The sequence below is a fragment of the Roseomonas sp. SRI_022 genome, assembly GCF_057586215.1.
Genome location: NZ_JBYCZL010000036.1, coordinates 1 through 49,864, shown reverse-complemented (window position 1 = coordinate 49,864; position 49,864 = coordinate 1). Strand labels below are relative to the sequence as shown.

Genomic DNA, 49,864 nt, shown 5'->3' with positions numbered 1-49,864 from the left:
ATCCTCGCCGCCATCCTGCATTTCGCCGGTGCGCTGAAATCGACGCCGCTCGGTGCCTCGCTGCCCTTCGACCTGACTGCGATCGCGGCGCTTGGCTTGCTCGCCACGCTGCCGCTGCTGGCGGCCGGGCGCGACTGGCGGGCGGATCCGCGGATTGGCCTGCCGCTCGCCGCCTGTGGCGCGCTGTGGCTGTGGATGGTGCTTGCGGGCGCCTGGAGTCCGTCGCGTGGCATTCTCGCCGCCAAACTGCCGGATGCCGTGCTGCTCGGCCCGGCCATGCTGGTGGCGGGCATGGTGGTGGCGGGCCAGGGGCGAACGCTCGTGCGTTGCGCCGATGCGGCGCTGGCGATCGGCGCCTTCGTCGCCGCCGCCATCGCCTGGGGCCTGACGAACGACAGCATTGTCCTGGGCGGCCTGCCGGGGGCGAGCCCGGACCAGATCCGCGTGCAGTACCAGATCGCCGGGCTGGCCATCGCCTCGGCCGCGGCGGTGGCGGCGATCCGGGCGGCGGAGGCGCGGCGGCTCGTCATCCGGGTGGGCTGGCTGGGAATGGCGGGGCTGCTGTCGGCGGCAGCGCTGATGCCCGGCGGCCGGGCGGCCTTGGCGGCGCTGGCCCTGGCGCTGTCGGTTGCACCGGCCATCGTGCTTTGGCGCGGCGGGCGTTGCGGCGTGGCCCTGCTGTGGCCGGGGGCGGTGCTGGTGGGGGCGGCGGCGGTGCTCGGCGTGGTGCTGACGGACCCGTCCCTCGCCGCCGGTCTGCGCACCTTGGAACGGCTGTCGGAGGGAGAGGTGGCGCAATCCTCCGGCCGTCTGCCGCTGTGGCGCGCGGCGGCGGATCAGGGCGGCGCGGCCCTGCCCTGGGGCCTCGGCACCGGTGGCTTCACCATCGCCGCCGGGCATGGCGAACGGCGCGGGCTTTATCCGCACAACCACCTGCTGGAGGCGCTGGCCGAGGGTGGTGTGCCGGGGCTGGTACTATGGCTGGTCGCCTTCGGCGGTGGCGGTGTGGTGGCGGTTCTGCTTGGCGCGCGGGCCGACGCCGGGCGCGCGGCGCGCGTCGGGGCGCTGGCGCTGCCGGTGGCGCTGTCGGTGATGGTTTCGACCGATCTCGGCAATCGCATGGCCTGGTTCGCGCTCGGCCTGGCGCTTGGCCTCGGCGTTTCGGAGAGACCGCGGGATGTACCGGCGCTTCGGCAAGCGGGGCTTTGACATCATCGCCGCGGCGCTGCTGATCGCGGCGCTGGCGCCGCTGATGGCGGCAGTCGCGATCGTGGTGCGATGCGCGCTCGGCCGCCCATTGCTGTTCCGGCAGGTCCGCGCCGGCCGGCATGGTCTGCCCTTCACGCTGGTGAAGTTCCGCACGCTGCGCGAGGGCGCCGGCGACGATGCCGACCGGATGACGCGCACCGGGCGTGCGCTGCGAGCGGTCGCGCTCGATGAGCTGCCGCAACTGGTGAACATCCTGCGCGGGGAGATGTCGCTGGTCGGGCCGCGCCCCCTGCCGATCGGCTACCTGCCGCTGTACTCCAGCCGGCAGGCTCTGCGCCTGGCTGTTCGGCCGGGTTTGGCCGGCCTCGCTCAAGCAGCGGGGCGCAACGCGGTGCCGTGGGAGACGCGGCTCGAACTCGACGCCCGCTATGCCGAGGCGCCGCCGCGCTTCGGCCGTGACCTGCGCCTGCTGCTGCGCTGCGCGGCGCTGGCGGTGGCCGGGCGGGGCGCCGCGGCACCAGGCCACGCCACCATGCCGGCGCTGGAAAGAAACCGCGATATAACCACTGGTTGATTTTCGAATCATAAAATATCGTCATTACGTGACATTCCTCGCGCCCCTTCGCCCCGCCGCCCGGCCGCTCGACGGGCTTGCCGCCGAGGTTTCGCCACGCCGGATCCACCTGTCCCCTCCGCATCTGACGGGGCATGAGGCAGCCGCGCTGCAGGGCGTGCTCGAGAGCGGCTGGGTCGCCCCCGCCGGCCCGGCCATCGCGGATTTCGAGGCCGCCATCGCCGCCGCGACCCGCTTCCGCCACGTGCTCGCGACGGCCTCGGGCAGCGCGGCGCTGCACCTCGCTTTTCGGGTGTTGGACATCGTGCCGGGGGATGAGGTCTGGGCGCCCGGCTTCACCTTCATCGCCAGCGTCGCGCCGGCAGTGCAGATGGGCGCGGTGCCGCGCTTCCTCGATGTCGATCCGGCATCCTGGACGCTGGACCCCGACCTGCTGCGCCGCGAGTTGTGCGCGGCGGCGCGGCGCGGCCGGCTGCCGCGCGCGGTGGTCGCCGTGGACATCTACGGCCAGGCCGCCGATCTCGACGCCATCCTCGACGCCTGCGGTGAGTGGGACGTGCCGGTCATCAGCGACAGCGCCGAAGGACTGGGGGCGACGATCGGGGCGCGCCATGCGGGGCGCGGTGCGCGGCTCGCCGCGCTGTCCTTCAACGGCAACAAGATCGTCACGGCGGGCGGCGGCGGGGCGCTGACCTCCGATGATTCGGTGCTGGTCGCGCGGGCGCGCCACCTCGCGCACCAGGCCAAGGACCCGGCGCCGCACTACCAGCATTCGGCGACCGGGCACGCCTACGGGCTGTCCTCGCTGCTGGCGGCGGTCGGCACGGCGCAACTCGCCGCGCTCGGGCGGCGCGTGGCGGCGCGGCGAGCGATCTTCGACCGCTATCGCGCCGCATTGTCGGACCTGCCGGGGGTGGCCTTCATGCCGGAAGCGCCGTGGGGGCTGTGCACGCGCTGGCTGACGGCGATGCTAGTGGACCCCGCCCGCTTCGGTACGGACCGGGAGGCACTGCGGCTGGCGCTGGACGCCGCCGGGATCGAAAGCCGCCCGGTGTGGAAGCCGCTGCCGGACCAGCCGGTGTTCCGCGACGCGCCGGCCGCCGGTGGCGCCGTGGCGGCTGCCCTCTTCGCGCGTGGCCTGTGCCTGCCGTCGGGCACCGGCATGACGGCGGAGGACCAGGACCGCGTCATCGCCACCATCCGTGGGGCCTGCCGGGCGTGACGCTGCGCATCCTGTACCTGCACCAGCATTATTCCTCGCCAGCCGGCAGCACCGCGACGCGCAGCCACACCTTCGCCCGGGCGCTGGCGGCGCGCGGCCATGCCGTGACCATCGCCTGCGGCCGCTACGACGGCGCCGCGACCGGACTTGGCGGCCCGTTCCGGCGGGGGCGGCGACAGGGCCGCGCGGAGGGTATCGAGGTCATCGAATTCGACATCCCGTGCGGCAATGCGATGGGGCTGCGCGCGCGGGCCGTGTCCTTCCTGCGCTATGCGATGGCGGCGAGCCGGCTGGCCGTGACGCGGCGCTTCGACCTGGTGGTCGCCTCCTCCACGCCGCTGACCGTGGCGTTGCCGGCGCTGGCCGCACGCGCGCTACGCGGCACGCCTTTCGTCTTCGAGATCCGCGACCCCTGGCCCGAACTGCCGCACGCGATGGGTGGCGTGCCGGGTCCGGTGCTGGCGGCGATGGGCCGGCTTGCCAACGCCGCCTGCCGCCGCGCCGCCGCGGTCGTCGCGCTGTCCGAGGGCATGGCCGCGACGGCGATCGCGCGCGGGGCCGACCCGGCGCGGGTGCATGTGGTGCCGAATGGCTGCGACCTCGGCCTCTTCGGCCCGCAGGTCGGCGCTTGGCGGCCGGCCGAGGCCGCGTCGCACGAATGCGTCGCCGTCTATGCCGGGGCGCATGGGCGGGCGAATGGGCTTGGCACGCTGCTCGACGCCGCCGCCATCCTGCGTGCGCGGGGTGAGACGCGGTTGCGCCTGCTGCTGGTCGGCGAGGGGGCGGAGAAGACGGCGCTCGTCGCCCGCGCCAGGGAGGAGGGGCTGGACAATGTCACGTTCCTCGATCCGCTGCCCCGAGCAGGGATCGGCGCGTTGCTCGCCGGCAGCCAGATCGCGCTGCATCTGCTGGCGGATGTACCGGCCTTCGCCGAATGGACCTCCCCCAACAAGCTGATGGATGGGCTGGCGGCCGGACGGCCGGTGGTGACCAACCAGCCCGGGCGCGCCGCGCGCATCGTCGAGGACGGTCCGAGCGGCATCGTCGTGCCGCCGGGGGATGCGGCGGCACTGGTCGACGCCCTGGTGCGGCTGGCCGCCAGCCCCGCGCTGCGGGAGGCGATGGGCGCGGCGGCGCGTCGCCAGGCGGTGATGCGCTGGGATCGCCGACTGCTCGCCGCGCAGTTCTGTGCCGTGGTCGAGGCGGCGGCGCGCAGCACCATGCCACGAGATGCGCCGGGGCAGCTCGGCGGAGCGGCGGCGCCGTGACCCTGCCGGAAATCCACCTCGTCGCGGCGGCGCGGCCGAACCTGCCGAAGCTCGCCGCGCTGTGGCACGCGCTGGCCGAGGCTGCGCCGATCTGCACACCGCTGCTGGTGCATACCGGGCAGCATCATGACGCCGCGATGTTCGGGGACCTTCTCGAGGATCTGAGGCTGCCTGCCCCGACCATCGCGTTGGGCGTGTCCGGTGGCAGCCATGCCGAATTGACCGGGCGGACCATGATCGCCGCCGAGGCCGCCTGGCGCGAACGTCGCCCGGCGCTGGTGGTTGTGGCCGGTGATGTGGACGGCGCGCTGGCGGCAGGGCTCGCCGCACGCAAGCTTGGCATCCGCGTCGCGCATCTGGAGGCCGGGCTGCGCTGCGACGACCGCGACATGCCCGAGGAGGTGAACCGCCGCGCGCTGGATGCGATCAGCGACCTGCTGTGGGCGCCCGACCGCGATGCGGCGATGCGGCTGGTGGCCGACGGCTTCGGCGCGCAGCGTGTGCGCGCGGTGGGCAATGCCATGGTGGACACGCTGCTGCGCCACCTGCCGGAGGCGCGCCAGCGGTCATTGCCGCAGGGGCTGGTGCCCGGCGGCTACGGCGTCGTCACGCTGCACCGGCCGGCCAATGTGGACCAGCCGCGCGCGCTGGCGGGCCTGATGGCGGGGCTGGCCTCGGCGGCGCGGCGGCTGCCGCTCGCCTGGCCGGTGCATCCGCGCACCGCGGCGCGGATGCGCGACTTCGCCTGCACGCCGCCCGATGGCGTCACCATGCTGCCGCCGCTGCGCTACCTCGATTTCCTCGCGCTGATGGCCGGCGCCCGGCTGGTCGCGACCGACAGTGGCGGCGTGCAGGAGGAAGCGGCGGCGATCGGCGTGCCGTGCCTGACGCTGCGCCCATCCACCGAGCGGCCGGCGACGGTGCTGGCAGGCGGCAACCGGCTGGTGACGCCGGACACCCTGTCCCGCGCGGTGATGGACCCGCCGGGCCGGGCGCGGCCGATCCCGCTTTGGGATGGCCAGGCAGGGTCGAGGATGCGGGAACATCTGGCCGAGGTGCTGGCGGCATGAGGGCCTTGCCGCGGACCGCCCCAGGAGTGCCCGGCGCCATGGCGCGGTACTTCCTGGCGGCCGGGCCGATGGGCATCGCCGCCGCGCGGCCGGTGGTGCTGCTGTCCGCGGCGCATCCGCCCGGCGATACGCGGGTGGTGCGCAAGGAAGGCGCGGCGCTGGCCGCGGCCGGCTGGCACGTCATCCATCTGTGCCCGGGGGAGGTGGGGGGGCGCATAAATGGGGTCGAGATCGTCGTGCACGGCCATCGCAGGCTGCGTGGGCTTTGGGCGCTGGCGCGGGACGCGGCGGCGCTGCGGCCGGCGGTGATCCACGCCTCGGAACCCGATGCCTGGCTGGCGGCGCTGATCGCGGGCTGGCGAAGCCGGGCGCGCGTCGTGCTCGACGTGCATGAACACTATCCTTCGCGGTTGGACGCGCGGCTGCCGGCCGTGCTGCGGCCCGTGGCACGGGCGGCCATCGCCGCCGCCTGCCGCCTGATGGGGCTGGCGGCCGATGCGGTGGTGGTGGCGAAGGATGGGCTGGATGGCGCCTTCCGCGGTGCGCGGATCGTCGCGGTGCGCAACTACGCCCCGGCGCCGGCCGCGCCGCCGCGCGCGCATGGGCCGGGGCCGCTGGTGCTGGGGCATCTCGGTGCCGTCACGCGCGCGCGCGGCTGGGCCTGCATGCTGGAGGCACTGGCACGGTCCGGTCCCGGCACGCGACTGCTGCTGATCGGCCGCTTCACCGATGGCAGCGAGGCCGCGTTCCAGGCGCGGGCGGCAGCGCTGGACGTGGCGGATCGGGTCGAGGTCACGGGCTGGCTGCCGCAGGCGGAGGCGCTGCGACGGCTGCGCGATTGCGATGTGTCGCTGGTGCTGTTCCAGCGCGGCGAGGAGAACCATCGCCTGGCGCTGCCGCACAAATTGTTCGACGCCATGGCGATCGGGCTGCCGCTGATCGCCCCTGATTTCGCGGAGGAGGTCGCATCGGTGGTGCGCGCTGCCGGTTGCGGCCTGCTGGTGGACAGCGGCGATGCGGACGCCGTCGCTGAGGCGATCGCGGTGCTGGAAGATCCGGCCCACCGCACCGCGTTGGGCGCGGCCGGCTGGCGCGCGGCGCGCGAGGATTTCGCCTGGGAGGCGGAGGCGGCGCGGCTGGTGGCGCTGTATCGGGCGCTGCTGCCGATCAACCGATGATGGACCAATCCGTGGTTGGAGCAGGTCGCGCCGTGGACTGTGCGGAGCCTGGCCTGATCCGGTGCTCCTGCGACATGGGTGACGACCTTCGCCGGCATGGAAGCCGATGATCCTGGCGGCGTCTTGCTGTGTGGCGCCGGGCGGCTGATGCTTGCCGCATGCCTGATGATGCCGATGCCGTTCTTCGTGTTGCCGCCGATCTGGTGGCGATCGACAGCCGTTCCTCCGTCTCCAACCTGCCCCTCGCCGAGCGGATCGAAGCCGAGTTGGCCGGCTTCGACGTGGAGCGTGTGGACTATGCCGATGCCAACGGCGTTCCGAAGCGCGTGCTGATCGCCCATCGCGGGCCGAAGGGTGGCTACGCCCTGTCCGGCCACATGGATACGGTGCCGGAGACGAGCTGGACCGACCCGCCCTGGACGCCGCGCGTGGCGGATGGCGTGTTGCATGGCCTCGGTTCGGTGGACATGAAGGGCCCTGTCGCCGCCTGCATCGTCGCGGCGCGCGGGATGCCCGCGGATGTGCCCGTCACGCTGCTGCTGACCACGGATGAGGAGACAAGCAAGCAGGGCGCCCGCGCGATCGCCGCCTCGGGCCATGCGCGCGCGCTTGGCCTGAAGGGCATCGTGGTCGCGGAACCGACCGGCCTTGCCCCGGTGCGCGGGCATCGCAGCCATATCGAATACACCGTGGTCGCGGCCGGCGTGCAGGCGCATTCATCGACCGGGCAGGGCAGCAACGCGAACTGGGCGCTGATCCCCTTCCTCGTTGAGATGAAGACCGTGTTCGAACGGCTGCGCCACGACCCGGCCTTCCACGATGCGGCCTACGACCCGCCCTTCTCCGACTTCAACCTGGTGATCGACAATCACGGCACGGCGGTGAATGTGACGGTCGCCAAGGCGAGCGCGCGCATCAAGTTCCGCCGCAGCCGCAGCATCGACTATTCGGGCGTCGAGGCCGCGGTGAAGGATGCCGCCGCGCGGGCCGGCGTGACGCTGACGGAAAGGCGCGAGGGCACGCCGCCGGAACTCCCCGCGGATCATCCGCTGATCGCGCTTGGCGTCGCGGCGACGGGGCAGGCGGCGCGCACCGCGCCCTACGGAACCGACGCCAGTGAGTTGCAGGAATTGGCGCCGTGCATGGTGCTCGGCCCCGGCACCATCGCGACGGCGCATACGCCGCATGAATGCGTCGCGGTGGCGGATCTCGCGGCGGCGGTGCCGCTGTTCCGGCGCATTCTCGCAGGCGGGTGAATCCCGGAGAAGGGTTGCCGCCCCGGGGGTCTCGCTCCGCCGGGGTGGCATCGCGCCAGCCTACTCCAGCACCACCCGCGACGGTGTGACCACAACGCCGTTGGATCGCCCGTTGGCGGCGAAGGTCTCGATCCGCGTCGCGTAGTTCTGCGCCGAGACCATGCCGGTCGCCACATCCACGGCGACACGGGCGAAGATCGCGACGCGCGCGTCGGATTCCCCGCCACGCAACCGTCCTGCCAGTTCCACCGCGCAGCGCGCCACGACGACCGCACGCTGCGCGATGGTCGCCAGCCCCTCCGGCCGGCAGATGCCGCCACGCGGCGACCCGGGAACCGGCATGGGGAAGTCCTCGCGCGCCGCGATGCGCCGGCGGTCGAGGCTGAGTGTCGCGAACTGGTCCCGCCACGCGGCGAGCAGCCCGTCGCGCGCCTCATCGGACGGTGGCGCGGTGCCATCGGGGCGCAGCGCGGCGAATTCGGCGATGCGCCCGTCGGTGCCGCGCAGGGCGGACATGCGCAGCCCGGTGCTGTCCTGCACCAGGATCAGACGCGTGCCGCCTGGCTCGGACTGCGTCTCGGCGACGGTCAGGCAATCCCGTTGCGGCGGCCGGCCGGGCCGCGTCGTCTGCTCGCGGCAAATGCTGCGCCACGGCCCCCAGCCGGCGCCGCCGATCGCGACCGGCGTGGTGATCGGGCGGATCGCGCCCTGCAGTGGCAGGACCGGTGCGGCGGTGCGCCAGTCATTCGTCTGTGCGGCGGCCGGCATGGCCAACAGCGCCAACAGCATCGTCGCGGCGCGGATCATCCGGGCGTCCGGCGGGCTGCAGCGGCGTGCGCCGGGCAGGCCGTGGCGAGTGCCACCGCCGAGGTGGTGGCCGGGAAGGCGCAGGTGGGGCTCATGCCCCCACCCTATCGCGCCCCCGCAAGGCGCGGCTAGAACGGGCCGGATGAGCGGCAACGGCATGGATGCGGTGCGGGACGGTCTGGCGCGCGGCCTGGCGCGCTTCGTTGCTCCGGTGCGGCTGGCCGATGGTTTCGCGCCGGCCTTCGCGCAGAAGCCCGAGGGCGGCGTCTTCGACCTCGCCGCCAATGCCGCGGCGGCCGAGGCGCTGGCGCATCCGATGCTCGGCGGCGGGGATGGCGCGGTCGCGCTGCTGCTCGCGCTGGCGGGCGGCCCGGGCCCGGCGCCGCGCGCCATCGGCCCCGCGCGCGTCGTCGTCGAGGATGAAACGACCCGCGCCTTTCGCATCGCCACGCCGCATCACGTGTTCACCGGCGATCTGTTCCGCGGCGAGATCCGCCAGCACCTGCATGGCCGGGACGGCCCACCGGCGGCGATCCATGGCGGAAACCTGGTGGAATTCGCCTTCAAGGGCCGCTGGCATTGCCTGGATGTCGAGGACGCCATCGTCGCCGCCGGCATCGAGGATGCCGAGGGCGGCGTGCGGCTGTTCCACGAAAGCGTGCTCAGCGGCCGTGGCGGCCGCTTTTCCCGCGGCGGCCCGCGGGAGGTGGCGCGGCTGCGCTACGTCTACGCGCTGCGGGCAGACACGCCGGTCGTGACACTGACGGTGACGCTGACGCCGCTGCCGGGCGTGGTTCTGGAGCGCCCGCGCATCACATCCGCCTGCGATGCGATGAGCCCCGGCGACGGCGTGGCGTATGGCGCGCTGCTGCTCGGCGATGCGCGTCGCGCCGCCCCGGCCGGTGAGAATGTGACGGTGCAGCAAGGGCCCGTGGCGCGGTTTGGTGCGCGGCAGGACGGCCCGCCGTCGCGCGCGCTGGCCCTGCAACTCACGCCACGCGGCCCGGCCGCGCTGTTGAACGTGAAGGCGAGCAGCCCCGCCGAGGGGCGGCTGCACTGGCTGCTGGCGCGATACGCCGGCACCCGGCTCGCGGATGGTGCGACGCTGACGATGCAGGAGGACCGCCTGCTGCTGCGTGGCACCGATGCGCCGGTCGATGGTCCGCGTGGTGCGGATGCCGCCAGCGTGGCGCCGCGCCAGCGCATCGCCTCGGCACTCGCCACCCAGGCGCTGTTCGGCGAACCGGACGGCGTCGAGGCCGTGGCGGCGGCGGCGCGGCGCCACCTCGCCGCGCTGGCCGACAGGGAGACCGCGCCTGGCGAACTGGCTCATGCGCTGATGGCGAGCGAGGCGCTGTTCCGCGCCGCGCGGCGGGATGAGGATCGCGCACGGATCGACGCGCTGACCGCGCGGGTGCTGGCCACGCAGGATGGCGGCGGCGTGTTCCGCGATGCCGGCTGCGTCTCGGTCGCCGAGCACGCGGCGGCGCTGCTGGCGCTGGCGCGTCGCCTGGCGCTGGGCGGCGATGATGCGGTGGCCGGCGCGCTGCGGCGCGGCGTCGCCGCGCTGGGCCTGATCACCCTGTCCGGTCCGGTGGACACCATCACCCTGCCAGCGGCGCCGGCGGCGGGAACCGAGGATTTGGCGCTGCTGCTGCGCGCGTTGCGTGCGGCCCAGGCGGCGCGCTCGGCCGGGACGCTGGCGATGCCGGAGGCAGAGGCGCGGCGCCTTGCCTTCCTGGCTGATCTTGCGCTGCGCTTCCTGCAGGCGCGGATCCGGCCGGAGGGCGATGCGCTGGTGGTGGATGGGACGGTCTCGGCACAGGTCGCGACATTGGCGGCGCTGGTGCCGCCGGAAGGGGCGCTGCGGTGACGATGGATGGCGAAGCCGGGGGTGCTTTGCCCCTCCGCACCTCACTCTGGCGTCGGGCGCGACACCAGGTCACGGCATTCCAAAGGGCCCTTGCCCTTTGGTGGGGTGGTTTGGAGGGGCAAAGCCCCTCCAGAAGCCTTCCTCTGCTCGCCCTGCTGGCCGCCTGTGCCGCCCCACCTCCGCCCCCACCGCCCGAACCGCCCCTCGCCTATCCCCCGGCCGCACGGGAACGGATGCTGCGCATCGCCGTGGCGGAATGGGCGGATTGGGGCAGCCAGGATGCCGCCGCCGCACCGGGCGCGCTGGAATCGGATGCGGCGAATTTCCCCCGGGTACTCGCCTATTGGCGCGCGGTGCCGGAGGGCGCGGCGCCGATCGCGCGCAACCGCATTCGCTACCGCGACGGCGATCCCGGGCTGTGGCGGGAACCGGCCTGGTCGGCGGCCTTCATCTCCTTCGTGATGCGCGGGGCGGGGGTGGATGGGCGGGAATTTCCGTCCTCGGCCGCGCATGCCTTCTACGTCGATGGGCTGATCGGCGATGCGCAGCGCTTCCCGGCCACCGCACCCTTCATCCCGCATGAGGTGGCCGCGCGCGCCCCGCAGGTGGGCGACCTGGTCTGCGCGGACCGGTCGTCGCGGCCGCTGACCTCCTGGCGCGACCGCCTGGGGGAGACGGGTCGCTTCCGCCCGATGCATTGCGACATCGTGGTGCGCGTCGTCCCTGGGCAGGTCGAGGCGGTGGGCGGCAACATCCGCGATGCCGTGACCCTGTCGCGCTTCGGCACGGATGCCGCCGGGCGTCTCCTTCCCAGGGCGCGGGGCGAGCCTACATGGTTCACCATCCTTGAGAACCGGCTGGGGCGCCTGCCCCCGTGGTCCTCGCCATCCCACAATGAGGGTCCTGCCTCGTGAGCGATCTCTTCTCACCCTTCACGCTGCGTGGCGTCACGCTGAAGAACCGCATCGGCGTGTCGCCCATGTGCATGTATTCCTGCCGCGACGACGGCGTGCCGACCGACTGGCATCTCGCGCATCTCGTCAGCCGCTCGGTGGGCGGCGCCGGGCTGGTGGTCACCGAGGCCTCGGCCGTGGTGCCGGAAGGGCGTATCACGCCGGCCGATGTCGGCATCTGGAACGATGTGCAGATGGAAGCCCATGCGCGCATCGTCACGGCGGTGGAAGCGACCGGCGCGGTGGCCGGCATCCAGATCGCCCATGCCGGGCGCAAGGCGTCGCGGGCCGCCCCGTGGGTGCATGGGCCGGCGGTGCCGTCCTGGACCTGCAACGCACCCTCCGCCGAGGCCTTTGGCGACTTCGCCGTGCCGCATGCGATGACCGAGGCCGAGATCGGCGCGACCATCGATGCCTTCGCCACCGCCGCAAAGCGTTCGGTGAAGGCCGGCTACCGCTTCATCGAGATCCACGGCGCGCATGGCTATCTGGGCCACCAGTTCTGCAGCCCGATCTCCAACCGCCGCAACGATGCCTGGGGCGGAGACTTCGAAGGCCGCACGCGCTTCGTGCGGGAGGTGGCGGCCACCGTGCGCGCCGCGGTCCCGAACGACGTGGTGCTGGCGCTGCGCATCTCCCACACCGATTGGGTGGACGGCGGCTGGACGACGGAGGAGAGCGTCGAGCTGGCGCGCCGCGTGAAGGCGCTCGGCATCGATCTGCTCGATGTCTCCTCGGGCGGGCTGGATGCCGGGCAGAAGATCGTGCTCGGGCCGGGCTACCAGGTGCCGGGTGCGGAGGCCGTGAAGCGCGGCGCGGACATGCCCGTCGCGGCCGTCGGCCTGATCACCGAGCCGGCGCAGGCGCAGGCGATCCTCAGCGATGGCAAGGCGGACCTGATCCTGCTGGCGCGCGTGCTGCTGCGCGAGCCCTACTGGCCGCTGCGCGCGGCGGTGGAGCTCGGCCGATCGGACACGCTGGCGATTCCGCCGCAATATGAGCGCGGCTGGAACACGCTGGCGAAGCTGGAAATGGACAAGGCGGTGGCCGTACCGATGCGCGCCCTGTGAGTCCGGCGGGGCGGCAGCGCGCCGCCCCGTCTTCCAAGCGGGTGGGAGGATGCTGCGATGCCGGGGATCGAGGATGTCCGTGCCCTCCTGACCGGCCGTCCACGCCCGGTCGGCTGGGCCGAACGTCGGGCCCGCATCGAGGAGGTCGCCGCGGCCGATGCGCCGCCCGCCGGGGTCGCCTTCACGCCGACGACCATCGCCGGCATTCCCGCCGAATGGTCTGCCGCGGCCGATGTGGATCCGCGCCGCGCGCTGCTGTTCCTGCATGGCGGCGGTTATTGCTCGGGGTCGATCGTCAGCCATCGCACCATGGCGTCCCGCGCCGGGCAGGCCGCGGGGATGCGGGCGCTGGCGCTGCAATACCGGCTGGCGCCAGAGCACCCGTTTCCCGCCGCGCTGGACGATGCGCGCGCAGCCTATGAGGCGCTGCTCGCCGAGGGCATCGCGCCGGCCGACGTCGCGGTGGGCGGGGACAGTGCCGGCGGCGGGCTGACCCTCGCGCTGATGGTGTCGCTGCGCGATGCGGGGCGGCCGCTGCCGGGCTGCGCCTGGCTGGTCTCGCCCTGGGTGGATCTCGCGATGACCGGGGCCTCGATGGATACGAAGGATGCCGTCGATCCGCTGATCCATCGCGGCTACCTGGAGGAACTCGCCGCGGCCTATCGCGGCGGCGTCGCGGCGGAGCACCCGCTGGTCTCCCCGCTGCATGCCGATCTTTCGGACCTGCCGCCGGTGCTGGTGCAGGTGGGCTCGGCCGAGACGCTGCTCGACGACGCGGTGCGCATTGCTGGGCGGCTCGGCGCGGCGGATGTGCCGGTGCGGCTGGAGGTATGGCCGCAGATGATCCATGCCTGGATGCTGTGGGCGGCGCGGCTGGAGGATGGGCGACGCGCGCTGGCTTCGGCCGGCGCCTTCCTGCGCGGGCGGGGACGGTAGGCGGCAACCCGCGCGACGGCGGCGCGTTTGCCTCGGTGGAAGCCGATGGAGGTCGCCATGCCCCGTGGGGACAAGTCCAGATACACCGACAAGCAGAAGCGCAAGGCCGCCCACATCGAAACCGGCTACCGCGCCCGCGGGGCCAGCGAGGATCAGGCCGAGCGCATCGCCTGGGCGACCGTCAACAAGGAGAGCGGCGGCGGCAACAAATCCGGCAGCGGACGCGGCGTCCCGGACACCAAGGTGTCGAGCCGCAAGGGCGGGCGGCTGGGCGGGGCAGCGGCAGCAGCACGCCCGGCCGCCGCGCGCCGCGCCTCGGCCCGCAAGGCCGCGGCGACGCGAGCACGCAATGTGGAGAAGGCGTCCGACGCGTAGAGCCGCCTCTGTCCTGGCTTCGGGTTCCCTCCCGTCGCGAAGCGGTCCAGTCTGTGGAGCTCGACCGGGAGGCACCAAGAATGACGCGTCTGATCGCCCTGCTGCTGGCCCTCGCCGCGCCTTGCGCGGCCCTGGCGCAGGAGGCCTTTCCCTCTCGCCCCATCACCCTGATCGCGGCCTATCCGCCCGGCGGCAACACCGACCTGATGGCGCGCGCCATTCAGCCGGAACTGTCGCGCGCGCTGGGGCAGACGGTGGTGGTGGTCAATCGCGGTGGCGCGGCGGGCACGATCGGCTCGGCGGAACTCGCCCGAGCGCGGCCGGATGGCTACACCATCGCGATTTCGCCGAACAATCCGATCACGGCACAGCCGCACGCGATCCCGCTGACCTATTCGCTCGACAGCTTCCGCTTCCTCTGCCTCGTCTATGACAATCCGCAGGTCGTCATCCTCGGTCGCAACGCTCCCTTCCAGGATTTCCGCGGCATGATCGCGCATGGCCGGTCGGGCAAGGAGGCGCTGGTCTATGGCGCGCCGGGTTCGGCCAGCACGCAGCACATCCTGATGGCCGCCGTGCTGCGCCAGGCGAGGATCGAGGCGCTGATGGTCTCCTTCACCGGCGCCGGGCCGATGAGCCAGGCGGCCCTCGGCGGGCAGATCCACGCCTTCGTCGAGGCTTCGTCCATCGCCGCTTCCACCGGGCTGACGCCGGTCGCGGTGGTGGGCGCGCAGCGCCTGTCCCACCTTCCGGAGGTGCCGACGACGACCGAACTCGGCTTCCCGGTGCAGGGCACCTCGCATGGCGGGCTGATCGCGCCCGCAGGCATCCCGGACGCCGCGGCCGCGGCCATCGAGCGCGCCTGCGAGACGGCGGTCGGCAGCGAAGGCTTCCGCACCACGGCGCAGCGCCTTGCCTCGGTGCCGCGCTTCCTGCCCGGGGCGCAGTTCCGCGAGCGCTTCGCCGCGGAGAGCGAGGCAAACCGCACGCTGCTGCGCGACCTGGGGCTGGGGCGGCAGTAGGGGGCGAGGCTTCGCTTGCCCGGCGCCACGCGTCGCGCCAAGACTTTCCTTTCTGCAACGGAGGAGTCGCCGTGGCTGCCTATCTCCTGGCCAATCTGACCGTGCGCGACGCGCAGAAGTTCGAGGCCTATCGCCAGGCCGTGCCGGCGGTGATCGCGCGCTTCGGCGGGCGTTACCTCGTGCGCGGCGGGACGGTGGAGGCGAAGGAAGGCGAGCCCGGGCTCGACCGTGTCGTGATCCTGGAATTCCCGGACATGGCGGCGGCGCGCGCCTTCTACGACAGCCCGGACTACGCGCCGTTGTTGGCGCTGCGCTGCGCCGCGGCGGATGGCACGCTGGCCTTCGTCGAGGGCGTGCCCGGGTGACCATCGACGCGCTCGCGCCCTGGTATGTCTGGATCAAATCGGCGCATCTGATCGGGGCCTTCGCCTGGATGGCCGGGCTGTTCTACCTGCCGCGGTTGTTCGTCTATCACTGCCAGGTGCCGGCGGGTTCCGCGCAGTCGGAACTGTTCAAGGTCATGGAGCGCCGGCTGCTGCGCGCCATCATGAACCCGGCGATGATCTGGACCTGGACCTTCGGGGTGATGCTGGTGCTGACGCCGGGCATCGTCGATTGGAAGGCGGGCTGGTGGCACGGCAAGATGCTCGGCCTGCTGACCATGACCTGGTTCCACCACGATCTGGCAGCGGCATGGAAGCGGTTCAACCGCGACGCCAACACGCGCAGCGAGCGGACCTGGCGGATGTTGAACGAGGTGCCGACGCTCGCACTGGTGCTGATCGTGGTGATGGTGATCGCGAAGCCGTTCTGAAGCGCGGCTGGGGCCGAGCCCGGTCAGGTGGCATCCACCTGGTCGGGAACGATCCTCAGCTTGCGGGGAAGATCCGTGCCCAGTCATCCTTCATGGAGATGAGGTGCCAACCGCGTTGCGCCGCGTCGTTGAGGGCGCGGTCCAACTTCCCGACATGCGATTGCCGGTCATAGGCGTATTCGCGTTCCGCATCGTCGTGGTGGACGATCATGCCGAGCCGCCGCCCCGGCCCCGCGGTGACATATTGCAGCATCTCGTAGTCGCCGTCGGAATTGCCGAAGGCCACCTGCGGATGGCGCCCGAGGAAGCGGGAAATGCCGACAGGCTTGCCCGGCCCGTCGTCGATCAGGTCCAGTTGCGGCAGGCGCAGCAGGCGGCCGTTCTCGAACCGCATCTGGAAGGTGGTGCCGACCACGTTCTCGGGGGGGATGCCATAGATCCGTTCGGTCCAGGGTCGCATGAATTCGACCGTGCCGCCGGACACGATGCAGGTCCCGTAGCCACGCGCGCGGAACAACGCCAGCACCTCCAGCATCGGTTGGTAGACCAGTTCCGTATAGAGCCGGTTGAAGCGCGGATGGCGTGCGCGGCCCAGCCACTCGGTGACGGTCGCGTGGAATTCGTCCGGCGTCATGCCGGTGTGGGTCGCGATGACGATCTCCATGAGGCCGCGTTCGCCCGCGCGTGCCAGCCCTGCCTGGTCATTGGCGAGAACGCTGCGGAAGGGCTCGCGCGTCACCCAGTCCGGATGCTGCGGTGCGAGCGCCCGCACACGATCCAGCGCGAAGACGAACTGTGTATAGAGCGGCTGCTCGACCCACAGCGTGCCGTCATTGTCGAAGACGGCGAGGCGTTCGGTCGGCGGCACGAACTCGGCGCCACCTTCCGTCGTGGTCGCGGCCAGGAAGTCGAGGATTGCGCGCTTGCGCGGGCCGTCGCGCCAGGAGGGCAGCGGGTCCGCACCGGTTTGTGCGGCGGCCGAGGCGGCGACGGTTGCCAGGACGATGCCGGACAGCGCCCGGCGTGACAGGGAGAGGGGCTGGGACATGGCTTGGTCCTTGTGTTCACGGACGTTCACCGGGCTCGGCGCAGCTGGGTCAGGCGCTGTGCTGGACGGAGATTGTGGATCGCCAGAGGCGCGATGCGCGAGCGGCATGTTGCGCCGGTCCATCCGGTCCATGGTTTTGCGCTCACTCATGCACGTTCCGCTGCGTCTGCACTGTCTCGTTTGATGCAGCGGAAGCCGATGTGACTCACGCCGCTGTCCACCACCCGTGTGCGCCGCGCCGCAGTCGCGGGCGCCTTCCTCTGCACCATCGGTGCGGCCAGCGAAGTCCCGATCCGCCTCAGCGCTGGCCCTACCCCGGGGAGGAACCCGCCATCGCGAACACGATGATCGAGCCCCACAGCGCCAGCAGCACATTTCCGATCGCATACCCCAGGCCGTAGCCGATGGTCGGGATCTTGCTGTTGGCCTGCTCCTGAACCGCGGCGAGCGCCGGCGCCGAGGTGCCGGCGCCGCAGCAGGTCCCGAGCAGCACCCCCTCATTCATCTTGAAGACGCGGCTGCCGACCAGCACGGCCGCGCCATGCGAGAGGACAACGACGACGATCGACACTACGACGAGGATCGGTCCCGATTCCAGCAGGCCCGCGACGAAACGCGGCCCCGCCGAGATCCCGACGCAGGCGATGAAGGCCGACAGCCCGACGGAATCGAAGAACCACAGTGCCCCGGCCGGCACGAAGCCGAAGCGCCGGTTGCGGGCGCGCAGCCAGCCCGCGACCAGGCCGCCGAGCAGTGTGCCCACGGCCACGCCGATGCTCAGTTCCAGCGCGCCGAGATGCAGCGCCGGAATGCCGACGAGCCCGCCGAGGACGATGAACAACCCGACGAAGACCATGTCCGTGGCCGTGGTGGGCTTGTCGGCGTAGCCGACCGTCTCCGCGGCCCCGAGAACGCTCTGGCGGGACCCCACCAGCGTCAGCACGTCCCCGCGCTCAAGTGTCAGGCCGTCGTAGATCGGGATATCCTCGCCCGCGCGCAGGACACGGCGCAGGAACACCGCCCTCGCCTCCGGCAGATCCCGCAGCTCCGCGATGGACTTTCCGATGACCCTTCGGTTCGTAACCACCGCATCCATGCGATCGGCTGGCACGTCGAGGACCTCCCGGTCGTCGACTTCCTCGCCAATCGTGCTGCCCTTCTCGACCAGAAGGTTCCGCCACCCGACCACGGCGGCGACGTCGCCATGTTCCAGTACGAGATCCGGCTCGGTGACCAGGATACGGTCGCCGCGACGGATCTGCTCGACATAGGTCTTGCCGCCGGGCGGCGCCATTGCCTCCGCCTCGGCGACGGTCTTGCCCACCCAGCGGCTGTCGATGCGAAAGGCGCGGATCTCGACCTCCCGACGTGCCACCCTGTCGCTGACCTCACTCCGGAGTGGTCCGCCAAGTTCGGCCTCCATCGCGGCACAGGCCTCGGCCAGCGAGCGCGGCAGCAGGCGCGGAGCAATCTGCGAGAGCATGATGATCGTCGCCACCACGCCGACCAGGTACGATACGGCGAAAGCGGTGGCGATATTCCCTTCGAAGGCGCGCATCGTCTCCGGGCTCGCGCCGATGCGGCGAAAGGTGTCGATGGCGACGCCGACCGTGGCGGATTCCGTCGTCGCGCCAGCCAGCAGGCCCGCCGCGATGCCGGTATCGAGGCGCAAGGCCATGGCACAGGCCAATGTAACCAGCAGCGCCGTCGCGCAGAGCACGATCGTGACGGCGATCTGCGGCAGGGCCTTGGCATTGAGGCTGCGGAAGAATTGCGGCCCTGTCCGGTAGCCGATGGCGAACAGGAACAGCAGGAAGAAGGCCTGCTTGACGTCGCCTGAGATGTGCACGCCCGTCTGCCCGACGATGACCCCCGCGATCAGGCAGCCCGTGACGGCACCGACGGTGAAGGTGCCGAAGCGCAGCTTGCCGATGGCGTAGCCCATCGACAGGGCGAGAAAGAGCGCGAGCTCGGGATGCTGGACGAAGATGTTCGAGATCGTAGCCATCATGACCGCGTGTCAGCCTTGAAGGGGGAGAGATCGCAAGGTTTCGGCCGACCGCTATGGACGCAGCTTTTCCCCCCTCGACGCCCTGAAGGCCTCGACGTAGCCGCGGGCGACCGCCCGGACGGCGCGCCCGATCTCCTCGTAGTCGTCATCGTCGAGATTGGCGAAGGACACGCGCGCGGACCAGTTCGGCGCTTCGAAGCCCGATCCGTTCAGCAGAACGATGCCGTGGTCCTGGGCGAGCTTGAAGGATATGTCGAGCGGATGGACGTTGGCCTTGATCCACTGGACGACGTCCTCGCCGACATACTTTCGCAACAGGTACTCGAAGTCGATCAATCCGTAATACCGATCGAACCATGGCCCGGCCTCCTGCGTGATGCCCATGCCGTCGATCAGTCTGTGGAAGCGGCGATCGCAGATCGCCATGCAGGCCTGCTGATAAACCTTCTGCGTGTCCATCAGCTCGACAAGGCTGAACAGGGACATCATCACCTGCTGCGGCAGGGAAAGGCCGGCGGTATGGTTCAGCGCGACGTCGCGGCTGTCGGCGACGATGCGGTCGATGAACTTCAGCGCACGCGGCCGCGGCGTCAGCGGCAGGTAGCGCTTGTCGATCGTGGCCAGGGTTTCCGGGGAATGCTTGGCCAGCGCATCGTCGAAGATGTTGTCCCGCGCGACCGCGATCACGCCGAGCCGCCAGCCCGTGCAACCGAAGTACTTCGAATATGAATAGACGCCGATGGTGTTGCGCGGCAGGTGCCCCAGGAGCGATTCGAAATTGTGCACGAAGGTGCCATAGACGTCGTCGGTGAGGATGATGAGGTCCGGGCGCTTCGTCTGCACCAGTGTCACCAGCCGCGCGATCGTCTCGGGATGCAGGGCGACGGCGGAAGGGTTGCCTGGATTGACCAGGAACAGCGCCTTGACCTTCGGGTCCTCCAGCGCGGCGAGGCCGGCCTCGGTCATCTGGAACTTGTCTTCCATGACGGACGAGACGTGGATCTGCTTCAGCGCATAGTCCTCGAGCTCGGGCATCTCGAGATAGGGGGTGAAGATCGGCGTGCCGATGGCGATGGTGTCGCCGGCGCGCAGCAGCCGCTGGTTCTTCAGCGCCTTGAAGATGTAGCACATGGCGGCGGTGCCGCCTTCGACCGGGAACAGGTCGAAGGTCACGTCGGGGCGGTGCCCGGCGCACATCGCCCACATGAGGTACTCATGGACGATCGCCTCGTTGTGGATCAGCGAACGATCCGGCACCGGGTAATTGTCGCCGATGATCGAATCCGTCAGCTCATGCACGAAGGCGTCCGGGACGAAGCCGAACTTGCGGATGGCGAAAGCGACGGCGGCACCGAGGGTCTCCGCGCCCGGCGCATCCTCGTCGCCCTCCCGGCGCTTCAGCCACTTCACCAGGCGCGCGTGGGATCCCTTGGCCGCTGGCATGCCCGCCAGTCCGGCCTCGTCATCCTCCATGGTGCGGCGCGCTTCGGTCAGCGCGAACTGGCCGAGCAGAAAGAAGGCTTCGCGCGCGCGGGTCGCGATCCAGTTCGGATTGCCCCGGCCGGCATTCAGGAAGGTGAGTGCGCTCTTGTTCGCCTGCGCGCGCGCCAGGCGGATCAGCTCATCCTTGATCTCGAACGGGCTCAGCCCCTCGAAATGGCCATAGTCCACGGTCTCGTCCATCGAAGCCCCCTTCATCGTGAACCTGGTCGTCATCGCGCGGCGTCAGGGCGCCAGCAGAAGGACAATGACGAGGCCGAATATCGTCAGCAAGGTATTCCCCACGGCGTATGGCATGCCGTAGCCCAATGCCGGAATGCGGCTCTTCGCCGCTTCCTGGATCATGCCAAGCGCGGCAGTAGTCGTCCGCACCCCCGCACAGGCCCCGAACAGGATCGCCGGGTGGAAGCGGAACACGTAGTGGCCGATGTAGATCGAGGCGATCATCGGCACCGAGGTTGCGACGACGCCCCACAGGAATAGTGAGATCCCCACCTCCGACAGCCCGGCGACGAAGCCCGGCCCGGCCGTGATCCCGACCACGGCGATGAAGATGTTGAGGCCGAGCGTGTTCATCAGCCACAGCGCCGGCCCGGGGATGCGTCCGAAGACGGGATGCGTCGTGCGAAGCCAGCCGAGGACCAGCCCGGCGAGCAGCGCCCCGCCCGAGGTGGACAGGCTGATCGGAATGCCGCCGACCGTGAGCGTCAGCACGCCGATCAGGCCGCCAAGGAAGATGCCCCAGCCGACGAAGGCGATGTCGGTGGCTTCCACCGGCCGGTCCGGGAAGCCAAGCGCCTTGATCGCGGCTTCGACATGGCGCCGACTGCCGACGAGCGTGACGATGTCGCCGCGTTCCGCCCGCGTCCCTGGCAACACCGGGACCTCGACCATCGAGCGCACGATCTTGCGGGCATAGACGCCGCGCGCCCAGGGCTCGCTGCCCAGTTCGCGCAGGGTCCGGCCGGCCAGAGCCTTGCGCGTGACATAGACGTCCACGACCTCCGCCTCGGCGTCGAGGAGCTCGGGATCCTCCACCTCGCGCAGGAGGGTATCGAGATGGTCCACCAGCAGTTCGCGTGGACCCGAGAAGACGACGATGTCACCCGGCTGCAGGATGGTGTCGCCATTAGCCTCGATGATGCGCCCATCGCGGCGAAGCCGCTCGACGAAGACCCGCATGCCTGGCAACAGGTCGCGTACGGGCCGCCCCGTGAGGTCGCTGGGTGATTCGAGGCGATAGGCACGCGCGGCGAAGCGATGATAGGCGGAAGCGATGCCCGGTTCGGGCTCGGAGCCACCGCCGCCGAGCTGCGCCTCGTATTCGCGGCAGGCGGCGGGCAGATCGACGCCGATCAGCCGTGGGCCGAGCTGTGCAAGGATGATGGCGGAACCGATCGTCCCCCAGATGTAGGTGACCGCGTAGGCGATCGGGATCTGGTCCGCGAAGGCCTTGGCCTGTTCGGCGGGCAGGCCCAGCGCATTGATCTGGTCCGTGGCCACGCCGATCGCCGCGGAGATGGTCTGCGATCCGGCGTAGAGCCCGGCACCGTAGCCGAGCGGCAGGCCCGAGACGACGGCGCAGAGCCACGGCACCCCGAGGCATAGCACCAGCACGATCAGCGCGAAGGCGATCTGCTTGGGTCCGTCGCTCGACAGGCCGCGCACGAATTGCGGACCGACGCCATAGCCCACGGCGAAGAGGAAGAGGATGAACAGCGTGTTCTTCACATCGGCCGAGATCGGGATGCCGAGCTGGCCGATCGCCACGCCGGCCAGCAGCGTCGCGGTGACGTTACCCAGGTTGAAGCCGAACAGTTTGATCGGGCCGATGAGGAAGCCGATGCCGAGTGCGAGGAAGATGGCGAGCTGCGGGTAGGTCTTCAGCGTCGCCGTGAGCCATTCGAGCATGGTCGCGTCCTAGCCCCATCTCGACCGCATTGCTCCACGCGAAGGGACGCTGATGTCCATTGCCATCGCACATCGTCGAGGATGACAGTTAAATACTCGCGACCGGATGGCTGCAAGGGAACACCGCACGAGGCGTGGCGCGGCTGCATCAGGATTTCGACAGATCGAGCAGGGCGGGCGGGAAGGACGATTGCCTGCCGCGCGCGAGGGAACGCATCGGCGACGCTTCGTATTGGAGCAGCAGCGCGCGGCCGCCGCCGTCACGCTCCGCCCATCCCGGTTCCATGGCGCGGTGACGCGCCCGACGGGGTCAGCGACCTCACCAGCCTGGCAAAGGCGGGAGAGGGGGCAAGGCCCCCGCCTTACGCCGGCAGCGTCACCTTCGTCGAACCCACCGGGTTCCCGTTGCTGTCACGGATCTCGCCCTCGATCGCGTCGGTCAGGCTGTCCGCCGCGTCCACCAGCCCCAGCCGCCCGAGCAGCGTCGCGAAGACGCCCATCTTCGCGCGCGACGCGCCATCGGCGAACTTCACCGCGATGCCGAGCCCCTGTTCGGGGACGAAGCCCACGACGAAGCCTTCCGCGCCGCCCTTCAGCAGCACGCGGCCCTGCGTCGCGCGGACGATCTTGCCGGTGGCGGAATCGCGCCCGGACAAATGATCCGGATAAGCGCGGATGGCCGATTGCAGGCGGCGGATGGCAGTGCGGCGGGACTCGCTTGCGACCTTCGCAGCCGCCCAGCGCGCGGCCGCTTTCGCCATCACCGCCACAGGCAGGGCGACGGCCGGCAGGCCGCAGCCATCGGTGCCACGCGGCAGCGCCGCCGCATCCTCCCCGATCAGCTCGGAGAAGGCTTCGAGGTAAAGGCGCTGCGCCGGATGCGCCGGGTCGTTGTAGGTCGCGACCGGCGCACCGAGGTGCTTCGTCAGTGTCAGGAAGCCGCAATGCTTGCCCGAGCAATTGTGGTAGATGCGCGACCGGTCGCCGCCCGACCGCCAGATCGCCGCCTGGTCGGCCTGGCTGCGCGGCATGTCCGGCCCGCAGATCAGCGCGGATTCCGTCAGCCCCAGCCGTTCCAGCCAGCCGCGCACCAGCGCGACCTGGAAATCCTCGGCGGAATGGGATGCACAGGCGAGGGCGAGATGCTCCTCGGTCAGCCCCGCCGCATCGGCCGCGCCGCTCTCGACCAGCGGGATTGCCTGGAAGGGCTTCAGCGAGGATCGCGGGAAGGTGACGAAGGACGGGTCGCCCCAGGATTGCAGGATGCGGCCTTCCGCATCGGCAACCACCGCGACGCCGTGATGCAGGCTTTCGAGGATGCCACCGCGGCGGATCTCGGCGAGGGGAACGAAGGTCATGGCGTGGCCTTTGGGGCTGGGATGGCGTCGGTGCCGGGACGGCCCTCGAGCACCGCATCGAACAGCTTCACCTGCTTGGGCAGACAATGCGCGTGCAGGTCGAAATTCTCCAGCATGGTGCGGCGCGCGGCCTTGCGCAGCGGCTGGTAGCGGTCGGGGTGGGCCAGCGCATCGACCACCGCATCGGCCATGCGGGCATGGTCGAAGAAGGGCAGCATGATGCCGTTCTTCTCGTGCTGCATCACCTCGGCGAGCGGCGGCGTGTCCGACCCGATGACCAGCGCTTCGCAGCCCATTGCCTCGACCAGCGACCAGGAGAGCACGAAGGGATAGGTGTAATACACATGCGCCTTGGTCAGCCGGAACAGCGCCACCAGCCCGTCATGCGGAATGCGCCCGGTGAAGTGGACGCGCGACATGTCGAGCTTCGCGCCCACCTCCTCCATCATCACCGCCTTCCAGGACTTGCCGCCTTCAGGCATGCGGCCATAGCCGCGTTCCTCCCCGCCCACGATCACCGCATGGGCCTTCGGCCGGCGCGCGAGGATGTCCGGCAGCGCGCGCATGAACACGTCGAAGCCGCGATAGGGTTCGAGGTTGCGGGAGACGAAGGTGAAGATCTCCTCCTCCTTCGACGCCATGAAGCCGTCGGGCAGCTTGACGTTCGAAGGGCCGTTCGGCGTGGCGAAATTGGCGTCCACCCCTTCATGCACCACCGATGTCTTGGCGCGGATGAAGGCCGGGTAGCGGCTGCGCTGCCACAGCGTGGGGGACACACCCCAATCCGTCGCCTCGAGCGACTGCAACTGCGTCATGTTCAGCGTGCGCACGCGGGCCATCTCGTCCAGCGTGACCTCCTGCGACGTGTCGAAGCCGACATCGCCGCCCGAGGATTGATAGTAGAACTCGCAATATTGCAGCAGCTTCGCATCGGGGAAGACGTCGCGCAGGTACAGCCCCTCGCCCCAGCCCGGATGGCAGCAGATGATGTCGGGCACGAAGCCCTTCTGCTTCAGGCCGACCAGCGAGCGGGCGATGGACTGGCCGCGCCGCACCGCGGCCTCGACGGGGCGGAGGTAGCGATGCGTCTTCTCGCCCGCACCTTCCGGCGGCGGATAGCGCAGATGCGTCGGGCCGGGCGGCGAGGGGTTCGGGCGCTCGCCGAGGCCGACGACACGCGCGCCCTTGCGCTGCGAGATGATCGGCGCGAGGTGCCGGTACTGCCCCGGGAAATTCTGGTGAATGAACAGCGCCTGAACCACGCGCCCCGTCTCCCCTGCCACGCCCCGCTGCTTGATGCCGCCAATCCGGCGGGCCGGCAACCTTGCCGGTGGCCGGCCTTGGCGGGGGCCGTCTGGCCGCCGGTGCCGGGACGGGCCAGGATGCCGGCCTCCAGGATACGGGATGGGATTCGATGGGCTTCGATTTCACGGGCAAGCGGGTGCTGGTGGCGGGCGGCAGCCGCGGGATCGGGCGGGCCATCGCGCTCGGCTTCACGCGGGCCGGGGCCAGGGTGTCGGTCTGCGCGCGCGGTGCGGAGGACCTGGCCGCGCTGACGCGCGAGGGCATCGCGCATGTGCGCCCGACCGACCTGGCCGACGCCGGCCAGATCGCCGCATGGGTCGAAGCGGCCGCCGCCGCGCTGGGCGGGATCGACGTGCTGGTCAACAACGCTTCCGGCTTCGGCGCGCCGGACACCGAGGAAGCGTGGAAGCGTGGCCTCGACGTGGACGTGATGGCGACGGTGCGGGCGTCGCGCGCGGCGCTGGTGCATCTGCGCGCGTCGAAGGGGTGCATCGTCAACACCACCTCGATCTCCGGGCTGGCGCCGTCGGTGCGCTCGCCGGCCTATGCGGCGGTGAAGGCGCTGGTGATCAACTACACCGCGTCGCAGGCGGCGATGTTCGCCCCGGACGGCATCCGGGTGAATGCCGTCGCACCCGGTTCGATCGAATTCCCCGGCGGGTCCTGGGAGAAGCGGCGCACGGACGACCCGGCGCTGTACAACCGGATCCTCAAGGGCATCCCCTTCGGCCGGCTGGGCGAGCCGGAGGAAGTGGCGGATGTGGCGATGTTCCTCGCTTCCCCGCTCGCGCGCTGGGTGACGGGGCAGACCATCGTGGTGGATGGCGGGCAGATGCTGGGCTGAGAGCCTCGCGTGCCGCGGCCCCAGGATCAGCCAGGGCCGGCTTCCAGCAGGCGCTTCAGTGTCTGCAGGTCGGCCGTCACCAGGCCGGCGTCGCGCTCGAAGTCTTCCTCCGACATGGCGGGCTGGCGGAACAGGGTGAACAGCACCTCCGCCCCCGAGGCATTGGGCACGACGCGCATCGGTACATCGACCACGCTGCCATCCGGCAGCGTCACCGCGTGGTCCAGGACGCCATGGGCGTTGGGCGGGGCGAAGCGCAGATGCAGCCGGCCGAGCGGTGTTTCCACCCGCCAGGCATCGCCGGCGCGCATCACCCCGCCGCCAAGGCCAGCCGCCCAACGCGGCAGGTTCTCCGGCTGCGAGACGAAGGCATAGACGGCGGCGGCATCGCGTTCGATGCGGACGGTCAGGGTGCGGCTGTCGCGGGTGGCCATCATTCGTCTCCGGGTTTGCCGCCGCGCAGGCGCTTGGTGGTGCCGCGGCGGGTCTTCTCATCCACCCGGCGCGCCTTGGCGGCACGGGATGGCTTGGTCGGGCGGCGCGGCGGCGGGGGTGGCGTGGCGGCCTCGCGCAGCAATTCCAGCAGCCGTTCCAGCGCGTCCTCCCGGTTGCGTTCGCGCGTGCGGTGGCGCTGCGCGGTGATGACCAGCACGCCATCCTTCGTCATGCGCCGCCCGGCGAGCGTCGCCAGCCGCGCCTTCACCGCGTCGGGCAGGTTGGGTGAGGCCATGGCCGCGAAGCGCAGCTGCACGGCCGTCTCCAGCTTGTTGACGTTCTGCCCGCCGGGGCCGGAGGCGCGCAGGAAATCCTCGGCCAGCTCGTCCTCGGCGATGCTGATTCGGTTGGTGACGCGGATCATGGGGCGGGTAGCACGGTGGCGGGCATCTCATCCTTCAGCGCGACGCCGGTCGCACCCAGCCCCTGCGCGGCGCGCAGCAGCCAGGCGGCCTTGGCCGCGGCGTCGTCATAACTCATGCCGCCCGGGCGGATGTTGCTGATGCAGTTGCGCTCCGCATCCGTGCGGCCGCGCCGCGGCGCCCAGGTGATGTAGAGGCCGAGGCTGTCCGTCGCCGAAAGCCCTGGACGTTCGCCAATCATCACCACCACCGCCGCGGCGCCGATGCGTTGGGCGATGTCGTCGCCCAGCGCGACGCGGGCCTGTTCGGCGACCACCACCGGCCCGGCGGGAAGCGACAGCAGCGGGATGATCCGTTGCAGCACGGCGGGTGCATGGCGCTGCACGCCGATGGCACAGAGCCCATCCGCGACGACGAAGGCGATGCTGCCCGGTGCACTCGGCACCGCGGCGCCATCGGCCAGCCGTCGCCCAAGGTCCGGCCGCAGCAGATAGGTCCGCCGGTCGGGCGCATTGCTGTGCACCCGCGTCACCGGCATGCCGATCGCGGCTTCCAGCGCCGGCACGTCCAGCGCCGACCACACCGCGTCCCGCGCCCGCGCATGCGCCTCCTGGAAGTCGAGATGGGCGGCGGTCGGCACCGCCGTCCCGGCGCGCCCCAGCCCGACGCGCGCATCGGTGAAGCGGCGCAGGTCGCGCCAGAGCGCGGGGGTGGTCACGTCAGCCCGATCAGCGCGGGCGACAGCCGTGCCGGAATGCGCTCCGCATCCAGCCCGATGCCCATGCGCGCGAGCCATTCCTCGAATTCGGGTGCGGCGCGCTTGCCGAGCATCGCGCGCGCCGTCAGCCCGTCGTGGAAGGAGGTGGATTGGTAGGCGAGCATCACGTCATCCGCGCCCGGCACACCCATCACATAGGTCACGCCCGCCACGGCGAGGCAGGTCAGCAGCGTGTCCATGTCGTCCTGGTCGGCTTCGGCATGGTTGGTGTAGCAGACATCGACACCCATCGGCAGGCCAAGCAGCTTGCCGCAGAAATGATCCTCCAGCCCCGCGCGCAGGATCTGCTTGCCGTCGAACAGGTACTCCGGACCGATGAAGCCGACGACGCTGTTGACCAGCAACGGGTGGAACTCGCGCGCCACCGCATAGGCGCGGGCTTCCAGCGTCTGCTGGTCCACGCCCTGATGTGCCTCGGCGGATAGGGCGCTGCCCTGGCCGGTCTCGAAATACATGACGTTGTCGCCGATCGTGCCGCGCTTCAGCGCCAGCGCCTGGTCGCGTGCTTCCTTCAGCACCGACAGCGACACGCCGAAGGAGGTATTCACCGCCTCGGTCCCGCCGATCGACTGGAATACCAGGTCCACCGGCGCGCCGCGATCCATCGCGAGCATCGTCGTCGTCACATGCGACAGCACGCAGGATTGCGTCGGGATGTCGAAGCGGTCCCGCACCGTGTCGAGCATGTCGAGCACGCGCATCACCGCATCCACATTGTCGGTGGCGGGATTGATGCCGATCACCGCATCCCCCGCGCCCAGCAGCAGCCCATCCAGCACCCCGGCGGCGATGCCGCGTGGATCGTCGGTCGGGTGGTTCGGCTGCAGGCGGATGGACAGCGTGCCGGGCAGGCCGATGGTATTGCGGAAACGCGTGACGACGCGGCATTTCGCCGCCACCTGGATCAGGTCGGCGACGCGCATGATCTTCGACACCGCCGCGACCATTTCCGGCATCAGGCCCGGTGCCAGCGCCGACACCGCCGCCGGTTCCGCCGCCAGCAGCCAGTCACGGAAGCCGCCCACGCTCAGGTCGCGCACCGAAGCGAAGGCGGCGTCGTCGTGGCGGTCGATGATCAGCCGCGTGACCTCGTCGGCCTCATAGGGGATCACGGCCTCGGACAGGAAATGCGTGAGCGGGACATCGGCCAGTGCCCGCTGCGCGGCGACGCGCTCGGCCGCGCTGGCCGCTGCAACCCCGGCCAGGGCATCGCCCGAGCGCAGCGGCGTGGCGCGCGCCAGCAGCGTCTTCAGATCGTCGAAGACGAAGCGCGTGCCGCCGATGGTCTGCGCGAAGGGCATGGTAGCCCCATGATGCAGCGCCAGGTGGCGGTCTTGCCAGCCTCTCGCCTCGCCCTAGGATGCCCGGGAGCCGATTTTCGAGGAAACGAATGGATCCCAACGCGATCGACAAGGCGCCGGATGCGGCCGCCGCCTGGCCGGACCAGATCTACGACCTGCTCAAGAAGCATGAGATCCGCCAGGTCTGCCTGGTGCCGGATGCCGGCCATTCCCGCCTGATCAAGCGTTGTCTCGCGGACAACGAGATCACGGTCACCACCCTGACCACCGAGGAAGAAGGCATCGCCCTGATGCAGGGTGCCTGGTTGGGCGGCGACAAGGCGGTGCTGCTGATGCAGTCCTCGGGCGTGGGCAACTGCATCAACATGCTGTCGCTGTCGCAGATCCATCGCTGCCCGATGCCGATGCTGGTGACGATGCGCGGCGATTTCGGTGAGTTCAACCCGGCCCAGGTGCCGATGGGCGAGGCCACCCAGGCGGTGCTGGAGGCGATGGGCACCATCGTGCGCCGCGCCGATGCGCCTGAGGACATCGCGTCCACCGTCGATGCCACCATCCGCATGGCCTTCAACACCTTCCGCCCGACCGCGACGCTGATCGGCCAGCGCGTCATCGGCGCCAAGACCTTCGGCAAGGACTGAGACGATGCTCGCGGAATCCGGAAAGCTCGACCGTCGCGAGCTCACCCGCGTCCTTCTCGAGGATCGCGGCGACATGGCTGTCATCGCCGGCCTCGGCGCGCCGGCCTGGGACATCACGGCGGTGGGCGACCACCCGCTGAACCTGCCGCTGTGGGGTGGCATGGGGGCGGCGGCGATGATCGGGCTTGGCCTGGCGCTCGCGCAGCCTTCCCGCTCCGTGCTGGTGCTGACCGGCGATGGGGAGATGCTGATGGGCATCGGCGCGCTCGCGACCATCGCGGTCAAGAAGCCGAAGAACCTGTCGATCGTGGTGCAGGACAACGAGCACTACGGCGAGACCGGCATGCAGGAGACGGCGACGAAGCACGGCGTCGATCTCGTGGCCATGGCCAGGGGCGCGGGCTTCGCGCGCACGATGTTCGTCACCAAGCCCGAGGAAGTGCCGGCCCTGAAGGCCGCGATCCGGGCCGGCGACGGCCCCTTCTTCGCAGTGGCCAAGATCGACGCCACCAGCAAGAAGCTGGTCCTGCCGCCGCGCGACGGCTCCATCATCCAGAACCGCATGCGGGAGGCGATCCTCGGCCCCGCGGCACATCATCAGCTCTGAGGCACTGCCCCATGCCGCATATCGTCTGCCTTCGCCCGCTGCATCCCGACGCCATGGCGCGGCTGCGCGCCGAGCCCGGTTACACCGTCACCCTGCTCGACCCCGTCACGCCGGAGACGCTGGCCGAGCCGATGAAGACCGCGGATGCCATCATCGTCCGGGCGACGAAGATCGACCGCGCCTTCCTCGCCAATGCGCCGATGCTGTCGATCTGCGCGCGCCACGGCGTCGGCTATGACGCGGTGGATGTGAAGGCGCTGACCGAACGCGGCATTCCGTTGACCGTCACGCCGGACGCCAACGCCGTCTCGGTCGCCGAGCACGCGATGATGCTGATGCTGACCACGGCGCGGCGCACCATCGACTACGACCGCAACACCAAGGCGCTCGACTGGGGCCCGAAGCCGTCGCTGCGCACGCTCGACCTCGCCGGGCTGAAGGTGCTGGTGGTCGGCTTCGGGCGGATCGGCGGGCGCGTCGCGCGGCTGTGCCAGGCCTTCGGGATGGAGGTGCTGGTCCACGACCCCTATATTCCGCAGAACACCATCAAGGGGGCGGGGTTCCGGCCGGTGAAGGTGCTGCATGAAGGGCTCGCGGAAGCCGACATCGTCACCACCCACTGCCCCTCGAACGAGGAGACGCGGGCGATGGTGAACGCCACCTTCCTCGCGGCGATGAAGCCCGGTGCGGCCTACATCAACACCGCGCGCGGCACGCTGGTGGACGAAGCGGCACTGACCAACGCGCTCAAGACCGGCCATCTCGGCGCCTGCGGGCTCGACGTGTTCTGGGAGGAGCCGGTGACGAAGAAGCTGCCCTTCCTCGACTTCGCGAATGTCGTCGTCTCCCCGCATTCCGCGGCGGCGACCGAACAGTCCACCCGGCGCATGGGCCTGTCCTGCGCCGAGAGCATCTTCGCCCATTTCAAGGGCCAACTCGACCCCGACGTCGTCATCAACAAGGAGGTGCTCCGCGGCAACGCGTGAGCAGCACGAACATGACGAATCCGCTCCTCATCCTTGCCGACCACGCGGCGACCTGGAAGTCGCGCCCGCTCGATGCCGAGGTCGCGCATCATGCGCGCCGCGCGCTGGTGGATTGGTTCGCGGCCCTTCTCGCCGGCGCCTGGCGCGAACCCGCGACGCTGATGTCCGCGGCGCTGGAGGATGAGACGCGCGGCGGCGGCGGGGCGGTCTGCTACGTCTCCGGCCGCCGCGTGCCGGTTCGTCATGCCGCGCTGATCAACGGCACCGCGTCGCACACCGTCGAGTTCGACGACATCTATCGCTACGCCGTCTATCACCCGGGCTGCCCGACCATCGCGGCGGCGCTCGCCGCCGCGCAGTCGCGCGGGACGGACATGGACACGCTGCTGCGCGCGCTCGCCGCGGGGTATGAGGTGTCCTGCCGCATCGGCCTCGCCGTACAGCCCTCGCACTACGATTTCTGGCATACCACCGGCACGGTCGGCACCTTCGGCGCGGCGGCCTCGGTCGCGGTGCTGCTCGACAGCGACGCCACGCGCATCGCGCATGCCATCGCGACCGCGGCGACCATGGCATCGGGCCTGCAGCAGGCCTTCCGTGGGGAGGGCATGTCGAAGCCGCTGCATCCGGGCCATGCGGCCGAGGCCGGCGCCCTGGCGGCGATGGCGGCGGCGAAGGGCATGACCGGTGCGCTCGACGTCCTGCACGGGTCGGCCGGCTTCGCGGCCGCGACCAGCGAGGACACCGGCAAGTGGGAGAAGTCGCTGGCGAAGATCGGCCAGCCCTTCGCCATCACCGACATGACCTTCAAGAACCACGGATGCTGCGGGCATATCTTCGCGGCGCTCGACGCCGTGCGCGACCTGCACCTGGAGAACGGCTTCAAGCCGGAGGACGTCGTCTCCGTCGCGGTCGGCGGCTACAAGGCGACGAAGGAAGTCTGCGACCGCCCGACCGCGCAGACTGAACAGGATTGCCGCTTCTCCACTCAGTTCACGGTGGCGACGATGCTGCTGCATGGCGGCGTGCGCCTCGCCGCCTTCGAGCCGGCGCGGCTGACCGACCCGGCCACCCGCGCGCTGATGGGCAAGGTGAGCGTGGCGCTCGACGCCGAATGCGCCGCGGCCTTCCCGTCCAAGCGGTCGGCCAAGGTGACGATCGCACTGAAGGATGGCCGCGTGCTGACGCGCCACCAGCACACACGCAAGGGCGACCCGGACGCGCCGCTGTCCGATCAGGACCTGTCCGACAAGTTCCTGGAACTGACCTCGGACGCCGTGGGCGCTGCCCAGGCCAAGGCGCTGCTCGCGCAGCTATGGGAGGGTTCGGCCCTGCCGGGGATCGTGCCGCTGGTGGTGAACCAGGCCCGCGCGGCGGAGTAGAGCGTGATGGCCGAAGGGGCGCATGCCCCGGGGGTCTGAATCACGCGATCAGACCAGAGCGTGATGGCCGAAGGGGCGAAGGCCCCGGAGGTCTGAATCACGCGATCAGACCAGGGCGTGATGGCCGAAGGGGCGCAGGCCCCGGGGGCCTGAATCACGCGATCAGATAGGCACGCGGGCGAGGGGGAGGATTATCCTCCCCCGAGCCGGCTACTTGCGCTTGCCGCCGACGCGGACAAGCTGCGAAATCGCCAGCGCGGCCTTGCCGGATGCCTTCGCGATCTCGTTATCCTGTTCCTCGATGACCTTGCGGGCCGGCTCATCGCCGTCGAGCCCGCCCAGGATCTCCGCCGGGACCTTCCGGTTCGAGCGGCGGCTGCCGTCCTCGTAGAACACGTCGAACAGCACGAAATTGGCTTTGCTGCCTGGTTTGGCGGCCATGTCTGTCTCTCCTCCGCGCTTAGTCGCGCGCGGGTTCCTTGGCCTCGGTGGTATCGGGCTCGTCGGCGTCCTGTCCGGCAGCCTTGCGCTTCGCGACCGCTTCTTCGCGTTCGCGCTGCTTGGCTTCCTTCTTCGCCTGCTTCGACCGGTTCACGTCGGCACGCTGCTGGCCGTAATTGGGCTTTCGCGCCACGGCGTTTCTCCGCGTGTCATAGATGGAAAGGGCGGCCCGAAGGCCGCCCCCTGGACGCCTTAGGCGAGGCGGAGGTTGCCCGCCGAGATCTTGCCCTGCTGCCCACGCTGCAGCTCGAACTCGACCTTGTCGCCTTCATTCAGGCCGTTCAGGCCGGAACGCTGCACGTCGCTGATGTGGACGAACACGTCCTTGCTGCCGTCTTCCGGCTGAATGAAGCCGTAGCCCTTGGTCGCGTTGAACCACTTGACGGTACCGATGCTCATGCCGATGACTCCGGGTTGAGCGTTGCCGTCGCACGACATGCGCGACGGAAATGCCGGCGCGCTGGATGCGCGACGGGCCAGCCATCGCTGCGGCTCAACCATAGGGAAGGCACGGAGAGCAGGCCCGAAGAACCGGGCCGGACGAGGTGACGGGGGGGATATGCGCGTTCCGTCCCCCGAATGCAAATCGAATTGGTGTCATACGTGCGGCAGCGATGCATGACTGGTGGTCAAAGGTCGCTGCCGCCCGTATGCCTTGAGTTTGGCACGCGGCCGCCCTACCAACCCCGCGTGCGGATACGCCCGGCAAAGGTGCCGCGCGTATCAGCCAGCCCGCGCGCCGGTTGCGCGCAGGATCGGAAGCCAGCGATCCATCTCCGCTTTCAGGAAGTTGCGCAACGCCGCCGCATCGCCCGCGCGTGGTTCAACGCCGCGTTCGGCGTAGCGTTGCTGCACTGCCGGATCGGCCAGGACTTCCAGCGTCGCGGCGCTCAGGGCCTGTAGGATCGCCGGCGGCGTCGATGCCGGGGCATAGAGCGCCTGCCAGGACGAGCTCTCATACCCTGCCACCCCGGCTTCCTGCAGCGTCGGCAGATCGGGCACCAGCCGCGACCGCCGCGCCGTGGTCACCGCCAGGCCGCGGGCGCGCCCATCCTGCATCAGCGGCGCGAGCAGCGTCTGGCTGTCGATCATGAATTCCACGCGGCCGGCGACGAAATCCGTCACTGCCGCGGGCGTGCCGCGATACTGCACGATGGTGAAGTCGACGCCCGCGAGCGTCTTCAGCAATTCACCCGCCAGATGCGATGCCGCGCCGATGCCGGTGGTCGCGAAGGTCGCCTCGCCGCGCTTTGACCGCAGCCAGGCGAGCAGCGACGGCACGTCGGTCGCCGGCACCGCCGGATGGACCGCGAGGATGAAGGGCTGTTCGCCGAGCAGCGCGATGGGCGCGAAATCCGTCGCGGGATCGATGCCGGCATCGGGAAACAGGGCGGGGATGACGCCCTGTGCCGCGCCGTTCAGCAGCAGCGTGTAGCCATCCGCCGGCGCGCGGGCGACGTTGCGCGCGCCGATGGTGCTGCCGGCGCCAGGCGTGTTCTCGATGACGATGGGCTGGCCGAGCTTGCGCGACAGGGGCTCGGAGATGATGCGCGCCACCACGTCGATGATGCCGCCCGCCGCGAAGGGCACGACGACGCGGATGGGGCGTGCGGGATAGGCCGCCTGGGCGCGCGCGACAGACGGCGCAGCCAAGGTGGCGGCGAGCAGGGCGCGGCGGTCGAGCATGCGGAGGCTCCCGGTTGTTGGCGTGAGCCTAGCAGGGCTGCGCGCCCACGACAGGTGCGATGCTTGACCGCCTGCAGGTCCCGGGCGCAGCGAACGAGGCCGCGCCCGAGGCCAGTAGCCCGTCAGTCCAGCCGGATATTCGCGTTGCGCACCACCGCGGCATACCGGTCCGCGTCGGTGGTCAGCATGCGCTGCGCGTCCGGCTGCGTGCCGCCGCCGACGACGAAGCCGGCATCGCTGATCCGCTTGCGGAGATCGGGGTTGGCATAGGCCTTGTTCACCGCCGCCACCCAGCGATCGGCGATCGGCTGCGGCGTTCCCGGCGGTGCCATCAGCATGTACCAGACCACCGCGTCGAAGCCGGGGAAGCCGAGTTCCGCGACGGTCGGCGTCTCCGGCAGCCATTCCACGCGCTGCGGCATGGTCACCGCCAGTGCGCGCACGCGCCCTTCGCGGATATGCGGCAGGTAGGTGGGGAAGGTGTCGATGGCGAGGTCGATGCGCCCGGCGAGGATCTCGTTCACCGCCTGGCCGGTGCCGCGGAAGGGCACATGCGTCATGCGCACGCCGGCCTGCGCGGCGAGCAGTTCCGCGGCCAGATGCTGCTGCGTCGCGACGCCGGAGGAGGAATAGTTCAGCACCCCCGGATTCTCCTTCGCGCGTGCCAGCAATTCGGGCAGCGTGCGCGACGGCGAATTGACCGGCACCACGGCGACCAGCGGCACCGTCGCGGCATGCACCACGGCGGTCTGGTCGCGGCGGATGTCGAAGGGCGGCGGATTCATCAGCGGCGGCACCACGGCCGAGGCGCTGATCGTCGTCATCAGCATGGTGTAGCCATCGGGCCGCGCGCGCGACATGGCCAGCACGGCGAGCGTACCGGAAGCACCGGGCCGGTTCTCGACCGCGATGGTCTGGCCGAATTCCTCCTGCAGGGCCGGGGCAAGGAAGCGGGCGATGATGTCGGTCCCGCCGCCCGGCGCGAAGCCCACCAGCATGGTGATGGTGCGCGACGGATAGGCCTGGGCGAGCGCGGGTGCCGGCAGCAGCGGCGCCAGCGCCGCCGCGCCGAGGGCGCGGCGGGTGATGCGGATGGTCATTCTTGGTTTCCTCCAGGCGGCGCGGGCCGCCCTTACTTGCCCTGGAACTTAGGCGCGCGCTTGTTGAGGAAAGCGTCAACGCCTTCCTGGAAATCGGCGGAGGTGAAGCACATCGTCACCAGGTCGTCGCCCTCGACCTCGCCGGTCGCGTGACGCAGGCGGCGCAACGCGATCTTGGTCGCCTTCAGCGTCAGCGGTGCCAGGGTGGACATGGTGGTGGCGAGTTCCATCGCGCGCGCCGCGACGGCATCTGGCGTGTCCAGTACTTCCGACACCAGCCCGAGATGCTTCGCCTCGGCCGAGGAGAACAGGCGCGAGGTCATGATCATCTCGGCGATCGCGGCCGGGCCGACCAGCGCATAGAAGCGCGCGAAGTTGTTCATGTTGAGGATGTTGCCGAGCGTCTTCGCGATCGGCAGGCCGAAGCGCGCGCCGGTGTCGCAGATGCGGATGTCGCAGCAGCCCGCGATGCCCAGGCCGCCGCCCGTGCAGGCCCCCGCGATGGCCGCGATGATCGGCGTGTTGCAGCGTTCGAGCGCGCCGAGCACCTTGTCGATCCGCGCCTCATAGGCGAGCGCATCCTCGGCGGTCTTGAATTCGCGGAACTGGGAGATGTCGGTGCCCGAGGCGAAAGCCTTGCCGCCGGCGCCGGTCAGCACCCAGACGCGGATGCTCGGGTCTTCGCTGATCTCGTCGGCGAGTTCCTGGATGCGCTGGTACATCGGGAACAGCATGGCGTTGCGCGCCTGCGGCCGGTTGAAGGTGGTCCAGGCGATGCCGCCCTCACGGACCTCGTGCAGAATGTCGTCGCTCATGGCGCTCCGTCCCGATTGAGTGTTCAGCGCAAGGCGTAGCGTGCCGGGCCGGCGCGTCAAGCCGGCGTCTTGCCGATCGGTCCCGGCGGTGCGAACACAGGCGCAACCGGAAGGACCCTTGCCCATGATGCCGCTGTCCCGTTTCACCGTGCTCGACCTGACCCGCGTGCGTTCCGGCCCGACCTGCGTGCGCCAGCTCGCCGATTGGGGCGCCAATGTGATCAAGATCGAGGCAACGGACGAGGTCGATACGGGCAAGGGCCTGGGTGGCGAACGTGACGGCCCTGACTTCCAGCATGTCCATCGCAACAAGCGCGGCATGACGCTGAACCTGAAGTCGCCGGAGGGCCTCGCTGCATTCCGGCGCATGGTCGCCAAGGCCGATGTGGTGGTCGAGAATTACCGCCCCGACGTGAAGACGCGCCTCGGCGTCGACTACGACGCGCTCACCGCGATCAACCCGCGCATCGTGCTGGGGTCGATCTCCGGCTTCGGGCAGGACGGGCCCTATGCGAAGCGCCCGGGCTTCGACCAGATCGCGCAGGGCATGGGCGGGCTGATGTCGGTGACCGGCTTGCCGGGGCAGGGTCCGGTGCGCGCCGGCATCCCTGTCGCGGACCTGACGGCGGGTCTGTATTGCGCGCTCGGCATCATGGTCGCGTTGCTGGAGCGTGAGGTGACCGGCAAGGGCCGCTGGGTGCATGTCTCCCTGCTGGAAGCCATGGTCGCGATGATGGATTTCCAGGCCACGCGCTGGACCATGAAGCACGAGGTCCCGAAGCAGGCTGGCAACGACCATCCGACCACCATCCCGACCGGGCTGTTCCGGACCTCCGATGGCGTGATGAACATCGCCGGCGGCGGCCAGGTGATGTGGGACCGCATCGTGAAGGTGCTGGGCATCGAGGAGGAGGCGAAGGACCCCGACATCGCCACCGACGCGCTGCGCAGCAAGAACCGCGTGAAGGTGAATGCGCTGCTGGAGAAGGTGACGCTGACCGACACCTCCGCCAACTGGGTCGCGAAGTTCAACAAGGAAGGCGTGCCCTGCGGCCCGGTCTATGCCATGGACCAGGTCTTCGCAGATGAGCAGGTGAAGCACCTGGGCATCGCGATGACGGTGCAGCATCCGCGGCTCGGCGGGCTGGAGGTGGTGCGCGCGCCGATGCAGATCGCCGGCGTGGAGTGCGCGCGCAACCCGACACCGGAGCGCGGCGAGCATACCGACCAGGTGCTGGCGGAATTCGGCTTCAGCGCGGATGAGATCGCCGCCCTGCGCGCGACCAAGGCGGTCTGAACTTTCAGCCCTGCGCTGCGGTGCGGCCGGCTTCCCCGCGAAGGCCGGATGCTGCGCCGCAGCATCCGCAAGCCTTTCCTGCCGAGGTGTTTGCGCCGATCGCACCACCCCTGTAGGAAACCGCGCCGTCATCATTCGGGGAAGCCGCGCATGCGCATCGCCTCCATCCGCCAGGGCGTGGTGCCCATCAGCAGCGCCATCGCCAACGCCTATATCGATTTCTCGAAGATGACGGCGAGCGTCGTCGCCATCACGGTCGAGGACGGCGCCGGCAAACGCGCCACCGGCTACGGCTTCAATTCCAACGGCCGCTATGCGCAGCCGGGGCTGCTCGCCGAACGCTTCGTCCCGCGCCTCGAAGCCTGTACGGAGACGATGCTGACCGCAGAGGACGGCAGCCTGAACGTCGCCGGCGCCTGGGCCGCGATGATGCGCAACGAGAAGCCGGGCGGCCATGGCGACCGTTCGGTTGCGGTCGGCGTGCTCGACATGGCGCTGTGGGACGCCGCGGCGAAGCTGGAAGGCAAGCCGCTGTGGCGGCTGCTCGCCGATCGTCATCGCGGCGGCGAGGCCGATGAAGCGGCCTGGGTCTATGCCGCCGGCGGCTACTACTATCCCGGCAAGGGCGTCGATGCGCTGGTCGAGGAGATGAAGCGCTATCTCGGCCTCGGCTACACCACGGTGAAGATGAAGATCGGCGGCGCCCCCGGCACGCCGATCAAGGAAGCGCTGCGCGAGGATGTCGCGCGCATCGAGGCGGTGGTGAAGCTGCTCGGCGGCGACGGATCGCGCCTCGCCGTCGATGTGAATGGCCGCTTCGGGCTGCATGCGGCGCTCGCCTATGGCGCGGCGCTCGAGCCCTTCAACCTGCGCTGGTACGAGGAACCGCTCGACCCGCTCGACTACGCGACGCATGCGACGCTCGCCGAGCATTACGGCCCGCCGATCGCGACCGGGGAGAACCTGTTCTCCATGCTCGATGCGCGCAACCTGATCCGCCATGGCGGGCTGCGGCCGGATCGCGACATCCTGCAATTCGATCCCGCGCTGTCCTACGGGCTGGTCGAGTACCTTCGCACGCTCGAGATGCTGCAACTCCATGGCTGGTCGCCCCGCCGCTGCGTGCCGCATGGCGGTCACCAGTTCGCGCTGAACATCGCGGTCGGGCTCGGCCTTGGCGGCAACGAATCCTACCCGGAGGTCTTCGCACCCTTCGGCGGCTTCGCGAGCAATACGCCGGTGGTCGATGGCCGTATCCGCATGCCGGATATGCCGGGCATCGGCTTCGAGGCGAAGAACGACCTCTGGGCGGTGCTGAAGGATCTGTGACGCAACTGGCGCAAGACCTGGCGCAGGCGGTCGCGGCCCGCCATGCCGGCCGCGTCACGCAGGGCTTCGTGCGCGGCAAGCTGCGCGGCGATCCCGTGCTGCCGGCGCTTCTCGCGCTGCCGTCGCTCGGCGCGGTGCTCGACCTCGGCTGTGGGCGCGGGCAACTCGCCCTCGCGCTGCTGCTGGCGGGACGGGCGGACAGCGCCGCTGGCCTCGACCTCGACGCCGCCAAGATCGCGCGCGCGAATGCGGCAGCCCGGGGCCTGCCGGCGCGCTTCGCCGTCGCCGACCTCGCCACCGCCGAGATCCCGGCCTGCGACACCGTGCTGCTGATCGACGTGCTGCTGCAGATGCCGCACGGCGCGCAGCGCGCATTGCTGTCGCGCATCGTCACGGCCGGCCCGGCGCGCATCGTCATCCGCAACTTCGACCCGGATCGAGGCTGGCGCAGCGCCGTCGGCTTCGCGATGGAGCATGTGCGGCGCCGGCTCGGCGCCGACCTGGGGCGCGGCGGGGAGGTCGCGCCACTGCCGCCCCGCGACCTCGGCAGCCTGCTGGAAGGCGCGGGCTACCGCGTGACGGATGCGCCCTGTTGGGCTGGCACGCCCTTGCCGAATGTGCTCATCCTGGCGGAACGCCCATGATCCGCACCGTCGCTCCCCTCCTGCTCTGCGCCGTCACCGCGCTGCCGGCCCGCGCGCAGCAGCTGCCGGTCTTCGAGGTCGGGATCGCCGGCGGCGGCGGCAGCGTGCCGGCCTATCCCGCCTCCAGCCAGAACCAGGTGCGCGGGCTGGTGGTGCCCTATCTGATCTATCGTGGCGACATTCTCCGATCCGACGATTCCGGCATGCGCGCGCGGGCGAGCCTTGCTGACGATATCGAACTGTCGGTCAGCGCCTCCGGCGGCTTCCACGCCGCTTCCTCCGACGTGACGGCGCGGCAGGGCATGCCGGACCTCGACTGGCTGGGCGAGATCGGCCCCACTCTCCGCTTCACCGTCTGGCGCGGGGAGAATGAGGCATCGCCGGCGCGGCTCGTGATCGACACGCCGGTGCGCGCGGTGTTCTCAACCGACTGGTCCTCGATCTCCTTCCGCGGCTTCACCTTTGCGCCCGACATCGCCTACGAGCGGATGCACGTCTTCTCGCAATATGCGCGGCTGCGCGTCTCGGCCGGCGTGCTGTTCGGCACCGATGCCTACGCCGGCTATTTCTACGACGTCGCGCCGGAATTCGCGCAGCCCGGACGGCCGGCCTACAATGCGCGGGCGGGTTATGTCGGCGCGCGGCTGTCGGTGTCCTACCGCTTGCCGATCACCGAGCGGCTGTCGATCGTCGCCGGCGGCCGGATCGAGAATTTCTCCGGCTCCGCCAATGCGAACAGCCCGCTGTTCCGCAGCGAGTGGAATGCCTCGGTCGTCGCAGGCTTCGCCTTCGCGCTGTGGCGGTCGGAAGCGCGGGTGGATGTGACGAGCCAGCCCTTCGACTGACGGAGCCGGAGGGGCAAGGCCCCTCCGTCCGTGGCGTCAGTGATGATGCTCGCCGCCGCCGCGCGCGCCGGCCGCTTCGACGGCGAGCTCCACCTGCACCTCCCCCGCGCGTTCGAAGCGCAGTGTCAGCGGAACGCGGCTGCCTTGGTTCATCGGGGCGGACAGCCCTACCATCATGATGTGCAGGCCGCCCGGGCGCAGCTCGACCGTCTCGCCCGGGGCGACGATGACGTCCTGCACAGGGCGCATGCGCATCACATCGCCGTCGCGCGTCATGCTGTGCAGTTCCACGGTGCGGGCGATGGGCGATGCGGCGGACAGCAACCGGTCCGGCTGGGTTCCCGTGTTGCGCAGCCGCAGGAAACCAGCGCCGTTGCCATTGGCCCCCGCGGCGCGCGTCCAGGGATGGCCGATGGCGATGTCGCCGGCGGTGTAGTCATGCGCGGCGGCAGGCAGGGCACACAGGCTGGCGGCGGCGATCAGCACGTGGCGACGAATCATGGTCATGGCAGTTCTCCGTAGGCTCATGTCATGCGGGCTCGCCGAAGGCCTGACCTTCGGTGGGCCGGTATGGCGCGCGGCTCTGGCGAGATGGCCGCGCGCGACAGCGGTGGGCAGTGGATCCGCAAAGGCGGAACCTTTGCGGGGCGGGTATCAACGGCTGGCCAGGCGGTCCGGCCAGATCGGTTCGGGGGTGCCGGTGCGCGCCTCGATGCGGCCGGCCAGGCGGGCGATGCGCACGGCTTCGACCGCACCCGCGGCGGGGTCGCCGGTCTCGCAGGCGGCGGTCGCGACGGCGATGGCGCGGTCCATCGCCGCCGCCTCCGCCGCCGTGGCCTGGGGGCGCAGCGACGTCGCCCAGGACACCGCGGGTCGCAGCGCGGCCGAGCAGACGGCGGTGAGCTCGGCGCTCATCGCCTCGGAATCGCAGGCGCGTGCCAAGGGGGGTGCTGCGAACAGCAGGGCTGCGAGCAGGAAGCGGCGCATGGCGTCCTCCTTCAACGCGGGATGAGGCGGATCGAGGCGGCGGGCGTCGGGTAGTCGGACAGCCGCGTCCCGGAAGCGGGCACCTGCGACCAATCGACGACGCCGCCGCCCTCGCAATCCTGACGGATCGGGAACCATATGGTCTCGCCGGGCCGGTCGGGCATGCGGATGCGCAGGACGAATTCGTCGTAGTGCTCGTTGGGCAGGCGGCCGCCCTCCCAGGTGACCGACGACAATTCGGGCACCGCGCCGTGGCCGGCCGGCGCCGGCGCATCGGCGCGCGGCGTCAGCACCAACGTCCAGCCGGGCTTCGGCATGGGGCGCGCGGCGGTCACGCCATCGGGCAGTTGCACCGTGACGCGCGCGGTGGCGGCATCGCCGCAGCCGTGCGGCACGCGCAGCGCGGCGCGCACATAGGCGAGCGGGGCGGCCTGGGGCGGATCGAGCGTGACATGGGCCGCGGCGGGGGCGGCGGCGAATGCGGCGCAGAGTGCCGCGGCGGCAGGAAGCCTGGACATGGAAAGGACCCTCGTCTGGAGCAGCATGAAGGGCCGCGCATGGAAGCGCGGCGGCGGCTGTCGTCAGGCGAGGGTGGGTGGGGCTCTGGACGAGAAGGGTGGCGCGCGGGCGGCCGGCGGCAGGCCATAGGTCGGGACCGGACGCCAGCCAATGGTCTCGGCGACCCAGGCCGGGGTGGCGACGACCGGGGCGGCGGGCAAGGCGGCCTTCGGCAGCGCGTGGCAGGCCGGGCAGAAGCTGTCGGCCGCCTCGGGGGCCGGCACGGCCTCACCATCCGGCCCGACATGCATGGTGCGCATCCCGTCGGGTGAACAGATCACCGTCTCCAGCCCGGCGGGGGCGGTGACCATCGCCAGGCAATGCGCCGGCGCCAGCACGACCTGCAGCAGCAGGATCATGGCGATCAGGCGCGCGACGGGGCGAAGGACCGTGGCCACGCCGCAGGCGTAGTGCCGCCCGGAGCCGCGTGCAAGCACGATGCGCGTGCCGCCCATCTTCGGCCCGATGCCCGGCATCGGGTCAGGAGCGCAAGGCGCGACCGCGCCCAGACCCACCGCTGCGCCCAACGCGCCAGTGCAGGGCGCGCAAGCCAAACCGCCGCATGGCGGCGCCGGCGTTTGAGGCAAGCAAAGACTCAGCCGGGCGGCTACGCCGCCCGGCGCGCCGTCAGGTCGTATTCGACCTCGGGCGTATAGACCGACGCCTCCTTGCCGAGGCGTGAGGAGAACAAGGTGAAGTAATCCACCTGCACAGGCGCGGCGCGGAACAGGTTGTGCGCCTGGACATAGGCGATGACCTTTTCCGGCGGCGCCCGGTCGGTCCGCGCGATGGTGACGTGCGGGGAAAAGCGCTTGCGCTCGGGTGCGAGGCCGATCCGTTGCAGCGCTGTCTCCACTTTGTTCTGCAGATGTGTCAGTGCGTCGTTGCGTTCGGCGCCGACCCAGAGGGAATGGATCCGACCGGCCTTCTCGAAGGTGCCAACGCCGCGCAACGACAGCTCGAAGGCAGTGCCGCGGATGGCCGCGAGCGCGTCGTCCACCTCCTGCGCGCGCCAGTTCTCGATCTCGCCGATGAAGCGCAGCGTCAGATGGTAATTGTCGGGGGGCACCCATTTCGCGCCGGGAATGCCACCCGCCAGGGCGGAAAGATCGGCACGGCACTCGGCGGGGAGGCCCAGGGCAACGAACAGGCGCAGCATCTCTCGGCCCCCATTCAGGCCGGGAAACGGGTCAGCCAGTGGGCACCCGCCCCAGCAGCGACTCGACTGACGGAATCATGCGACGGACCAGTTCCGCGACGCCAGCCTCATTCGGATGGATGCGGTCGGGCTGGTTCAACCCGGGGTTCCCGGCCACCCCATCCAGGAGGAAGGGATAGAACACCACCTCTGGCCGCGCCGCAGACAATCGCGTGAAAGTTCCCGCGAATTCCCGGCCGTAATCGGCGCCGAGATTGGGCGGCGCGAGCATCCCCGCCAGCATCACCGGCAGCCCGCGCGCCTTCAGTGCATCGAGGATGGCGGCGAGGTTGGCTTCGCTGGCGCGCGGTTCGATGCCGCGCAGCCCGTCATTGCCGCCGAGTGCGACGATCACCGCCTGTGGCCGTTCCGCCAGCGCCCAGTCGAGCCGCGCGCGACCGCCCGCCGTGGTGTCGCCGGACACGCCGGCATCGATCACGCGCACCTGGCGCCCCCTGGCGCGCAACGCGGCTTCGAGCTGCGCGGGCAGCCCCTGCCCGCGCGCCAATCCATAGGCCGCCGTGATCGAATCGCCCAGCATCAGCAGCCGGATCTCGGCCGCCCGGGCCGGGGCGGCGGCGAGCAGTGGAAACACTCCGATACAGGCGGAAAGTTTGCCAATGACGGCGCGGCGCCCATATCGGTTCGATAGCCGCGGAAATCTGATCGACATGGATGCCCTTCTGCACACCACCCCGACGACCGAGGGGCGCCAGTCCGGTGCGAGCCTGATCCTCGCCACCGACCTGCATTTCAAGGTGAGGGCCCAGTCGGGCGAGATCAATATCCTGCACGGCGTCGATCTCGCGGTCGGTGCGGGGGAGGCGGTGGGCATCGTCGGCCCGTCCGGCTCGGGCAAGACCTCGTTGCTGATGCTGCTCGCGGGGCTGGACCGGCCGACCGGCGGGACGCTGTTGGTCGCCGGCCACGACCTGACGCGGATGGATGAGGATGCGCTCGCGGTGTTCCGGCGCGAGACCGTCGGCATCGTCTTCCAGGCCTTCCACCTGGTGCCCACCATGACGGCGATCGAGAACGTCGCCGTGCCGCTGGAATTCGCTGGTCGCGCGGATGCCTTCGATCGCGCGGAGGCCGCGCTGCGCAGCGTCGGTCTCGGCCATCGGCTGACGCATTATCCGGGGCAGTTGTCGGGCGGGGAGCAGCAGCGCACAGCGCTTGCGCGCGCCTTCGTCGCCGAACCGAAGCTGCTGCTGGCCGATGAGCCGACCGGCAATCTCGACCGCGCCACGGGCGCGCATGTGATGGACCTGCTGTTCGGGCTGCGCGAGACATTTGGCACCACGCTGCTGCTGATCACCCATGATCCGCTGCTTGCCGAACGCTGCGAGCGGCAGGTGCGGATCGAGGATGGGCGGATCGTGTCGGACGGGGCGCGGTGATGGGGGAGTTGCGCGCGGAGAGGGGCGCCGCCCCTCTCCGGACCTCACCCCGCCAAAGGCCTAAGGGCCTTTGGAAACCCTCACTTGGTTCTGCACGAGGCGGTGTTCCGAGCACCGAAGCAGATTTCGGCATTGGTCCTGACAGCCGCGCACAACGCCCAGCAGCGGCATTCCAAAGGGCACTGCCCTTTGGTGGGGTGGTTTGGAGGGGCAAAGCCCCTCCAATCGCATCATGAAGACCCTCTCCCTCGCCCTCCGCTACGCCCGTCGCGACCTGCGCGGTGGCGTGAAGGGCCTGCGCATCGTGCTCGCCTGTCTCGCGCTCGGCGTCGCCGCCATCACCGCGGTCGGCACGCTGCGCGCTGGCGTGGAGGCCGGCATCGCCGCCGACGGGTCGCGCATCCTGGGCGGCGAGGTCGAGGTCGCATCACAGCAGGGACCTTTGCCGCAGCAGGCGATCGACTGGCTCGCGGCGCGCAGCGTGCGGCTGTCGCGCGTCACCGCCATGCGCGCCATGGCGGTCGCACCCGATGGCGAGCGCACGCTGGTCGAACTGAAGGCGGTGGACGACGCCTATCCGCTGTTCGGGGAATTGCTGCTCGACCCGCCGGGCCGGCTCGCGCCGGGCGAGGTGGTGGTGGAACGCATCGTCGCCGACCGGCTTGGCGTGCAGCTCGGTGCGACGATCCGCATCGGCGATGCGCGCTTCACCCTGCGTGGGACCATCGCCGCCGAGCCCGACAAGGTCACGAGCCCGTCCATCCTCGGTCCGCGCGCGATGATCGCGATGGCTGACCTGGACGCGACGGCGCTGGTGCAGCCGGGCAGCCTGGTCACGTTCGAATACCGCCTCGCCTTGCCGCAGGGCGCGGATCGCGCTGGCTTCGCCGAGGCGATGCGCGCCGCCTTCCCGCAGAATGGCTGGCGCATCCGCACCGCCGATGCGGCGGCGCCGGCGGTCAATCGCTTCGTTGATCGCGCCGCCTTCTTCCTGACGCTCGCCAGTTTGACCGCGCTGCTGGTGGGTGGCATCGGCGTCGCGACGGGGGTGCGGTCCTGGCTCGACCAGCGGGCGCGCACCATCGCGACGCTGCGCTGCCTGGGGGCGGCGCCCGGCCTGATCTTCGCGACCTATTTGATGCAGGTGCTGGCCCTGGCGGCGGCCGGCATCGTCATCGGGCTGGCGGCGGGCTTCGGCCTGACCACGGCAGCGGCGGCGGTGCTCGCCGATGCGCTGCCGGTGCCGCCACGGCTGGGCTTCTATCCGTCGGTGCTGGCACTTGCCTCGCTTTATGGGCTGCTGACGGCGCTTGCCTTCGCGCTGTGGCCGCTCGGCCGCGCGATGGAAATTCCCGGCGCGGCGCTGTTCCGCGACACGCTGCAGCCGGCCGGCGTGCGGCCGCGCCTCGCGCTGGTGGCAGGGACCGCGGCGGCCGGGCTGGCGTTGGCGGTGCTGATCATCGCCACGGCGGAGAACCGTTCCTTCGCCGGCTTCTTCGTCGCCGGCGCGGTGTCGACACTCATCATCTTCCGCATCGGCGCGCTGGCGCTGATGGACATCGCGCGGCGCTTCCGCACGGTGCGACGGCCATCGCTGCGGCTGGGGCTGGCCAATCTGCACCGGCCGGGCGCGCCGACGCCGCTGATCCTGGTCTCGCTCGGCATCGGGTTGACCACGCTCGCCGCCGTCGCGCTGATCGAGGGCAATCTGCGCCGGCAGATCGCCGACCAGCTGCCCGCCGCGGCGCCGAATTTCTATTTCATCGATATCCAATCCGACCAGGCGCGCGACTTCGACCGGGTGGCGCTTGCCCAGCCCACGGTCAGCGAGATCAAGCGCGTGCCATCCATGCGCGCGCGCATCGTCGCGGTGAACGGCGTGCCCGCCGAGCAGGTGCGCACCACGCCCGAGACCGCCTGGGCGCTGCGCGGCGATCGCGGCCTGACCTATGCCGCCACGCCGCCGGAGGGCACGCGCATCGTGCGCGGCACATGGTGGCCGGCCGATTATCGCGGCGAGCCGCTCGTCTCCTTCGATGCGGCGCTGGCGCGCGGTTGGGGGGTGGGGATCGGCGACAGCATCACGGTGAATGTGCTCGGCCGCGACATCCCGCTGCGCATCGCCAATCTGCGCGACATCGAATGGCGCGGGCTGGGCCTGAACTTCGTGCTGGTGGCATCCCCTGGCCTGCTCGAGGCGGCGCCGCACACCCACATCGCGACGGTTCGGTCCGACGCGGCGCGGGAAGGTGCTGTGCTGCGCGCGATCAGCGAGGCCTTCCCCAATGTCTCCGGCATCCGGGTGCGGGATGCGCTGGAACAGGTCGCGGGGCTGCTCGCGCGCATCGGCACGGCGCTGTCGGCCACGGCGTCCCTGACGCTCGCGGCCGGTGCGCTGGTGCTGGCCGGCGCGGTGGCGGCCGGGCAGCGGCGGCGGGTTCGCGACGCGGTGGTGCTGAAGACGGTGGGCGCGACCCGCGCGCAGATCCGCCGCGCCTTCCTGGTGGAATTCGGTCTGCTGGGTGCCACTGCGGGCGTGATCGCGGCGGGCGTGGGCACCGCCGCCGCCTGGGGCGTGGTGCGCTTCGTCATGGGTGCGGATTGGGTGTTCCTGCCGGGCACGCTGGCGACGGTGGTGCTCGCCTGCACGGTGCTGACGCTCGCCTTCGGCTATGTCGGCACGGCGTTGGCGCTGCGGGTGCCACCGGCGCCATTGTTGCGTAACGAATAGGCGAGGGGGTAGCGTCGAACCGGCTGGAATCCTGCGCGAAATTCAGGAATCGGATCGCTGGCGGCCCTACCGCCCGCCTGACGCATCCTGTAGGGTCGATGCGGCCGAATTGAACCGGCCTCAGAATTCCATTGAGGATCTGCCATGTCGCAAACCCCCCGCTCGCGCCTGAAGCTGGCCGCGATCGTCGCCCTTCCGCTGCTCGGCCTCGGCGCCTGCGCCAGCACCCCGCCGCAGCCGGTCGAGCCGCCTGCGCCGACCGTGGTGTCCACCGCGAAGGAGGCCGTCGGCGTCGTCCGCAGCGTGAACGCCCGCACCCGGCAGATCGCGATCCGCACGCCGAGCAACGAGACGGTCACCGTCGTGGCCGGCCCCGAGGTCCAGAACTTCGCGCAGATCCGCCCGGGCAACCGCGTGCGCCTGCGCTTCGAGGAAGCGGTGGCTGTCCAGCTGACGCCGCGCGGCACCAACCTGCCGGCCGAGATCGATGTCGGCGCCGCCCGCGCCGCGGCCGGCCAGCGTCCGGCCGGTGCCGTCGTGACGACGGTCCGTGACACCGTCACGATCAACGCCGTGGACACCACCGCGAATACGGTGACCTTCACCTCCTCGCGCGGCGTGCGCCGCACCCTGCCGGTCCGCACCCCGGAAATGCAGGCCTTCATCCGCACCATCCAGCCCGGCCAGCGCGTGAATGTCGCCATCGCCGAGGCCGTGGCGCTGTCGGTCGAGCCGGCCGAGCGTTGAGAAACCGCCCGGGCAGGCGTCGCGAGGCGCCTTCCCGGATCCGGCTGAACGGGCCTTGAGCCCGGCCTGGGGCCGCATCGCGCGGTGCGGCCCCGCTTCCGGTGCCGGTCATTCACGTCTCGACCATCCTTGCGTGGGATGGTGGGGGATGCGGGCGGGCGCCGGGCTTCCTATCTCAAGGCGGCACTAGCCTTCGCCGGTCGGCGGGCACTTCGCTCTCCCGTTGATCCGGATGAAAAAGTGTCCATATTCTGTGCCAGCGGGGAATCATCCCCCTTCGGAGGAGTCTTCCACACCATGGCCTTAGGTCCCGACACTCGATTCACGACGGGTGCGCCTGGCTGGGGTCGCGTCGCGACCGCCGACGCCGCCGCCGTCGATGCCGGGCTGCGGTCCTACATGCTCCGGGTCTACAACTGGATGGCTTCGGGGCTGCTGCTGACGGGCATCGTTGCATACGTCATCGCCTCCTCGCAGGCGCTGACCTCCGTCCTGTGGACGGTCGGTCGCACGGCGAGCGGGCTGACCGCTGTCCAGCCCACGCTGCTCGGCTGGGCGGCCATCCTGTCGCCGCTCGCCTTCGTGCTGGTGCTGTCCTTCGGCATCAACCGCATGAGCAAGAGCACGGCGCAGCTGGTGTTCTGGCTGTTCGCGGCGGCCATGGGCGCCAGCATGTCGAACATCTTCCTGCTCTACACCGGGCAGTCGATCGCCAGCACCTTCTTCATCACCTCGGCGATGTTCGCCGGCGTCAGCCTCTACGGCTACACGACCAAGGCCGACCTGACGCGGATGGGCTCGTTCATGATGATGGGCGTGTGGGGTCTCCTCCTCGCCATGGTCGTGAACTGGTTCTTCCAGAGCCCGGCGATCGCCTTCGCCATCAGCATCCTCGGCGTGGTGATCTTCGTCGGCCTGACTGCCTACGACACCCAGCGCATCAAGGCGGACTACCTCGCCTATGCCTATGCCGAGGGCACCGAGGAAGCCGGCAAGCGCAGCGTGCTTGATGCGCTCGGCCTCTACCTGAACTTCATCAACATGTTCCAGTTCTTGCTGTCCCTGATGGGCCAGCGTCAGTCGAACTGATCCGGGACGCCGCAAGGCGGCCCAAAGGAAAGGCCCCGGGGATCGCTCCCCGGGGCCTTTTTCGTATCCGGCAAGGCGGCGCGGCGATCAGTCTTCCGCGTCGTCGCCCTTCTCCGCGGCCTCGCCCTTGGCGGCCTTGTCGCCCTTCTCGGCCTTGCTGAGGTAGCCGAGGATCTTCTCGATCGCGCCCTGCTTGTCCGTCTTGTCGATCGCCGCGACCTCGGCCGCCAGGCGGTCGAGCGCCTGCTCGTAGATCTGGCGTTCGGAGAAGGACTGGTCCGGCTGGCCGGCATTGCGGTGCAGGTCGCGCACCACCTCGGCGATCTGCAGCGGGTCGCCGGAATTGATCTTCGCCTCGTATTCCTGGGCGCGGCGGGACCACATGGTGCGCTTGATGCGCGCGCGGCCCTTCAGCGTGTCGAGCGCCTGCTGCATCGACGCCCCGGCCGCCAGCTTGCGCAGGCCCGAGGACGCCGCCTTGTTCACCGGAACGCGCAGCGTCATCCGGTTTTCCTCGAAGGTCACGACGATGACCTGCAGCGAGTAGCCGGCGGCTTCCACCGTCTCGATGCCCTGCACCTGGCCGACGCCATGGGTCGGGTAGACGACGTGGTCGCCGGCCTTGAAGTCCTCCTTCGGGCGCGGCGCCACCTTGGCCGCGGCGGCGACCACCGCGGGCGCGGCGGACGGGCGCTGCGGCGGGCGATGCGGCGGCGGCGGGGAGACGATCCCACGCGAGGGCGGCGGCGGAACCGCCATGCGGGCCGGCGGGATCGGTGGA

The 49,864-nt window shown here is 70.5% G+C and carries 53 protein-coding genes; 28 read left to right on the top strand and 25 right to left on the bottom strand.

Annotated features, from left to right (window positions below; all coding sequences use genetic code 11):
• From AC2YHJ_RS25055 to AC2YHJ_RS25025, 7 genes are all read left to right on the top strand, one after another.
• Positions 1-1,209, top strand: a 1,209-nt coding sequence (locus tag AC2YHJ_RS25055; protein WP_487398912.1) for an O-antigen ligase family protein, incomplete at its 5' end; no start/stop codon positions are given.
• On the top strand, positions 1,178-1,783 hold the full coding sequence (locus AC2YHJ_RS25050) for a sugar transferase (protein WP_487398911.1): 606 nt from the start codon (positions 1,178-1,180) through the stop codon (positions 1,781-1,783). The genes AC2YHJ_RS25055 and AC2YHJ_RS25050, both read left to right, overlap by 32 nt.
• Before the next feature lie 28 nt (positions 1,784-1,811).
• A complete protein-coding gene (locus tag AC2YHJ_RS25045) occupies positions 1,812-3,005 on the top strand; it encodes a DegT/DnrJ/EryC1/StrS family aminotransferase (RefSeq protein WP_487398910.1) in 1,194 nt (397 codons plus the stop codon).
• Positions 3,002-4,273 carry a glycosyltransferase family 4 protein gene (locus AC2YHJ_RS25040; RefSeq protein WP_487398909.1) on the top strand — a complete coding sequence of 424 codons (1,272 nt, stop codon included), beginning with the start codon at positions 3,002-3,004 and terminating at the stop codon, positions 4,271-4,273. The genes AC2YHJ_RS25045 and AC2YHJ_RS25040 overlap by 4 nt, the downstream gene beginning before the upstream one ends.
• The gene (wecB, locus tag AC2YHJ_RS25035; RefSeq protein ID WP_487398908.1) at positions 4,270-5,343 is read left to right on the top strand and encodes a non-hydrolyzing UDP-N-acetylglucosamine 2-epimerase; all 1,074 of its coding nucleotides are present in this window, start codon (positions 4,270-4,272) and stop codon (positions 5,341-5,343) included. Before AC2YHJ_RS25040 ends, wecB begins: the two co-directional genes overlap by 4 nt.
• A 38-nt stretch (positions 5,344-5,381) precedes the next feature.
• Positions 5,382-6,521, top strand: a complete 1,140-nt coding sequence (locus AC2YHJ_RS25030) for a glycosyltransferase (protein ID WP_487398907.1) — start codon at positions 5,382-5,384, stop codon at positions 6,519-6,521.
• A 158-nt stretch (positions 6,522-6,679) separates the two neighbouring features.
• Positions 6,680-7,777, top strand: a complete 1,098-nt coding sequence (locus AC2YHJ_RS25025) for a M20/M25/M40 family metallo-hydrolase (RefSeq protein WP_487398906.1) — start codon at positions 6,680-6,682, stop codon at positions 7,775-7,777.
• Between the two features lie 60 nt (positions 7,778-7,837).
• Here AC2YHJ_RS25025 and AC2YHJ_RS25020 read toward each other — a convergent pair whose 3' ends face one another.
• On the bottom strand, positions 7,838-8,584 hold the full coding sequence (locus AC2YHJ_RS25020; RefSeq protein WP_487398905.1) for a hypothetical protein: 747 nt from the start codon (positions 8,582-8,584) through the stop codon (positions 7,838-7,840).
• Between the two features lie 142 nt (positions 8,585-8,726).
• Here AC2YHJ_RS25020 and AC2YHJ_RS25015 point away from each other — a divergent pair, with 142 nt between their 5' ends.
• From AC2YHJ_RS25015 to hemJ, 8 genes are all read left to right on the top strand, one after another.
• The gene (locus tag AC2YHJ_RS25015) at positions 8,727-10,457 is read left to right on the top strand and encodes a hypothetical protein (protein ID WP_487398904.1); all 1,731 of its coding nucleotides are present in this window, start codon (positions 8,727-8,729) and stop codon (positions 10,455-10,457) included.
• A 233-nt stretch (positions 10,458-10,690) separates the two neighbouring features.
• The gene (locus AC2YHJ_RS25010; RefSeq protein WP_487398903.1) at positions 10,691-11,371 is read left to right on the top strand and encodes a DUF2272 domain-containing protein; all 681 of its coding nucleotides are present in this window, start codon (positions 10,691-10,693) and stop codon (positions 11,369-11,371) included.
• Positions 11,368-12,480 (top strand): NADH:flavin oxidoreductase/NADH oxidase, encoded by a 1,113-nt coding sequence (locus AC2YHJ_RS25005; protein WP_487398902.1) that lies wholly within the window; start codon positions 11,368-11,370, stop codon positions 12,478-12,480. The genes AC2YHJ_RS25010 and AC2YHJ_RS25005 overlap by 4 nt, the downstream gene beginning before the upstream one ends.
• Before the next feature lie 57 nt (positions 12,481-12,537).
• A complete protein-coding gene (locus AC2YHJ_RS25000) occupies positions 12,538-13,416 on the top strand; it encodes an alpha/beta hydrolase (protein WP_487398901.1) in 879 nt (292 codons plus the stop codon).
• 57 nt (positions 13,417-13,473) lie between these two features.
• A complete protein-coding gene (locus AC2YHJ_RS24995) occupies positions 13,474-13,791 on the top strand; it encodes a plasmid stabilization protein (protein ID WP_487398913.1) in 318 nt (105 codons plus the stop codon).
• An 80-nt stretch (positions 13,792-13,871) separates the two neighbouring features.
• Positions 13,872-14,813, top strand: a complete 942-nt coding sequence (locus tag AC2YHJ_RS24990) for a tripartite tricarboxylate transporter substrate binding protein (protein WP_487398900.1) — start codon at positions 13,872-13,874, stop codon at positions 14,811-14,813.
• Between the two features lie 71 nt (positions 14,814-14,884).
• The gene (locus tag AC2YHJ_RS24985) at positions 14,885-15,178 is read left to right on the top strand and encodes a DUF1330 domain-containing protein (protein WP_487398899.1); all 294 of its coding nucleotides are present in this window, start codon (positions 14,885-14,887) and stop codon (positions 15,176-15,178) included.
• Positions 15,175-15,627, top strand: coding sequence for a protoporphyrinogen oxidase HemJ (gene hemJ, locus AC2YHJ_RS24980; RefSeq protein WP_487398898.1), 453 nt, complete (start codon positions 15,175-15,177; stop codon positions 15,625-15,627). Before AC2YHJ_RS24985 ends, hemJ begins: the two co-directional genes overlap by 4 nt.
• Before the next feature lie 55 nt (positions 15,628-15,682).
• On the opposite strand, the gene AC2YHJ_RS24975 is transcribed toward hemJ, so the two are convergent.
• From AC2YHJ_RS24975 to AC2YHJ_RS24945, 7 genes are all read right to left on the bottom strand, one after another.
• Positions 15,683-16,675 (bottom strand): HAD family hydrolase, encoded by a 993-nt coding sequence (locus AC2YHJ_RS24975; protein ID WP_487398897.1) that lies wholly within the window; start codon positions 16,673-16,675, stop codon positions 15,683-15,685.
• A 310-nt stretch (positions 16,676-16,985) separates the two neighbouring features.
• Complete coding sequence (gene aspT, locus AC2YHJ_RS24970) at positions 16,986-18,686, bottom strand: aspartate-alanine antiporter (protein WP_487398896.1); 1,701 nt, start codon at positions 18,684-18,686, stop codon at positions 16,986-16,988.
• Between the two features lie 51 nt (positions 18,687-18,737).
• Positions 18,738-20,402, bottom strand: a complete 1,665-nt coding sequence (locus AC2YHJ_RS24965) for a bifunctional aspartate transaminase/aspartate 4-decarboxylase (protein WP_487398895.1) — start codon at positions 20,400-20,402, stop codon at positions 18,738-18,740.
• Between the two features lie 9 nt (positions 20,403-20,411).
• Positions 20,412-22,097, bottom strand: coding sequence for an aspartate-alanine antiporter (aspT, locus tag AC2YHJ_RS24960; RefSeq protein WP_487398894.1), 1,686 nt, complete (start codon positions 22,095-22,097; stop codon positions 20,412-20,414).
• A 148-nt stretch (positions 22,098-22,245) separates the two neighbouring features.
• A complete protein-coding gene (locus AC2YHJ_RS24955; protein ID WP_487398893.1) occupies positions 22,246-22,383 on the bottom strand; it encodes a hypothetical protein in 138 nt (45 codons plus the stop codon).
• A gap of 76 nt (positions 22,384-22,459) precedes the next feature.
• The gene (locus tag AC2YHJ_RS24950; protein WP_487398892.1) at positions 22,460-23,455 is read right to left on the bottom strand and encodes an asparaginase; all 996 of its coding nucleotides are present in this window, start codon (positions 23,453-23,455) and stop codon (positions 22,460-22,462) included.
• The gene (locus AC2YHJ_RS24945; RefSeq protein WP_487398891.1) at positions 23,452-24,738 is read right to left on the bottom strand and encodes a glycosyltransferase family 4 protein; all 1,287 of its coding nucleotides are present in this window, start codon (positions 24,736-24,738) and stop codon (positions 23,452-23,454) included. Before AC2YHJ_RS24945 ends, AC2YHJ_RS24950 begins: the two co-directional genes overlap by 4 nt.
• Positions 24,739-24,869: 131 nt before the next feature.
• Here AC2YHJ_RS24945 and AC2YHJ_RS24940 point away from each other — a divergent pair, with 131 nt between their 5' ends.
• Positions 24,870-25,604 (top strand): SDR family NAD(P)-dependent oxidoreductase, encoded by a 735-nt coding sequence (locus AC2YHJ_RS24940; RefSeq protein WP_487398890.1) that lies wholly within the window; start codon positions 24,870-24,872, stop codon positions 25,602-25,604.
• Between the two features lie 26 nt (positions 25,605-25,630).
• Here the strand turns inward: AC2YHJ_RS24940 and AC2YHJ_RS24935 are convergent, their stop codons facing one another.
• From AC2YHJ_RS24935 to AC2YHJ_RS24920, 4 genes are read right to left on the bottom strand one after another with little or no spacing between them, the layout of a single operon-like run.
• Positions 25,631-26,041 carry a polyketide cyclase gene (locus tag AC2YHJ_RS24935; protein WP_487398889.1) on the bottom strand — a complete coding sequence of 137 codons (411 nt, stop codon included), beginning with the start codon at positions 26,039-26,041 and terminating at the stop codon, positions 25,631-25,633.
• Complete coding sequence (arfB, locus tag AC2YHJ_RS24930; protein WP_487398888.1) at positions 26,038-26,463, bottom strand: alternative ribosome rescue aminoacyl-tRNA hydrolase ArfB; 426 nt, start codon at positions 26,461-26,463, stop codon at positions 26,038-26,040. The genes AC2YHJ_RS24935 and arfB overlap by 4 nt, the downstream gene beginning before the upstream one ends.
• The gene (gene eutC, locus AC2YHJ_RS24925; RefSeq protein WP_487398887.1) at positions 26,460-27,179 is read right to left on the bottom strand and encodes an ethanolamine ammonia-lyase subunit EutC; all 720 of its coding nucleotides are present in this window, start codon (positions 27,177-27,179) and stop codon (positions 26,460-26,462) included. The genes arfB and eutC overlap by 4 nt, the downstream gene beginning before the upstream one ends.
• On the bottom strand, positions 27,176-28,540 hold the full coding sequence (locus AC2YHJ_RS24920) for an ethanolamine ammonia-lyase subunit EutB (protein WP_487398886.1): 1,365 nt from the start codon (positions 28,538-28,540) through the stop codon (positions 27,176-27,178). Before AC2YHJ_RS24920 ends, eutC begins: the two co-directional genes overlap by 4 nt.
• An 89-nt stretch (positions 28,541-28,629) precedes the next feature.
• Between AC2YHJ_RS24920 and AC2YHJ_RS24915 the strand changes: the two genes are divergently transcribed.
• The 4 genes from AC2YHJ_RS24915 to AC2YHJ_RS24900 are packed head-to-tail and all read left to right on the top strand — an operon-like array spanning position 28,630 to position 32,156.
• The gene (locus AC2YHJ_RS24915) at positions 28,630-29,181 is read left to right on the top strand and encodes a phosphonopyruvate decarboxylase (RefSeq protein WP_487398885.1); all 552 of its coding nucleotides are present in this window, start codon (positions 28,630-28,632) and stop codon (positions 29,179-29,181) included.
• A gap of 4 nt (positions 29,182-29,185) precedes the next feature.
• Positions 29,186-29,788: a thiamine pyrophosphate-dependent enzyme gene (locus AC2YHJ_RS24910; RefSeq protein ID WP_487398884.1), complete on the top strand. Its 603-nt coding sequence runs from the start codon at positions 29,186-29,188 to the stop codon at positions 29,786-29,788.
• An 11-nt stretch (positions 29,789-29,799) separates the two neighbouring features.
• On the top strand, positions 29,800-30,774 hold the full coding sequence (locus tag AC2YHJ_RS24905; protein ID WP_487398883.1) for a hydroxyacid dehydrogenase: 975 nt from the start codon (positions 29,800-29,802) through the stop codon (positions 30,772-30,774).
• An 11-nt stretch (positions 30,775-30,785) separates the two neighbouring features.
• Complete coding sequence (locus tag AC2YHJ_RS24900) at positions 30,786-32,156, top strand: MmgE/PrpD family protein (RefSeq protein WP_487398882.1); 1,371 nt, start codon at positions 30,786-30,788, stop codon at positions 32,154-32,156.
• Positions 32,157-32,366: 210 nt separating this feature from the next.
• Here AC2YHJ_RS24900 and AC2YHJ_RS24895 read toward each other — a convergent pair whose 3' ends face one another.
• The 6 genes from AC2YHJ_RS24895 to AC2YHJ_RS24870 form a co-directional block, all read right to left on the bottom strand.
• Entirely contained in the window at positions 32,367-32,597 is a 231-nt protein-coding gene (locus AC2YHJ_RS24895) for a hypothetical protein (protein ID WP_487398881.1), read from the bottom strand.
• A 19-nt stretch (positions 32,598-32,616) separates the two neighbouring features.
• A complete protein-coding gene (locus AC2YHJ_RS24890) occupies positions 32,617-32,790 on the bottom strand; it encodes a hypothetical protein (protein ID WP_487398880.1) in 174 nt (57 codons plus the stop codon).
• Between the two features lie 59 nt (positions 32,791-32,849).
• Complete coding sequence (locus AC2YHJ_RS24885; RefSeq protein WP_168043352.1) at positions 32,850-33,056, bottom strand: cold-shock protein; 207 nt, start codon at positions 33,054-33,056, stop codon at positions 32,850-32,852.
• A 324-nt stretch (positions 33,057-33,380) separates the two neighbouring features.
• Positions 33,381-34,343, bottom strand: a complete 963-nt coding sequence (locus AC2YHJ_RS24880) for a Bug family tripartite tricarboxylate transporter substrate binding protein (protein WP_487398879.1) — start codon at positions 34,341-34,343, stop codon at positions 33,381-33,383.
• Between the two features lie 122 nt (positions 34,344-34,465).
• On the bottom strand, positions 34,466-35,443 hold the full coding sequence (locus tag AC2YHJ_RS24875; RefSeq protein ID WP_487398878.1) for a Bug family tripartite tricarboxylate transporter substrate binding protein: 978 nt from the start codon (positions 35,441-35,443) through the stop codon (positions 34,466-34,468).
• Between the two features lie 32 nt (positions 35,444-35,475).
• Positions 35,476-36,258 carry an enoyl-CoA hydratase/isomerase family protein gene (locus tag AC2YHJ_RS24870; RefSeq protein WP_487398877.1) on the bottom strand — a complete coding sequence of 261 codons (783 nt, stop codon included), beginning with the start codon at positions 36,256-36,258 and terminating at the stop codon, positions 35,476-35,478.
• A 124-nt stretch (positions 36,259-36,382) separates the two neighbouring features.
• Here AC2YHJ_RS24870 and AC2YHJ_RS24865 point away from each other — a divergent pair, with 124 nt between their 5' ends.
• The 4 genes from AC2YHJ_RS24865 to AC2YHJ_RS24850 all read left to right on the top strand — a co-directional run bounded on the left by AC2YHJ_RS24865 (position 36,383) and on the right by AC2YHJ_RS24850 (position 40,373).
• Positions 36,383-37,555, top strand: a complete 1,173-nt coding sequence (locus AC2YHJ_RS24865; protein ID WP_487398876.1) for a CaiB/BaiF CoA transferase family protein — start codon at positions 36,383-36,385, stop codon at positions 37,553-37,555.
• Between the two features lie 150 nt (positions 37,556-37,705).
• The gene (locus tag AC2YHJ_RS24860; RefSeq protein ID WP_487398875.1) at positions 37,706-38,884 is read left to right on the top strand and encodes an enolase C-terminal domain-like protein; all 1,179 of its coding nucleotides are present in this window, start codon (positions 37,706-37,708) and stop codon (positions 38,882-38,884) included.
• Positions 38,881-39,528 carry a methyltransferase domain-containing protein gene (locus AC2YHJ_RS24855; protein ID WP_487398874.1) on the top strand — a complete coding sequence of 216 codons (648 nt, stop codon included), beginning with the start codon at positions 38,881-38,883 and terminating at the stop codon, positions 39,526-39,528. The genes AC2YHJ_RS24860 and AC2YHJ_RS24855 overlap by 4 nt, the downstream gene beginning before the upstream one ends.
• Entirely contained in the window at positions 39,525-40,373 is an 849-nt protein-coding gene (locus AC2YHJ_RS24850; protein ID WP_487398873.1) for a MipA/OmpV family protein, read from the top strand. The genes AC2YHJ_RS24855 and AC2YHJ_RS24850 overlap by 4 nt, the downstream gene beginning before the upstream one ends.
• A 36-nt stretch (positions 40,374-40,409) precedes the next feature.
• On the opposite strand, the gene AC2YHJ_RS24845 is transcribed toward AC2YHJ_RS24850, so the two are convergent.
• The 6 genes from AC2YHJ_RS24845 to AC2YHJ_RS24820 all read right to left on the bottom strand — a co-directional run bounded on the left by AC2YHJ_RS24845 (position 40,410) and on the right by AC2YHJ_RS24820 (position 43,711).
• The gene (locus tag AC2YHJ_RS24845; protein ID WP_487398872.1) at positions 40,410-40,880 is read right to left on the bottom strand and encodes a copper chaperone PCu(A)C; all 471 of its coding nucleotides are present in this window, start codon (positions 40,878-40,880) and stop codon (positions 40,410-40,412) included.
• Positions 40,881-41,027: 147 nt separating this feature from the next.
• Positions 41,028-41,360, bottom strand: coding sequence for a hypothetical protein (locus tag AC2YHJ_RS24840; RefSeq protein ID WP_487398871.1), 333 nt, complete (start codon positions 41,358-41,360; stop codon positions 41,028-41,030).
• 11 nt (positions 41,361-41,371) lie between these two features.
• A complete protein-coding gene (locus AC2YHJ_RS24835) occupies positions 41,372-41,878 on the bottom strand; it encodes a YcnI family protein (protein ID WP_487398870.1) in 507 nt (168 codons plus the stop codon).
• 63 nt (positions 41,879-41,941) lie between these two features.
• Entirely contained in the window at positions 41,942-42,394 is a 453-nt protein-coding gene (locus AC2YHJ_RS24830) for a DUF2946 family protein (protein WP_487398869.1), read from the bottom strand.
• 131 nt (positions 42,395-42,525) lie between these two features.
• Positions 42,526-43,077, bottom strand: a complete 552-nt coding sequence (gene thpR, locus AC2YHJ_RS24825; protein ID WP_487398868.1) for an RNA 2',3'-cyclic phosphodiesterase — start codon at positions 43,075-43,077, stop codon at positions 42,526-42,528.
• Between the two features lie 31 nt (positions 43,078-43,108).
• Positions 43,109-43,711 carry an arylesterase gene (locus tag AC2YHJ_RS24820; RefSeq protein ID WP_487398866.1) on the bottom strand — a complete coding sequence of 201 codons (603 nt, stop codon included), beginning with the start codon at positions 43,709-43,711 and terminating at the stop codon, positions 43,109-43,111.
• Positions 43,712-43,787: 76 nt separating this feature from the next.
• Here AC2YHJ_RS24820 and AC2YHJ_RS24815 point away from each other — a divergent pair, with 76 nt between their 5' ends.
• The 4 genes from AC2YHJ_RS24815 to AC2YHJ_RS24800 all read left to right on the top strand — a co-directional run bounded on the left by AC2YHJ_RS24815 (position 43,788) and on the right by AC2YHJ_RS24800 (position 49,083).
• Positions 43,788-44,516 (top strand): ABC transporter ATP-binding protein, encoded by a 729-nt coding sequence (locus AC2YHJ_RS24815; RefSeq protein WP_487398865.1) that lies wholly within the window; start codon positions 43,788-43,790, stop codon positions 44,514-44,516.
• 232 nt (positions 44,517-44,748) lie between these two features.
• Entirely contained in the window at positions 44,749-47,247 is a 2,499-nt protein-coding gene (locus AC2YHJ_RS24810; protein WP_487398864.1) for an ABC transporter permease, read from the top strand.
• 144 nt (positions 47,248-47,391) lie between these two features.
• Positions 47,392-47,994 carry a hypothetical protein gene (locus AC2YHJ_RS24805; protein ID WP_487398863.1) on the top strand — a complete coding sequence of 201 codons (603 nt, stop codon included), beginning with the start codon at positions 47,392-47,394 and terminating at the stop codon, positions 47,992-47,994.
• Between the two features lie 297 nt (positions 47,995-48,291).
• Entirely contained in the window at positions 48,292-49,083 is a 792-nt protein-coding gene (locus tag AC2YHJ_RS24800; RefSeq protein ID WP_487398862.1) for a Bax inhibitor-1/YccA family protein, read from the top strand.
• An 87-nt stretch (positions 49,084-49,170) separates the two neighbouring features.
• Here AC2YHJ_RS24800 and AC2YHJ_RS24795 read toward each other — a convergent pair.
• Positions 49,171-49,864 (bottom strand): CarD family transcriptional regulator (locus AC2YHJ_RS24795; RefSeq protein WP_487398861.1); only part of this gene is annotated, 694 nt, incomplete at its 5' end.

What these genes read in the sequence shown, in the direction of transcription:
- AC2YHJ_RS25000 (WP_487398901.1), top strand. Translation starts at nt 12,538, where the DNA reads ATGCCGGGGATCGAGGATGTCCGTGCCCTCCTGACCGGCCGTCCACGC.
- AC2YHJ_RS24940 (WP_487398890.1), top strand. Translation starts at nt 24,870, where the DNA reads ATGGGCTTCGATTTCACGGGCAAGCGGGTGCTGGTGGCGGGCGGCAGC.
- AC2YHJ_RS24905 (WP_487398883.1), top strand. Translation starts at nt 29,800, where the DNA reads ATGCCGCATATCGTCTGCCTTCGCCCGCTGCATCCCGACGCCATGGCG.
- AC2YHJ_RS24920 (WP_487398886.1), bottom strand. Translation starts at nt 28,540, where the DNA reads ATGCCCTTCGCGCAGACCATCGGCGGCACGCGCTTCGTCTTCGACGAT.
- AC2YHJ_RS24895 (WP_487398881.1), bottom strand. Translation starts at nt 32,597, where the DNA reads ATGGCCGCCAAACCAGGCAGCAAAGCCAATTTCGTGCTGTTCGACGTG.
- aspT (WP_487398894.1), bottom strand. Translation starts at nt 22,097, where the DNA reads ATGCTCGAATGGCTCACGGCGACGCTGAAGACCTACCCGCAGCTCGCC.
- AC2YHJ_RS24885 (WP_168043352.1), bottom strand. Translation starts at nt 33,056, where the DNA reads ATGAGCATCGGTACCGTCAAGTGGTTCAACGCGACCAAGGGCTACGGC.
- AC2YHJ_RS25025 (WP_487398906.1), top strand. Translation starts at nt 6,680, where the DNA reads ATGCCTGATGATGCCGATGCCGTTCTTCGTGTTGCCGCCGATCTGGTG.
- AC2YHJ_RS24915 (WP_487398885.1), top strand. Translation starts at nt 28,630, where the DNA reads ATGGATCCCAACGCGATCGACAAGGCGCCGGATGCGGCCGCCGCCTGG.
- AC2YHJ_RS24830 (WP_487398869.1), bottom strand. Translation starts at nt 42,394, where the DNA reads ATGCCGGGCATCGGGCCGAAGATGGGCGGCACGCGCATCGTGCTTGCA.
- AC2YHJ_RS24910 (WP_487398884.1), top strand. Translation starts at nt 29,186, where the DNA reads ATGCTCGCGGAATCCGGAAAGCTCGACCGTCGCGAGCTCACCCGCGTC.
- AC2YHJ_RS25030 (WP_487398907.1), top strand. Translation starts at nt 5,382, where the DNA reads ATGGCGCGGTACTTCCTGGCGGCCGGGCCGATGGGCATCGCCGCCGCG.
- AC2YHJ_RS24860 (WP_487398875.1), top strand. Translation starts at nt 37,706, where the DNA reads ATGCGCATCGCCTCCATCCGCCAGGGCGTGGTGCCCATCAGCAGCGCC.
- AC2YHJ_RS24800 (WP_487398862.1), top strand. Translation starts at nt 48,292, where the DNA reads ATGGCCTTAGGTCCCGACACTCGATTCACGACGGGTGCGCCTGGCTGG.
- AC2YHJ_RS24815 (WP_487398865.1), top strand. Translation starts at nt 43,788, where the DNA reads ATGGATGCCCTTCTGCACACCACCCCGACGACCGAGGGGCGCCAGTCC.
- AC2YHJ_RS24835 (WP_487398870.1), bottom strand. Translation starts at nt 41,878, where the DNA reads ATGTCCAGGCTTCCTGCCGCCGCGGCACTCTGCGCCGCATTCGCCGCC.
- AC2YHJ_RS25015 (WP_487398904.1), top strand. Translation starts at nt 8,727, where the DNA reads ATGAGCGGCAACGGCATGGATGCGGTGCGGGACGGTCTGGCGCGCGGC.
- AC2YHJ_RS24995 (WP_487398913.1), top strand. Translation starts at nt 13,474, where the DNA reads ATGCCCCGTGGGGACAAGTCCAGATACACCGACAAGCAGAAGCGCAAG.
- AC2YHJ_RS24965 (WP_487398895.1), bottom strand. Translation starts at nt 20,402, where the DNA reads ATGACGACCAGGTTCACGATGAAGGGGGCTTCGATGGACGAGACCGTG.
- AC2YHJ_RS24865 (WP_487398876.1), top strand. Translation starts at nt 36,383, where the DNA reads ATGATGCCGCTGTCCCGTTTCACCGTGCTCGACCTGACCCGCGTGCGT.
- AC2YHJ_RS24955 (WP_487398893.1), bottom strand. Translation starts at nt 22,383, where the DNA reads ATGGAACCGGGATGGGCGGAGCGTGACGGCGGCGGCCGCGCGCTGCTG.
- AC2YHJ_RS25010 (WP_487398903.1), top strand. Translation starts at nt 10,691, where the DNA reads ATGCTGCGCATCGCCGTGGCGGAATGGGCGGATTGGGGCAGCCAGGAT.
- AC2YHJ_RS24880 (WP_487398879.1), bottom strand. Translation starts at nt 34,343, where the DNA reads ATGCTCGACCGCCGCGCCCTGCTCGCCGCCACCTTGGCTGCGCCGTCT.
- AC2YHJ_RS25050 (WP_487398911.1), top strand. Translation starts at nt 1,178, where the DNA reads ATGTACCGGCGCTTCGGCAAGCGGGGCTTTGACATCATCGCCGCGGCG.
- AC2YHJ_RS24950 (WP_487398892.1), bottom strand. Translation starts at nt 23,455, where the DNA reads ATGACCTTCGTTCCCCTCGCCGAGATCCGCCGCGGTGGCATCCTCGAA.
- AC2YHJ_RS24870 (WP_487398877.1), bottom strand. Translation starts at nt 36,258, where the DNA reads ATGAGCGACGACATTCTGCACGAGGTCCGTGAGGGCGGCATCGCCTGG.
- thpR (WP_487398868.1), bottom strand. Translation starts at nt 43,077, where the DNA reads ATGCTGCGCCTGTTCGTTGCCCTGGGCCTCCCCGCCGAGTGCCGTGCC.
- AC2YHJ_RS24850 (WP_487398873.1), top strand. Translation starts at nt 39,525, where the DNA reads ATGATCCGCACCGTCGCTCCCCTCCTGCTCTGCGCCGTCACCGCGCTG.
- AC2YHJ_RS24810 (WP_487398864.1), top strand. Translation starts at nt 44,749, where the DNA reads ATGAAGACCCTCTCCCTCGCCCTCCGCTACGCCCGTCGCGACCTGCGC.
- AC2YHJ_RS25020 (WP_487398905.1), bottom strand. Translation starts at nt 8,584, where the DNA reads ATGATCCGCGCCGCGACGATGCTGTTGGCGCTGTTGGCCATGCCGGCC.
- AC2YHJ_RS24935 (WP_487398889.1), bottom strand. Translation starts at nt 26,041, where the DNA reads ATGATGGCCACCCGCGACAGCCGCACCCTGACCGTCCGCATCGAACGC.
- AC2YHJ_RS24975 (WP_487398897.1), bottom strand. Translation starts at nt 16,675, where the DNA reads ATGTCCCAGCCCCTCTCCCTGTCACGCCGGGCGCTGTCCGGCATCGTC.
- arfB (WP_487398888.1), bottom strand. Translation starts at nt 26,463, where the DNA reads ATGATCCGCGTCACCAACCGAATCAGCATCGCCGAGGACGAGCTGGCC.
- AC2YHJ_RS24845 (WP_487398872.1), bottom strand. Translation starts at nt 40,880, where the DNA reads ATGACCATGATTCGTCGCCACGTGCTGATCGCCGCCGCCAGCCTGTGT.
- AC2YHJ_RS24840 (WP_487398871.1), bottom strand. Translation starts at nt 41,360, where the DNA reads ATGCGCCGCTTCCTGCTCGCAGCCCTGCTGTTCGCAGCACCCCCCTTG.
- AC2YHJ_RS24875 (WP_487398878.1), bottom strand. Translation starts at nt 35,443, where the DNA reads ATGACCATCCGCATCACCCGCCGCGCCCTCGGCGCGGCGGCGCTGGCG.
- AC2YHJ_RS24990 (WP_487398900.1), top strand. Translation starts at nt 13,872, where the DNA reads ATGACGCGTCTGATCGCCCTGCTGCTGGCCCTCGCCGCGCCTTGCGCG.
- AC2YHJ_RS24900 (WP_487398882.1), top strand. Translation starts at nt 30,786, where the DNA reads ATGACGAATCCGCTCCTCATCCTTGCCGACCACGCGGCGACCTGGAAG.
- aspT (WP_487398896.1), bottom strand. Translation starts at nt 18,686, where the DNA reads ATGATGGCTACGATCTCGAACATCTTCGTCCAGCATCCCGAGCTCGCG.
- AC2YHJ_RS24805 (WP_487398863.1), top strand. Translation starts at nt 47,392, where the DNA reads ATGTCGCAAACCCCCCGCTCGCGCCTGAAGCTGGCCGCGATCGTCGCC.